Below are 57,671 nucleotides of genomic sequence, written 5' to 3' on the forward strand. Positions count from 1 at the left end.
AAATATTCTAGTACTAATTTTATTTTAAATTCTTTTGTGTATTTTGGCATACAAAAACCCCTCCATCCGTATTCCGGATTTTGGGGTTCAGGTTAAAAGGTAGACCTTTTTAATTTGTTAAAAGAATCCGTAAAAATTTCCATAAGCGAGAGAATGGAGGTCTCATATCAGCTAAAAGAAGAAAACTTATCTTTACTGTCTAAAATATCAAGTTCGGGCATAGACAAAGTATTAAGTATAAGTGCTAATATAAGTAAAAATATCTTACTTGATTTGGGAAGTGAAATAAAAAGATTAGAAATTTTAGAGAAAATTCAAGAAAGAAAAGATTTGGAGCAGACAAAAGAGCTTAAGGAGCGTTATAATAAATTAAGTTCTGATATAAACGGTGAAATAAATTTTAAAGGAGGCTTGGAAGATGAAAGAGAAATTAACATTGGCAGGCAAGGAATACCTCATGGAGGAGGGGATTTACACACCAATCGTCAAGGAGAATTCCTTCGAGAGACAGGGAGGGACATACAAGATGGAAGAATTGGAGGAAGGCATGGAAGTCCTAATACCCAATATGGCAATTCCCAAGGAAATAGATTTAAAGAAACTCAACAGATGGGGAAGGATGAGATTGAACTTTCTCAAGGAGAACAAAGAAGAGGATTATCAGATAATGTATTTGCAAGGGATATTGATGGATCATCTTCTATCAAAGGAAAAAGAGATAGAGGACTTTATCACGAGGGAAGAAGTCAAAATGATGGAAACTTGGGGGCTGACAGAAGAACTGAAAGAAGAGGACTATCTGAAATATCTGAGATTGAAGAAGAACATGGATATGACCCTGCAAGAAATAGGGGAAAGGGAGATAATCTTAATCTAAAAAATGAGGAAGTAGAGTCTACTTCCTTTTTTTCTGCTAAAAATCAGGGAGAGCAAATATCCTTCTCAAATCCAATAAGTCAAAGAGAAATAGATACATTTTTAATTCATGGAGGAAATCATGAAGATGGAAGATTAGCAGTAATAGCAGAATTTTCTAAGGGTAAATCTTTAGAAGAACAGGCAAACTTTTTGAAAGAAATATATAGGGGAGCCAATGGTCTTGAAATTGAAGGAAGAAAGATATCTGCATGGTTTGGAAAGGAAGGAGCAATTTTTAAAGATGGAGATGAGGCAAGATATAGAGAAGGGCAAATAGTTTCTTGGAAAGATTTAGCTAATAATATTAATGATTTATTAAATAGAGGAGAATTTGCTAGCAACGTGGAGGTTATAGAAAGTGCCACATATGAAAGAGAAAAAATAGCAGAAAAATTATTGTATTTAAAGAGAGATCTTTCTGATGAAACTAAGGACAGATATTTAGCGATTCTTAATGATATAAAAGGAAGAGGCTTCCCAGATGAAAAAGAAAATCTCGGAAAAAAACTTGAAGATAAAAATTTTATAAATAAACTCAGAAAAGAATACGAGGTATTTTTAGAAGAATATAAGATTAATCCTGATATTTTAAGATTTCATCATTATAAATTATCTAGAATCTATAATGATATCAATGATTTAGAAATAGAAAGAAAATTATATAGGTCAAATTTAAAGGATATTGCACCTATTCAGAGTTTTATAACACAAGATGAAATAGATGAAAGCCTAAAAAGAGGAAGCGGGTTTTCTGATGGAAAGAAAAGAATATATGAATTTTTTACTGAAAAGCATGATTTAAAAGAACAAGCAGATTTCTTGAAAAATGAATATGGCGTAGGTGGAAGTTCTCATGCACTATCTGCTGCAAGAGGAAGTGGTGAGTGGCACGATGCGAAAGGAATAAAATATAATAAAGGTAATGCAAAAGAAATACAACTATCTTGGTCTAATGTTGCAAGAAGAATTAATGACCTTATTAAAAAGAATAGATATATAGATGAAGAAAGTTTTGAAGAAAATAGGGAGAAAAAAACAGATCAGGAAATAAATAAAACAGAAAAAGAAAGCCAGGAGTATATAAATTATCAAGATGATTTGCCTCCAACTGATAATGATGTATATATAGAAAGAACAAATAATAGTTCTATATATTATTATCAAGGACAGTCTGTAGCAAGTATAGGTGATGATGGAAAACTTATCATTTATGATGAATTTATACCAAACTTTTTAAAAGAAGAAATATATTCCATAGCCTTTGAAAAACAATTAGATATACCATTAGACCAGTTAGACGATGGAATTATTCTTGAGGGAATACATGACACTTTTTATATTAAAGAAAAGGAAGAAATAGAAGGAAGAGAATATTACCTTTTAGAAAGTCAAAGTCAATATGATGATATTCCAAATATTGTAGTTAATTCTAACAAAGAAGTTATAGATGATGATATAGTAAATGGGTTTGAAGAATTTAAGGAATTTTATACTAATAAAAATAAAGAGAATATAAGTTTTGATTTAGATAGCCATATAAAAGATGATTATTGGATAATTGAGTTTAATGAGGGTTCGAGTCTAATAGAAAAAGATTATACAGGACAAAGGCTGACCAAAGAACTATTAGATGAAATAAGAGAAATAGATGAAAAGATAAGACTTCATAATAAGACCTTAGGAGAAGATGAATATGGGCAGATGACTGATAAGTGGGAGGGGTATTCCAAATTCTATTTTGACCATATAGTAGATGGGAAAATAGTTGATCACTATAAGATAGACATAGGTGATGGAAATGAGATCAACCAAAGAGATTTTGAATTTCTTTATGAACAAATAGGAAAAAGTCAGATAGAACTTAATCAAACTATAGAAGAAAATAAGATAGATGAAAAAATAATTTCCATAGACCAAATTGAAGATAGAATTTTTGATGTATTAGTTAAGGATAAAGTTTTAGAAAATGAAATTATAAAGGCAAGAGAAAACTTAGGAAATAATACCTTAGCAAGTTTTAACTCTGTATTCCAAAGAGAATATGCAAAAATCATGAGAGAAGTTGCCGATAAGCAGGGAAATCTTCCGGATGATATGAAGTCAATAGATAAGGTTAAAGAATTAGGCATTAGAATAGAAAATAGATATAGAGAATATTTAAATAATTCACTTAAAAACAATATAGAAGATGATAAGGAAATCCTCTCTATAAAAGTGGGAGATATAGTTAGAACAGAGGATAATAAATATTTAAAAATAAAAAATATTTCCAGTGGATATGATAATAACCATAATCAAATAACATATTATTCATATGATGCCTATTTTGATAATGACTTAAAACTATTCTCACATTCCTTTAAAGAAAGCGATTTAAAAGCTTTAGAAGTATTAAGAAATGAAGTAGAAGAAAAATTAACAAAAGAGATTGTAGAAGATAAAATAGCGGTAAAAGTAGGATTTTATTATGCTTTAGTAGATAAATATAAAACAAAGGATATAGAACTAGAAGAAACAGGAATTAGAGTTTATCCAAGAAAGGAAAACTCACAAGGAAAGATCTATACTTTATATAAAGGGAAATCTTTTGAAGATAGCAGAAAAATAGACAGTTTGTTCGATGAAATTACTGCCAAGATGAAAGAAGTAAACCTTACAAATTTAAATGATGTATTAGAATTGGAAAGGGAAGGTTTATTTGAAATTACTGATGATAAAGTTACAAAATTTGAGAAAGGCTATGATATAGATGTTCAAAGTTTTAATCAGCAATTTCCGGATTATTATAATGATATATATGTTTTTAATAAAAATCTTGAAATCAGTGGAGCATATCAAAATTTAGCACATATAAATGAAGAAAATAAAATTACTTTTAATGTAAATTTATCGCAAGAAGAAAAATCCAAAATTGAAGAAATAAGAGATAAGAAACAAGTTCTTTCCAAGTTAATAGATAAGGATATCAAAGAAAAAAGAGAATACTATTTTGATCCTCAAAATGAAGAATACTTACTACTGTCAAAGAAAATAGAAGATGGATTATTAAAAAAACCAGAAAATATTATAGATGGAAAAGAAGGGTATAAGGTAGAGCTAATCTTAGATGTTAAGGGGAAATCTCTTAAACAAAATTTACGATACAATGGGTATATTTTAAATTCTAATCAAGCTATAAAATATAAAAGTTATAAGGACATATTAAGTAACTTACCTTATTTACTTGATGACAAACATAGAGAAGTGCTTTTAAATGGATATTTAAATCAGCAAATAGAAAATGATAGAACAAGGCAAGAAGAAAATCCATTTAAAGAAGGTATGAGTGTTAGATACAAAGGAAAAGAATACACTATAACCGCCATTAACGATAATACAAGTCCTAAAACTATAGAACTAGAAGATAGCACAGGACTAATGAATGGTTTTATTACCGGAAGTGAAACAATTCTTTTTAATGATTACAAAAATCTTGATTTAGAAGTATATAAATCTAGTGAAAAAGAAAAACAATCTATTGATAAAGGGAAACTAGTAGAACAAATCAGCTTTGAAGATATTGACAATAATAACGAAGAAGAAGTTAAAAAAGACAAAAAGACTGATAGAGAAAATATAGAAGGGGTTTCTGAAGTTTCTTTAGAAAACTATAAAATTATTAATGAAGAAGAAAACCTACCACCTTCACAGAGATTAAAAAACAACATTGAAGCTATAAATGTCTTAAAGGTTTTAGAAAAAGAAAATAGAAGTGCAAGAAAAGATGAACAGGAAATTTTGGCAAAATATATCGGCTGGGGAGGACTTTCTGATGTATTTGATGAAGAAAAGGAAGGTCAATGGCTTGATGCAAGAAACTTTTTAAAAGAAAATCTAACTGGGGAAGAATATAATAGGGCAAGAGAATCAACCTTAACAGCTTTTTATACGCCGAAAGTAGTTATAGACGCTATCTATGAAAGTCTTTCTAATCTTGGATTTGAAAAAGGAAATATATTAGAACCAAGTGCTGGGACAGGGAGATTTATAGGAAATCTACCTGAAGAAATGAAAGAGTCAAACTTTTATGGAGTTGAATTAGATAGCATTAGTGGACAAATTGCCAAAGAACTTTACCCTAATGCCAATATCCAAATAAAAGGCTTTGAAGAAACCAATTTTTCTAATAACCTATTTGATGTGGCCATAGGAAATATTCCTTTTGGAGAATTTAAAGTAGCAGATCGTGAGTACGAAAGAAATAACTTTCTAATTCACGATTATTTTTTTGCTAAAACTTTAGATAAGGTTAGAGATGGCGGCATCATTGCCTTTATAACATCTTCAGGAACAATGGATAAAAAAAGTGAAGATGTTAGAAGATATATATCGGAAAGAGCAGAGTTTTTAGGAGCAATAAGACTACCAAATACTACATTTAAAGGGGTAGCTGGAACAGAAGTAACTTCAGATATAATCTTTTTAAAAAAGAGAGATAGGCTATTAAAGATAGATGAAGACTGGATAAAGCTAGATAAAGACCAAAAAGGACTAATATATAATAAATACTTTGTAGATAATCCTAAGATGGTAATAGGGACTATGGAAGAAATACCGTCAAGATTTGGGACAAGCCTTGCATGTATTGAAAATAAAGATATTTCTTTAGAAGAAGGACTAAAAAAAGCTATTAAAAATATTCAAGGTAGGTATGAAAAAGCTCAAATAAATGATGATTTAGGAGAAGAAACAATACCAGCTGATGATAGTGTTAAAAACTATTCTTTTGCTTTAGTGGATGATGAAATATATTTTAGAGAAAATTCAATTATGCAAAGAATATCCTTAAACCAAAAGGATAAATATAAGGTAAAAGAATATTTAAGATTAAATGAAAGTCTAAGGAAAGTTATAACCTATCAAAGAGAAGACTATTCAGATGAAGAGATAAAAAAAGAACAAGAAAATCTAAATAAATTCTACGATGATTTCAATAGCAAACATGGAAGACTAAATTCAAAAACCAATAAAAAGTTATTTAGAGAAGATGCCAATTTTTCTTTAATTTCAACTTTGGAAAAATTAGATAAAGAAGGCAACTTTATAGGAAAATCTGACATCTTTAACAAGAGAACTATAAAAAAAGCTGTAATAATAGATCATACAGATAGGGCAATAGATGCTCTGGTACTCTCTATTAGTCAAAAAGGTAAAATAAATTTTGATTATATGGAAGAATTGACAGGAAAAACAAGAGATAAATTAATAGAAGAATTAAAGGGAGAAATATTTTTAAATTTAGATTCCTTTGAACCTAATGATATAAATCCATTTAAGTCTGCTAATGAGCTAGGAGATTTTTCAAGACCTTACGTAAGTGCTGATGAATACTTGTCAGGAAATATAAGAGATAAAATTGAAGTTGTAGACTCTTATATCAAAAACATCGAAAAAGAGTTAGGAAAGGAAGAAAATCTAGAGGATAGTAAACTCTTAAAAAAAGAATTAGAAGAGTTACATTTTCAAAAAGCAAAGCTAGTGGAAGTAATGCCTAAAGCACTAGATGCAAGTGAGATTACAGTTAGAATGGGTGCAACATGGATACCGGAACAAGATTACAAAAAATTTATGTTTGATTTGTTGAAAACACCAGTTTCATCAAGGTGGAATATAGATATTAAGTATTCTGACTTTACAGGAGAATATAGAGTTGAAGGAAAAAGCTCTGATAGGGACAATGACCTTGCTTCTTTTACCTATGGTACAAATAGGGTAAATGCCTACAAATTGATAGAAGATACTTTAAATTTAAGAGATACTAAGGTATTTGACCAAGTAGAAGACAGTGATGGAAAGAAAAAATCTGTGCTTAATCAAAAAGAAACAATGCTTGCAAGAAGCAAGCAAGAGATGATAAAAGAAGAATTTAAAAGCTGGATATTTGATGATGTGGAAAGAAGAAATAGATTAGTAGAAGATTATAACGAAAGATTTAATTCCATAAGACAAAGGGAATATGATGGATCTAATCTTACTTTTGAAGGAATGAATCCTGAAATAGAATTAAGAGCACATCAAAAAGATGCCATAGCAAGAGGTTTGTTTGGTGGAAATACTTTACTTGCCCATGAAGTAGGAGCAGGAAAAACCTTTGAAATGATAGGTATAGCCATGGAGTCAAAAAGACTTGGTATGAGTAATAAGTCAATGTTTGTTGTTCCTAACCACATTGTAGAGCAATTTGGAAGAGAATTTAATGAACTTTATCCAGGAGCTAATGTATTATGTGCTACAGAAAAAGATTTTACACCAGATAGACGAAAAAGATTTTGTAGTCGTATTGCTACAGGAAGTTTTGATGCTGTTATTATAGGGCACAGTCAATTTGAAAAAATTCCTATATCAAAAGAAAGACAAGAATATGAATTGCAAGGTCAAATTGATGAAATCATTGACTATATAGATGAATATAAAAGAGAAAGGGATCAAAGATTTACTGTAAAGCAATTAGAAAAAACAAAGAAAAAATTAGAGACAAAGTTAGAAAAACTAAATGCTGATTATAAGAAAGATGACGTTGTAACCTTTGAGGAACTGGGAGTAGATAAGTTATTTGTAGATGAAGCCCACGCATACAAAAACCTCTATCTATTTTCTAAAATGAGGAATGTAGCAGGAATTACTTCTACAGATTCACAAAAATCATCAGATATGCTTATGAAATGCCGCTATATGGATGAAATAACTAATAATAAAGGATTAGTATTTGCTACAGGTACACCAGTAAGTAACAGTATGGCTGAACTTTATACCATGCAGAGATATTTACAGTATGATGAATTAAAAAAGATGAAATTGCAACATTTCGATTCTTGGGCGTCTACTTTTGGAGAAACAATAACGGCAATAGAATTAAATCCTGAGGGTAATGGTTATAGGAGCAAAACCAGATTTGCAAAATTTTATAATCTTCCTGAACTTATGAATACTGTAAAAGGATTTATGGATATTAAAACAGCTGATGTTTTAAATCTTCCTACACCAATTGCCCATTATGAAACTATAAAAACAAAGCCTACCGAAGAACAAAAAGAAATTCTTGAAACTTTTTCAGAGAGAGCAGATAAGGTTCGTGATAAGCAGGTAGATTCAAGTGTTGATAATATGCTATTAATAACAAATGATGGGAAGAAGATGGCATTAGATCAAAGATTAATCAATCCTTTACTTCCTGATGATCCTAATAGTAAGGTGAATACCTGTATAAAAAATGTATTTAGCATTTGGGATAAATATAAAGATAAAAAATCTGCTCAATTAATATTTTGTGATATGTCTACACCAAGTAATGATTTTAATATCTATGATGATATTAAAACAAAACTTATAGATATGGGAGTACCTGAAAATGAAATAGAATTTATTCATAAGGCAAAAAACAATATGGAAAAAGACGCTATCTTTGATAAGGTAAGAAAGGGAGAAATAAGAGTCTTACTTGGTTCAACACAGAAAATGGGAGCAGGTACTAATGCCCAAGACAAACTAATTGCAATTCACGATCTTGATATACCATGGAGACCTGCTGATCTTTCTCAAAGGGCAGGCAGGATTGTGAGGCAGGGAAATGAGAATAAGGAAGTCCATATATTTAGATATGTAACAGAAAATACTTTTGATGCCTATCTTTTTCAAACCTTAGAGAATAAACAAAAATATATTTCCCAAATTATGACTTCAAAGACACCTGTAAGAGTTGCAGAAGATGTAGATGAAGCTACATTAAACTATGCCGAAATCAAAGCTCTTGCAACAGGAAATCCATTAATAAAGGAGAAGATGGATCTTGATGTTGAAGTTTCTAAACTTAAAATGATAGAGTCCAATTTTAAATCAAATCTTTACAAGTTGGAAGATAAAGTAGTTAAATTTTATCCAAAGGAAATAGAAAGATTAAAAGAAAGGATAGAGAACTTAAAGGAAGATATTAAAAATGTTGAGCCTTATAGAGAAGTAGATAAAAATTTAAAAGAAGATAATAAATTTACCTCTCTAATTATTGACGGAAAGAAGTATATAGATAAGAAAATAGCTGGAGAGTTTTTGTTGAACAAAATTAAGGGAGTTAAAATATATAGGGAAATGGATAAAGATGGAGAAAAAATAGGTGAATATAGAAATTTTGATTTATCCATAAAATATGATTCTTTTTTCAATAAATATAACTTTATATTAAAAGGTAAGGGAGAATATAGAGGAGAGTTTGGAACAGATGAAATAGGTAATATAACAAGAATGGATAATGTATTAGATAAATTACCAGAAAGATTAGAAAATACAATTTCAAAACTAAAAGATACAGAAGAGCAATTTCAAACAGCCAAAATTGAAATACAAAAGACATTTCCACAAGCTGAACTTTTAAAGGATAAGACACTAAGACTTGCAGAAGTAAATAATTTACTAGATATGGGAAAAAGTGAAGATATAAGCCAAGATAATCCATTACTAGAAGAAGTAAAGGAAGAATTGATAGACTTCCTTAACAGAGAATATGATGAAGAAAACAGGTTAGAGGACTTTGATACTATATTTCCTGACTTAACAGATATAGGAATAGCTTATACAACTACACCAGATGAAAAACATGAAATACAAGTAAGTTTAGATTTAATAAATTACAAGATGAACACCTATGTAGATAAGAACCTAATTGACAGCTTTCAATACACCTATGATCCCTTAGATGCAAGTGATTTAAAAGAGCTAGTACAGATAAAGACATCTATTGGCTTTTGGAATTTTAGTGAGCTTGTATCAGTAAATGAAGAAAAACTGAGAGAAGTAATGGGACTTGAAATAGATGATGATGGAAACTTCTATGATCCATTATCTAAAGATATGGATTTAGATGGAATAATAGATAGAAATGATGCTGACTTTAGAGATAGTAAAGTGCAGGAAATAGGAGATTTTGAAAGGAAAGAAAAAACATCTATTATGGATAAATTAAAGGAATATAAGGGGAATTTAGTAGTAAATAATAATATAAAAGAAATAAATAATAGTGAACCATGTGGCAGATAAAGCTTTAAATGAGATTATTAGAGGAAAAAGAATATGGAATTTGATAGATATAGCTTTAATGAATTTATTCGAGAAAATTTTTCTTTTGATGGTGCTACTCAGAGAATAATTAACAATATAGTTGAATATGGAATTAAAAATATTGCCACTTCAGAAGATAAATTAGTTGAATTTATTCAGACTACAATCGATGATCCAACAGTTGAAGAAATAAAACAATTTATTATTAGTGATGGAAAGGAAGAAGAAATAAAAGATTTAACAGATAAGAGAGAGAAAAATAGAAATGGAGGAATAAAAATGAATATAAAAAAGGGAAATGTAATTGAAACTGAATTTGGAGACACTATGGTATTGGATGTGAAAGATAATCAAGCTACCTTATTTGACGGAAAGCAATTTATTTTAGCCACAGGAGTAGAGTTTAATAAAGAAAGTGGAAAGTATGAATGGGATTCTGTTAGATACGCAAGTGATATAAAAACAATAGCAAATATGGAAAATACAAATTTTGAAAGCATGAAAAATACAATAGATTTTTTAGCAGAATATAATCATAAAGAATTTGTAAAAGGTATTATATCTCTTGAAACAGGAGTAGAAAATGAAAATGTTCTTAATAATGCCTATGATAATTATATGAACGATTCAGTTATGGGTCTTATTGATGAAAAGTTTATTGAATATATAGACGAAGAAGAGTTAAAAGAAAACTTAGAAGTTAATCAAGAACAAGGAGATAAAGAAATGAAAGATATAGATAATAAAGAAAAGGATATATTAAATATAGATGGAAATATAGCAACTGATATAGAAATTAAAGATTTAAAATCAAAAGATGGGAGGGACTTTAAAGTAGCCTCCTTTTCTATTGCTGAAAATGACAAGGAAGGAAATGCAAAATTCATCAGCTGCTACGCCTATAATGACAAAATCAATCAAGTAAAAAATTTGAAAAAAGGAGATTTTGTACACCTATTTGGCAAAGAAAAGAAAAATATGGGAAAGGATAATAAGGAATACACAAGTCTAAAAGTATACTCTGCAAAGTTATTAAAAGCTAAAGAGCATACTAAAGCAAAAGCATCAACACTAGGGAAATTAAAGGAATTTAAGACTAAAGGGGATATGAAAGTGGATGAAAAGAAGAAAAAGGATAATAGCATAGAAAGGTAAAAGATTATAGGAGGCAGGTTTTAGTCTGCTTACTGTATTGTATGATGGGGCAAGTTCCAATACTGGGGTGAAAGTCCCTAAACAGCGTATTTGTCGACGAATTCCATAGCAATCCTGAAATTTCACATGGAGATATGTGGAAGAGAGGAACGACCTGACTTGATGAACATGAATATGATATTAAGGTTAGTTAGATATGTAGATTACAGTATACTAACAGTAGCAAACAGTGTAGTGGCAAACAGAGTAATGGTTTTAGTAACCAAATGTATAGAAAAGAAGTTAGGATTAAAATAAATGCAACAAAATTCAAAGTTATTAAACCAACCAAGCTAAAATGTTTTGGATTTGAAGTCTGAAAAAGAAAAGACGATTAGAAGGCTAGAACAGACGAAAACTTTTTAAAAGATATAGTATATGTGATGACAGCAAAGACAATCTATTATCAATATAGTAGATATAGATATTGAAATGAGATAAAGAATAATGGTATACTTATTTATAAGTAGACATTTATAAACAACGAAAGAAATGTATATTAAATCAAAAATTATAGATTTAAGAAATTTAGAAAGATAGATTTAATTCATTAAAAGGATGTTGTATTGTTCTTCTTGATTCTTTTACTTAAAAAATTTCTTTATTTTTTTAAAGTTGTTTTGACAAAAGTGATAGATTTAAAATGGAGGAAATTTAGTTATGAATTACTCAGTATTAGTAGTAGAAGATGATGAAAGTATTTTAGATTTAATAGAGATATATCTAGAAAATGAAAATTATATTATAAAAAAGGCAACATGTTCAGAGGAAGCAATTAGATATATTAAGGAAGAAGAATTTGATTTAGCGATTTTAGATATTATGTTACCTGATAAAGATGGATATTATTTATGCAAAAAGATTAGAGAGTCTTTTAATTATCCAATTATTATGCTTACATCAAAAGATGATGAGTCAAGTAAAATTAAGGGCTTAACCTTTGGAGCGGATGATTATGTAACTAAACCATTTTTACCTGGAGAGTTAGTTGCTAGAGTAAAGGCTCAATTAAGAAGATACAATAATTATAATTTAAAAACTAAAGAAGGTACAGGAAATATTTTAACTTATCAAAATGTGGATTTAAATATCAAATCAAGAGAAGTTTTAGTTGATGGACAGGAAATTGATTTAACTCCTATTGAATTTATTATTTTAAAATCATTACTAGAGAAAAAATCTGAAGTACTAGGATCCGAAGATTTATTCTATAAAATATATCCGGATGAATATTATATAAAAAACAATACTATTTCAGTTCATATTAGACATATTAGGGAAAAGTTAGGAGTGCAAAACAATATAATAACAACTGTATGGGGAGTTGGGTATAAAATTGGATAAAGATCAATATTTTAAAGATATACTAAAAAAAATAGTAATAAAAATTATGGTATTTTTATTTATTCTAATGAGTTGTATGCTTGCAATAGATAGCAATATTTTTAGATTTAATAATGAAATACACGAATTTTTTGTTAATAGATTGGATCTGATTTTTTTTGTTATTTTATTATTGGGGATATTAATTATTATAATAAAAGAATTTTCAAAATTAGAGAAAGATTATATTGACTTATGCAAAAAAATAGACGATTTGGATGAGAATATTGTTAGTTTCCCGACTCATTATAAAACTTTAGAAGATTCCATAAATAGATTAAAATTTAAACAAAAAGAGATAGAATATACGCTTAAAAAAAGAGAAAATGAAGATAATGATTTAATCACCTACTTAGCACATGACTTAAGAACTCCTTTGACATCTATCATTGGATATTTATCAATGCTCGATGAAATGAAAGACTTGCCTAATAAGCAAAGAGAGAAATATATTAGACAATTATTAGAAACAGCATTAGGATTAGAAGATCTTATAAACCAATTTTTTGAAATTGCTAGATTAAATAATGGTGAATTTAGTATTCATAAAGAAAAAATTGATTTAGAATATTTTTTAATACAATTAAGAGATGAGCTTTATCCTATGATGAAAGAGAATAATCATAAGATAAATATCTCAAGTGAAGGCTCAATATTTGTAAATGTCGATCCAAATAAAATGAAAAGAGCCTTAGAGAATATTTTAAAAAATGCAATCTTATATTCTTATGCAAATACAGAGATAAAAGTTAAAATATATCAAACGTATAAGTGTGTAATATTAAAAATTATTAACAAGGCCGATACACTAGAAGAAGCGCAGATAAGAAATATGTTTAACAAATTTACTAGATTAAATCTAGCAAGAAATTCAAAAAAAGTGGGATCTGGCTTAGGTTTACCTATCGCAAAAGAAATTATTGAATTACATGAGGGTAAGATAGAGGTAGAAAGTTCTAATAATGAAGTTATTGTCATTGTAAGATTAAAAAATAAATGAGGATTACACCTTAATTATGTATAAAACTACATAATTAAGGTGTTTTTTTATTTTTTAAAAATTAATGAAATCTTAAGAATTAATCAATAGAATATTAAAACACTTTTTTATTGTATCAATTAAAATAAAATCATAGAGGAGTAAAATTTTTATCACTAACATGAAGATGTATTTTTTACTTTTTAATAAGGAAGCATAAAAGATAAGGGAGGTAGTTTAGTGGAATTAGAGATTAAAAACGTAAGTAAGAAATTTAAAGATAAATTAGCGGTTGATAATGCATCAGCTACGTTATGTCCAGGTGTTTGGGGACTCTTAGGTGCAAATGGTGCTGGGAAAACAACTTTAATAAAAATGATCACTGGAATTAGCACACCGAGTCAAGGCGAAATTTTATATAATGGGGAAAGAATCAACAAATTAGGAGAAGAATATAGGAATTTGTTAGGGTTTTTACCTCAAGAATTTATTTGTGCTCCAGAGTTTACTGTAAATTCATTTTTACAATATGTAGCTGCTTTAAAAGGTATAGACAAGAGCAAAACAGAAGAAATGATTGATAAACTCCTAGAAGTATTAAACTTATCTGATGTCAAGTACAAAAAAGTAGTAAAGCTTTCAGGAGGAATGAGAAGGAGAGTAGGAATATGTCAAGCTATTTTAAATGATCCTAAAATATTAATTTTAGATGAACCAACAGCAGGACTTGATCCTGGTGAGAGAATAAAATTAAGAAATTTTATCACGGAAATATCAAAAAATAAAATAGTTTTGCTTTCGACTCATATAGTCTCTGATATTGAATATATATCAACATCAAATTTAATTATGAAAGATGGTAAATTTGTATATTCTGGAACAACTGATGAACTGATATCTAAAATTAAGAATAAGGTATACGAAGCATCTATATCAAATAGAGAATATGCAGAAAAAGAAACACAATTGAATGTTGTTAATGTAAAACAACAAGATGATGGAAACGTACTCATTAGATACATATCAGATAAAGATGATGTTTTAAATAATTCTAAATTAACAAAAGCTCATCTAGAAGACTTCTATTTATGGGTCTTTCCAGAAGATAGAAGTTTTAAGGTGAATTAAAATGAAAATTTACTTAAATGAGATAAAGAGGATTTTATCAATAAGATCAAATCAAATTATAATATTGTTTTCATTACTACTTGCTATATTGCTTTCCATAGCTCCAATTAATTTTACAAAAATTACCTATGGAGAAGGAGATCAAGTAAAAAATTTAAAAGGAAAAGAAGCAATAGAATATATTAAAAAAGCTAAAGAGCCTTATTCAGGAAAGATAACAGAAGATTTAATTTATAATGGCACAAAAAAATATAGAGAAATACTAAGAGAATATAATGTTACTGATAGGTCTGAATTAAAACCTGAAATTAATACAAAGAAGCTTATGCCTATAGAACATATAAGTAAGAAAGTAAATGAAGTATTCACTGATTCTCAAAGTAATAACCTTCCTCCAGTTTTAAGCATAGATATCAATGATACCAAATATTTTTACAATAAAGTATTTGATTATCTAAATAAAGTAATTGAAAATGAATATCCTAATAAAGCTCAGAATCAAATTATAGAAAAATCTGAAAAAGCACTGAGTAAAATAAAGACTCCATATGAATATTATGGATATTATAGTACAGATGCAAATGATTATAGAGGATTTTATAATACGATAATAATAATTTTAATGGTTGTAGTAGCAGCTCCAATATTCTCGTCAGATAGTGAGAATGATTTAGATTATATATTTAAAACAACTAAATATGGCAGAAGAAAGTTTGCCATCTATAAAATCCTAGCAATACTTACGATTTCGGTATTAACTTTGCTCTTAGGAAACTTCATACAAGGCTCTATATTAGACTATGCTTTTGGAACAGAGTATAAAAAGACTTCTGTTCAGATGATGTTTAGTGCTTTAAGTTTGCATAATTGGAACTTTGGACAGTTTAATAAATATATGCTTATTTGTAATAGTATCATATTGATTTCAACCATTCTTGCTACACTAATTATTTCTGTACTAAGTAAAAGGAAAGCAGAGTCAATAACGAAGTCAATAATATTATCAATGTTTCCAACGATTATTTCTCCTATAGCTATGATTAGTGCTATAAACTATGTTTTCCCATCTTCAGGAATAGGACTACTCAATTCATTACAAAATCAAATAGCTGATTTTAATTTTGTAAATGTTTTTGGAAATTGGATGAGTTCATCAAGTCTTATAATGATATCAGCTGTAATATATATTATTATTTTACCAAGTTTAGTAGTAATGATGTATTCAAAAATTGGAGGTAATTATGGACTTAATAACCCTAGAAAAAGAAAAGTTAGAAAATAAGTACAAAGAGTTATGTAAGGAAGAATATCCAGGGAGATTAGGCAAAACATTTAAAACAAAATATAATTTTTACTATTATGATAGTGGTACTGGTAAAGTAGCACAAATAAATAAAAATGTGTATAAAGTCTTAACTAAATTTTTAGAGAGCGAAAATTTCTTGGATTTTATAAAACTTGATATGTCTGAACAAGAATTTTGTGAGGCTATAAGTGAAATAAAAGATGCGATTAATAAAGAAAGTATACTCTCAGCAACTAAATTTAATTGTTTGACTGGAAAAACTTATGAACAAATTGATGAGATAATAGATAATAAGATACAAAATGTTACCTTAGAGGTTACAGAGAAATGTAATTTAAGATGTAAATATTGCATCTATAATGAATCTCATCCTGAATACAGAGCTTTTGGTCATAAGAATATGGACTGGGAAGTAGCAAAAAAAGCTGTTGATTTTTTAAAAGCTCATTCACAAAATTCTGATGAACGTCATATTGGATTTTATGGTGGAGAACCATTAATAAACTATGATCTTATAAAGAAAACAACAGATTATGCGAATAAGTTATTTGATAAAATGACTTATTCTATGACAACAAATGCTACTTTAATGAATGAAGAAATTGCTGATTATATTATGAAGAATAAATTCAATGTTATAGTAAGTTTAGATGGATATAAAGAACTTCATAATAAAAATAGATTGTTTGTTACTGGAGAGGGAAGTTTTGAAAAAACTATTAATGGATTAAAAATTTTATTGAGATCAGCAGAAAAATATAATAATAAAGAAAACATCACCTTAAACATGGTAATCGAAGGACCTGATTATGAGGATAAGTATGATAAGATACAAGTTTATTTAAATGAATGCGATTGGTTGCCTAAGAATATAAACATATTAACATCTTCCATAGATTATGGACCAAATGAAAGCATATATACAAGACCACAATCTTATGAAGAAAGAATGATTTTAAAAGATTATTATGATCCAATTTTATCGTGGGATGAAAAAAATAAAATAAGGAGAATATAGAACTGGTAACAGAGTTCGCGCTTTAAAAACTCTTAGAGCATCATATTAATGATGAATCATAGAGGCTCACACTATATAGAAATTTTAGTCTATATTTTGTGGGCTTCTATATTAATTATAAATAATAAGACTAGTTTGCTTTGTCAAAGCTGTAGGGGAGGTATAGATTATGAACATATATTTACAGGAACTAAAAAGATTTTTATCTAAAAAATCAGTAAGAGTTTTTTTGGTCGTGGGTTTATTTTTTACTTTTTTGATATCATTTATTACTTATAGAAGTGTACAATATGATGATATAAGTTCTGGTGATACAATTACCTATTTTGGAAAAGAGGCTATAGATCATTTTAATGAGGATAATAAAGCCTCTGAAGGTTATTTGACAGAAGAAAAAATAACTAAAGTAGTAAAATCTTATAAAGAAATATTAAATAATGAAAATGTAAACAGTAGAGAAAACTTATCAGAGGATGCTAAAAAAAATATATCGAAATTTGATCCTATATTAAGAGTAATAACATACCCATATACAATTACAACATCTGGAAGTTTACTTGATGTAAACGAACTTGATACAGAAAAAGATTTAAATTTTTATCAAAGTTGTTATGATGCATTGGAAAGGGACATAAAACAGAAATATGACAATGACAAGATAACAGAATTTGCTCTAGAAAAATATAAAGAGGTAAATAAACCATTTTATTATGGAGGATATTTTAGTGAAGATATACTATTTTTCGTAAATATTTTTATAACGGTATTATCACTAATTTGTATATTGATTTCATCACAATGCATTGTTGAAGATAAAGAAAATTACCTAGATTCAATTTTTAGAACAACTAGAAATGGAAGAAATAAATATATTTGCAGCAAGATACTTGCCTTAGCAAGTATTATATCGCTTTATTTGATATTAAATATATCTATTTATTATGGAACTATTAAATATCTTTATACTAATGGTTTAGATTCATCTTTTCAAATGTTACTATTTAATCAACTGTCAATATCTAATTTAACTATAGGTAAAGTTATATTAAGTGTATTTTTGTTAAGTATATTATTTACTATTGCAAGTTCAATGATGTCAATATTTGTCGCTATAAATTCAAAAGTTTCTATGGTTTCATCAGCCATATCGAGTGTTTTATTTTTTATTCCATCATTATTGTATGGAAAAAAATTGTTTAAATCAATATTTTATTTTTTGCCGTCTTTGGGATTAGGTACTGCAGAAAATAGCTTAATTGAACAGTATCAAAAATTTGAATTTGTTAAGTTGCCAGGTAAAATTTTATGGATTCCAAAGTTTCTAGTAATAATGGCTTTAATTAATATTGCTCTGTATTTATTGCTAAGTATAAAATCATATAACAAAATAGAGCAATAAATATTTTAATGGGAAGTAGAGGATAAATATATGGGTAAGGATAAAATAAATCATCTTGAATGTATAAAAATAGCATTCAAGATGATTTATGAAGTAGATAAAAATTCTTTTGCGATTACTATAATATTGTCAATTGTAAGTGGTGTTTTTCCGTTTTTAGTTCTTAAATTAGGACAAACAATAATTAATATAATTCAAATTCATTCCACTAGATTTGATAATATTATAATACTTATACTTATATATTTATCTTTACAATTTATATCTGTAATAGTAGATAATATTAAAAACTACTATTTACAAAGGTTAAGTAATGAAGTTACTTATTCTTCCATGAGGAAAGTAATGGGAAAATGTGCTGATTTGCCTTTAAAAAAACTTGAAGATAATAAAACTTACGATATTTTGAACAGAATAGAGCAAGATGCTACATTAAAGCCATATGAAATATTGATGTCAGTTATTAATTTGCTTTTTAATTTAACGCAAACTATTATAGCTATGTATGTATTAATTAAATGGAATTATTTTTTGGTTATTCTTTTGTTTGCAGTTACCATAATATCAGTGTTTGGAGAAATAAGAATAGGTAAATTAGAATTTAATATAAGAAATAGAAGAAGTACTTTAGAGAGGAAAAGTTGGTATTATTCTTTTTTATTAACTCACGATATTGCTTTTAAGGAGATAAAAACTTTTAGGTTAAAAAATTATTTTATTAGTAAATATAAAGAAATTACAGATACTATTATTAATCAAAATAATAGCATTGAAAAATTGAAAGCTTTATTAATAATTGTTATAAATTTTTTTCAAGTTCTTATTAATTTATATATTTTTAAAGAACTTGCATTTAAAACGTATAATGGAGAATTTTTAATTGGAACTGCTATGGTGTACATAAGCACAATTGTTATATTTCAAGGTTCTCTTAATGAAACAGGAACCAGTGTATACAATATTATTAATTCAAATTTATATATAAATTTACTTAAAGAGTTTCTTGAATTTAAAACTGACGATTTAAAAGAAGAGACAAAAACTATACTAAGATCAATAAAAGACATTAATGTAATATCGTTATCTAATATAAACTTTTCTTATGATGATAATAGTTTAGCTCTGCAAGACATTTCTTTAAAGATAAAAAAAGGAGAATCCATTGCAATAATTGGGGAAAATGGTTCAGGAAAAAGTACACTTCTAAAAATTTTAGCTGGATTGTATAGTCCAGATTCAGGTGTGTTTTTAATTAATGGGATGAAATTTGATGATATTGAAATAGAATCTTATAGAACACAGATTAGTTCATTATTTCAAGATTATTTGAAATATGAGGGGACAATAAAAGAGAATATTATATTAGGGCAAATTGATAGAAATGAAGACGACTTTTCGATTCTAACAGCATTAAATAGTGCTGATGCAAAATTTTTAAAAAATGATGGTAAATATAATATTAATAAAGTAGTAGGTAATTGGTTTGAAAATGGGCAGGAACTTTCAGGCGGACAATGGCAAAAAATTGCAATAGCACGAACTATGTATAGAAAATCAAGTCTATTGTTATTTGATGAGCCAAGCTCGTCATTAGACATAATTTCTGAAAAAATCATATTTGATAATATTTTAAATAATTTGAATGATAAGATTATTATATATATCACCCATAGGATAAGATGTGCGATGAATTCTGATAGAATTATTGTGATGGATAATGGAAAAATAGTAGGTGATGGGAGTCACGATGATTTAATTGAAAACTGTAATAGATATAAGTTAATGTATAATAAGGAATTTAAGTGACTTTAATAGATTGAAGGGGAATTAATTATGAAATTGAAAAATCAATATATTTCAGTTGGGATGAAAGTGCTAACTGTATACTATATAATTTGGTTAATCTTTATTGTAGTATTTAAAATGACATTTTCAATCAATAATTTATTGATTGAGCGACAAATAAATTTACTACCATTTTATTATGACAATACAGTTAATATTAAAGTTATTTTTGATGAGATGGTATCAAATATACTCATTTTTTTACCTTTGGGTATTATGATTAGATCTATTTTATTTCGTAAAAACAATTTAAAAAGTATTCTTTTTGTATTTTTCTTTAGTTTAGCTATAGAGTTTTTACAGTACGCATTGTCAATTGGAGTATTTGATATAACTGATATAATTAATAATACATTAGGTGGTGTATTGGGCGTGGGAATATATAATTTAGCTTTAAAAAAATTTAAATCTAAGTTTAAAGTAGATAAATTTATTTTTTGGATAGCTTTTATTAGTGCTATTTTTATAAGTTTAGTATTAATTGTTTTTTTAAAATATAATGGTATTTAAAATTTTGATATTAACTAAATTATTAGTATCAAAATTTTTTGTATAACGGGCAAGTTCCAATACTGGGGTGAAAGTTCCTAAATAGCGTAGTTGTCGACGAATTTCATAGCGATCCTGAAATTTCACATGGAGATATGTGGAAGAGAGGAACGACATGACTTGACGAACAGGAATATGATATTAAGGTTGGTTTGATGTTTAGATGAAAGTATACTAACAGTAGCAAACAGTGTAGTGGCAAACAGAGTAATGGTTTTAGTAACCAAATGTATAGAAAAGAAGTTAGGATTAAAAGTAAATGCAACAAAATTCAAAGTTATTAAACCAACAAAGCTAAAATATTTAGGATTTGGATTCTGAAAAAGAAAAGAGAGTTAGAAGGCTAGGGAACACGAGAATTCATTATAAAAGTTTAAAAGAAAATTAAATGTCCCACTGTAGATGGAAAACAGTCCTAGGGGTTTGGCGACTATTATTAAGTTGTAACTAACATAACAGGATTGTACTATATAAACAAAGAAATCCTCAAAAAGAGAGGATTTTAAAGCTGTTTTGATTATTATTTGCATTGAACTACTTGTATGTCGAATGGCACGTACGATGGTGTGAGAGGGTTATATTTAGTCCTACTCGATTTTTATTGGCAAAGGCAAAATGAGAGCTCATATTTGAAAGGGGCTGTGGAAAAGTTTCCACACTATCCTATCATTTTTTTATAGATCCAATTACTTATATAATTCATTATCAAGATATTTATCAGTATTTTTTCTTAATTGAGTCAATTCATTTATCAAGATATTCTTATTGGAGTAGTCATCCATAAGAATATCTTTTTTATTTTTGTATTCATCATATAATTTTGACAACTCTTTTATACTTAGATTTTTATATTTACACCTTTCTAAAGTAATTATTGCTTTTTTATATGCGATAATTTGAGGCTTATATTCACTATAAAAATCTTTATCATTTGGATTTTCTTTATAGGTTCTATAGATAACCTTATTTATTTTTATAGTGTTAATGTCTTCAATAGCTGCGTAAATTTCGCTCATAACTTTTTCAACATCTTTAATCTTATTTAGGATTTCTTGCCTATTAACAGCCTCTTCTTGGAGTTTAATTTCCAAATCCATACTAGATGATAGACCGTATTTTCTAATCTGATTTAAGGTATTCGCCATAGTATTCATATTATGTTTTCTTGCCCATATTTCATAACCTTTAGAAGATTTAACCTTTTCATTGCTTTCTATGTCTATTATATTATCAAATTTCTTGTAAGATTTTTTAGCATAATGTACTTCAATATTTTTGTAATTTTCATTTACCTTATTTTCAATTCTTTCTTTTATTTTCTCTTTTGTATAATCTTTTCCAAGAGTAGTTTCCCTCGCACGAATGAATCGCCCTTTTTCTCCTTGTTTTTTATGTCTGAAAGAAAGATATTTTCCAAGTTTAATTTCATAGCCATATTCTTCCATAAGCTTTAAGAAATCCTCATAGCTATTTGCTTTATTAATAGTATGATCAATAGCGATTTGAAGTTTATGTTTCCAAGATTTTCCTTTCTTAAATTCAATATATTCTTTGTAGGATTTACCATTGGTTTTATACTTTTCTTTAAATTTTACATAATCTTCATCTATAACTGATAGCTGATACTTTCTACATAAATCATCACTATGATTTCTAATTTGGTGATAAGTTTTTTTGTTACTTTGATATGCTTTACCAGTTTCAAAAGAAACATTATTAAATAGTATATGGTTGTGAATATGCCCCTTATCTATATGGGTAGTAAGAACATATTCATACTTTCCTTTTAAGATTTTATCGCATAGTTCTATACCTATTTGATGAGCCTCTTCAGCAGTAGTTTCTCCTGGGAAAAAAGATTGAATTAAATGTCTTGCCAAAACTTTTGCTTTAGAATTACATTCTCTTTTTGTTTGTTCAAATTCTAAATGAGCAGTTATAGGGTTACAGTTTAGGGAGGAAATTAGAATTTTTCCATCTGTTTTATCACTATTCATAATATAATCAAGTGCTGCTTTTAAAGTGGATTTTATAGGATGAATTTTAGTAATTGCCATTATTCTTTCTCAGTATTTATGCTATTAGAATTAGTAAGAGAGTATATTTTTTTACGGATAGAGAAAATATCTTTTGCTTGATTTTCTAATAAGCTTTTTAAATCTTCTACATCATTTTTATATATAATTGATGTAGTATTTACCCTTTTAGTAATTTGATTTATATTATTTGAAGTACGACTTATATTTGTTGACATTTCACGAAAGACATCCATATCTAATACATAAATATCTTTTTCTAAAATACATTTCATAATAAATTGTCTAAGAGTTTTACACTTAGATGCTTTATATTTTTCATTTAGCAATTCTAACTCCTCATCAGATAACATTAAATAGATTCCGTTATTTCTAAATCTACTTGTCATAATTTAACCTCCTCGTATATTGTAGTTGTAATAATAAATACTACATTTTTTTCTCAATCCCTCTTTCTTATGTGATAATAATTATATAGATAGAGCTCGTAGTAAACTTCCTTGAAGTTCCTCTTACTAATAAATTTATTAATCGAAATAAAAAAGAAAAACCTGTAAATTCAAGTAGGATAACTTGACTTACAGGTTTAATTTATTCTATATATTTCGTTTGGGAATCTCCTGATTTAAATTTTTATTATTGATATTTTATCACTTTTTGAGATAATATTCAAGTTTACGTTTAAGCTATTATAAGCGTTTGTTGCTGAATTTAATTATTATAAATTTAGGGGTTTGGGGATATTCCCCAACAAGTAAAATGGAAAAAATAAGCGATATATTCGTAGTATTTTTATTCCATTTTTAGTAAGTGCATATGCACTTACTGTGCTTGCTCATATACTAATAGTATAAGTGAAGTTAATAAACAATACATGACAAATCTAGAGGAATATTGCAAAATTTACTTTTAAATAAGGATTTTTATAAGTATAATGAGATAGTATAAAGATTAAGGAAATCATTTTTTAAGTTCTTTAATTTCGTATTTACTAAATTTGGATGTAATTATTTTTATTTTTAAGGGAGGGGTAATCCATTCTACACAGGGAATTTGCAGAGGAAAATTATTTAGAAGCTATATATATTTTATCTTTGGAAAAAGAGGAAGTAAGAAATATGGATCTTGCTAATTACTTAGAATATAAAAGACCTACTGTTACAAGAATGCTAAAAAAACTTGAAAATAAAGGGCTGATTATTTATGGTGAAGATAAAATAATTCGTTTAACAGAGGAGTCAAAAATATTTTGCGAAAAAATGTATACAAGGCATAAATATTTGACGGACGTATTTATAAGACTTGGAATAGATGCAAAAAATGCTGAAGACGAAGCTTGTCTTATAGAGCATGTTATTTCTGATGAAACTTTTGAAAAATTAAAAAAACATTTCGATTATAATTTATAGTAAATAGCATAGATGACTCGCATAATGAGATGTCTATGCTATTTTTATTTTTAAAATTATATTTTTAAAAACATCTCAAAGCTATTGATAAAAGCTATCAAATGGTATATAATAATTTTGAGTTAGCCAATACTAACAGAAAATAAATAAAAAGGTGAATTTATGTCAAAAAACTTTGAAATACTAAATAAAGAAATTAATGAAAATAATATAATAGCAAATCTTTTTATATTCCCGTTTGCAGGTGGTGGAGTGTCTGCCTTTAGAAAATGGAAAGATGAGTTTGAAGATATAAAATTACTTGTTGCCCAGTATCCAGGAAGAGAAAACAGGTTTTCTGAAAAGGCTATAAGTGACATTAACATCTTAGTGGATAATTTATTTGAAGATATGAAAGAAAATTTTGATTTTAGAAAACCTTATTATTTATTTGGACATAGTATGGGAACAAAAATAGTTTATGAACTTGCATTAAGAATTAAAAATTCGGATTACATAAATCCAAGAGGAATAATAATATCAGGAGGACGAGCACCATTATATAAAGAACCTCTTCCAATTTATCATCTTGACGATGACGGATTTATAGAAGGCTTGAGAAGATATGAAGGAACACCAAAAGAAATTTTAGATAATAAGGATTTAATTTCCATTTTCTTGCCAACACTTAGGGCAGATTTTGTAATAGATGAAGACTATCAAGATACAAAATTTGAGAAATTAGAATCACCTATACTAGGTCTTATGGGAGATAAAGATCAAGAAATGACCTTAGATGAACTTATAAAATGGCAAGATTATACCACAAAAGAATTCACTTATAGATATATAGATGGCAAGCATATGTTTGTCAACACATCTCCTGATAGTGTCATTAAAGAGATAAAAGAGTTTATAAAAGTAAATGAAAATTGAAGAATATGAGATAAGAAATACTAAAGATTTTCTTACCTTAGAAAATTTAAAAGCTAAATTATCTAATAATGATTTGACACTAATTAAGGCTTATACAGACAAATTATTAGAAGAAAAATTACTTTCTTACTTAACTGAAGAGGAGATAATAAAATCAAAGGATTATAAATCAGAAATAGCAAAAATTAATTATCTAGTATCAAGAGCAATACTTAATTTAGTCCTAAAATGTTTACTAGAAAAAGAAATTGATGATCTGATAGTCAAACGAGATAAAAACAATAAGCCTTACCTAGAAAACACTATAGGATTAAAGTTTAACATCTCACATACTGATGGCTTAGTCCTGTTAGCTTTTTTTAAAAGAGAAGTAGGAGTAGATGTTGAAAAAATAAATTATAAATTTGAGTTTAAGGATATATTAGAAAACTGTTTTACTAAGTATGAAATCATAAATATAGATAACAACATAATTAGTTTCTATAGATATTGGACTGCAAAAGAAGCCTATCTTAAATATGATGGGATTGGTCTTATAAGAAATTTGAAAGAAATTGAAATAATTTCTTATGGAAATAAAGTTATAGAAATTATCGATAATAAAAACAATATAATAAGTAGATTACAGCCATTAAATTATGATGGCAAATATGTCGGGGCAATATGCTCGGAGGAAAATTAATGAACATTGAATTAAAAGAAAAATTAGAAAAATTTTATGATGAACAAGTGTGGCCGCATATAACCTTAGGAGAATTTATTGAAGATTGTGCTAAAAAATATGGGGATAAAATTGCCTTAGTAGATGGAGATGTTGAACTTTCATATCAAGAATTAAATAGAAAAGCTTGCCATTATGCCAATGGTTTATTGAAAGCTGGATTTAAAAAGGGAGATAGAATCGTTCTTCAACTTCCTAATTGTCACGAATTTGTTATTATCCTTTTTGCCATGTTTAAGATTGGTGTGATTCCAGTATTATCACTTCCAGCTCATAGGAAAAATGAAATAAAGGGAATATTAGAAAAATCAGGGGCAATAGCATATATAGCTAAGGATAAATATCTTGGCTTTTCATATGTTGATATGATTAGAGAAGTAAGAGAAGAATTAAATATAGATTTTGAAGTTTATATTCTTGGAGATAATCAAGGATATAAAAATTTTTACAATCTTGATGATAAAGATTATCTATCTCAACAAATAGAGATCAATTATAAAGAGATAGGATTATTACTTTTATCAGGAGGTACAACTGGTATACCCAAATTGATACCAAGGAGACATTGTGATTATATCTATGTGGCGAAAGAATCAGGAATAAAGTCAGAATTCAATTTAAACACTAAGTTTTTAGCAATATTGCCTATGGCACATAATTTTACGCTCTGCTGTCCAGGGGTACTTGGGACTTTGGCATATGGAGGAACTGTATTTATTAGTAATACGGCTAGTCCTGATGAATTTGTTCCCATAATCGAAAATAATAAAATTAATACTATACAAATAGTTCCGTCGTTAATTGAGGTGTTTTTAGAATATGTAGGGCTGTTAGAAAGTGATGTTAGTTCTCTGGAGTTAATGATAGTTGGTGCTGCAAAACTTGAGCCTAAGCAAGCTATGATGCTTGAAAATACGTTAAATGTTAGAATTCAACAAAGCTTTGGTCTTGCAGAAGGTTTGATATGTATGACAGACGTGAACGATTCTGAAAATATAAGATACAATTTTCAAGGCAAGCCAATTTCAAAATATGATGAAATATTAGTTGTTGATTCGAACAATCAATCAACAAAACCTGGAGAAGTTGGGCAATTATTAACAAGAGGACCATATACTATATATGGATATTACAATTACAATGAGGACGAAACCGTAGTAAACGAAGATAATTACTTTATTACAGGGGATAAGATTGTTTTATCAAAAGATGGAAACATCAATATAATAGGGAGATTAAAAGATACAATTATAAAAAATGGAGAAAATATAGAACCTAGGGAAATTGAGAAGACCGTAATTAAGATGGGCGGAATTTCAAAAGCAAGCATTGTAGGTATAAAAAATAAAAATGGAGAAGAAATAATATGCCTCTATATGTTAAGTGATGAGGCAATGCCTATAGATCATATCAGAAAATATTTAATAAAAGAGGGTTTGGCAAGTTATAAACTGCCAGATGTAGTTGAATGCGTAGAAGAATTTCCGTTAACTGCTGTTGGAAAGATAGATAAAAATAGGTTAAAAGAGATGTATAAGGAGTTGCATTATGACACTAATAAAAAATAAAAACGAGATTATTTCATCACTTGAATCATATTTGAAAGAACAACTTGACATTGAAACAATTGACAAAAATGTGAATTTGAAAGAGTTAGGGATAACTTCAATAAAAGTTATGAAAGTGGCTAGCAAGTTGAAGAAAAATGGACTAAATATAAACTTTGGGAAATTAATGGGAAATCCAACTTTAGCACACTGGGAACAATTGATTACGGACAATAATTTTGTACAAAAAGAGTCTTATTACATAAATGAAAATAATCAAAATGAAGAATTTCCACTAACCGATGTTCAGTACTCATATTTCATTGGAAGAGAAGACGAACAAACACTTGGAGGGGTGAGTTGTCATGCATATATCGAGATTGACGGAGAAAACATAGATGAAGTTAAGCTAGAAAATGCTTGGAATAAACTTCAATACAGGCATCCAATGCTTAGAGCAAGATTCACAGAAGATGGAAAACAAGAAATATTAGATAAACCTTTTAGCGAAGAAATTGAAGTTTTTGATTTATCTAATTTAGATGATGAAGAAAACAAAATTAGACTAGACGAAATACGAGAAAATTTATCTCATAGAAAACTCAGAGTAGAAATGGGAGAAGTCGCTGGATTAAAACTTGCAAATCTATCACAAAATAAAAACAAAATATTCTTTGATTTAGACTTGCTAGTTGCTGACGTAATGAGCTTGAGCTTTATTTTAAAAGAATTAGGAGAATTGTATTTAGGAAAAGAATTAGATAATCTAAACAATTATACCTTTAAAGATTATATAAACAATCTTGAAGTAGACTCTGAAATTTATAAAAAAGACCAAGAGTTTTGGAAAGAAAAAATAGACTCATTTGAGATAGAAAGACCTAATTTACCATTAAAGAAAGCTCCTGAACAAATTAAAGAAACGAGATTCACTAGAAGAAAACGAGTTATTGAAAAAGATAAATGGAGCAAAATAAAAGAGCTTGCAGCAAGCTATAAATCTACGCCATCAATGGTTTTATTAACTGCGTATGCTTTAATTCTAGAAAGATGGACTAACCAAGATAAGTTTTTTATAAATTTACCATTATTTAATAGAGATCTTTCAAACGAAAACCTGAAAGATATGGTAGCAGACTTTACAAATATCTTATTAGTAGAACATGAAAGAAAAAATGATACTTCTTTCCTAGAAACTTTGAATAGAATAAGCGAAACCTTTATAGACAATGCTAGTCATTCATCTTATAGTGGAGTACAAGTTCAAAGAGATATATCGAAATCACAGGGTACAAGTCTTAATGTTTCACCTGTAGTTTTTGCGTGCAACATAGACTATCCACTAGAGACTGAAATTTCAAGGAAAGCTTTGGGCAAAATTACATATATGGTTTCACAAACTCCAGGAGTATGGTTAGATTTCCAATCTTATATAAAAGATGGAGATTTAGTATTATGCTGGGACAGTGTAGATGAACTTTTCCCTGAAAAAATGTTAGATGACATGTTAAATTCTTTAGAAGAACAACTTTTAATACTAACAGAAAAGGAAAATTGGGAAAGCAAATTTGATGTACTATCAGAAAATCAAAAACTAGCAAGAGAAAAAGAGCTTAAATCAATTCTTCCGTTAAACTTTCCTGATGAGAGATTATATGATGGATTTATAAAAAATGTAAAAGAAAATCCAGAAAAAATTGCAATTATAGATTCAGAATCTAAAGAAGAAATATCTTATATAGACTTATATGAAAAATCCTTAAATGTAGCAGGATATTTAAAGGAAAATGGAATAAAAAAGGGAGACTATGTAGGCATTACTCTCCCAAGATCAAGCAAGCAAATTTACGCTATATTTGGAATACTTTTTTCTGGAGCGGCATATGTTGCTGTTGGAATAAATCAGCCTAGCGAAAGACGAACTAAAATATACGAACAAATTGGTATAAAGTTTGTCATCAGTGAAAATAAAACAATAGAAAATTGCAAACTAGATACGGGAGAAGTTTCTTTAATTGACTTAGACAAAGCTATAGACAAATCCTTAGGTCTTGATAAGCCTATAGAAGTAAGTCCTTTTGACTCAGCCTATATAATAATGACATCAGGTACTACAGGAGTGCCAAAGGGTGTTGAGATTATGCATACAAGTGCCATTAATACTATTAATGATTTAAATGAAAAATATTCTATTAATTCAAATGATACGTTACTTATGGTATCAGCAATAGACTTTGACTTATCAGTATATGATATTTTTGGAATACTTGGTGTAGGTGGAACTCTAATAACAACTAATGAAGATAATTATCGTAATCCTGATGAGTGGATTAGAATTATTGAAAAATATAATGTAAGTGTGTGGGACTCTGTACCTATACTTTTTGACATGCTCGTAACTATGGCAGAGGGTGAAAAGAAAAACTTACCACTTAGAATTGTTATGTTATCAGGAGATTGGATAGCAAAAGATCTACCAGGAAGATTCTATTCTATTAGTAATAATAATGCAATTGTTGTCGCAATGGGTGGAGCTACTGAAGCATCAATATGGTCAAATTACTTAAACGTACCTAGAACTATTCCTCAAGATTGGATTTCAATTCCATATGGGAAAGCGCTAAAAAATCAAGTTTATAGAGTTGTGGATGAACTTGGAAGGAACTGCCCAAATCATGTAATGGGTGAGCTTTTAATAGGTGGGGTTGGTGTTGCTAAAGGTTACTATGGCGACAGAGAATTAACGGAGAAAAAATTTTTAAAAAAGGATGGAATAAGATGGTACAAAACAGGTGATAACGGGAGAACATGGGATGATGGAACAATAGAATTCTTAGGGAGAAAAGATACACAGGTTAAAATAAAAGGTCATCGTATTGAGCTTGGTGAAATTGAAGATGCAATAAGAAAATATGGTGGGGTGGATAATGTTTTTGTTGATGTTTTTGAAAGAGGAAACAGCAAAAACTTAGTAGCTTTTATCAAAATTGATGAAAGTTCAGAAAATTTTACCAAAAAAATAAACTTAGAAGAGACCAGTGTAAGTTTTGTTGAAACTCCGAAGAGTATACCATCTAATGATGTAATATCTCAGAATAAATCCATAGACAAAATCGTGATGAACATGGTTATGGATATTCTAAGAAATATAGGCGTAGATTTCAGTAATAGAGAATACTACATTGAAGATATCTATAAACTTACTGACATGTCTGAGTTGAGTATGTTTATCGTTAAAATTTGGATGAAAGAATTATTAAATAATAATTACTTAAAGTTAAATGATGGAAGATATAGTTTGGCAGAGCTCAAAAGAATTCCAGAATACAGTGATCAAAGAGAAATTACGAGAAGAATTAATAGCTTAAAACCAACCCTATTAAAAATTCTAGAAGGTGAAAAAGACCCAGTTGAGCTTTTATACACTGAGGACAATCAATTTAACTTAACGAAACTTACAGAAAATCTTATGGGATATAAGGAATCTATAGAAAGTATTATTTCGTCAATTAAGAAATATAAAGGGATAAATTCAAATGAAAAAATTAGAGTTTTAGAATATGGAACTAGGGATGCCAACTTAACGAAGAAATTATTTGAAAACCTAAAAGATTATGTTAGCGAATATGTATACGCAGACAATACTGTATATTCAAAAGCGGGGTTATCAGAGCTTGACGACTGCAATAAATTTAAATATATGTATATAAAAGATCTATATGCCAATAAATCTAATGAGAATTATTTTGACGTAGTAATTACGATTAATTCTATCCATAGAAATGTAGATGTTAATTTATTTTTAGAGAAAATACAATCTATTTTAAACCCAAATGGCATCCTCATAGGACATGAAATACAAGACAAGAATTTACTTCATATTATCACCGCAGATGTTATGAATCAAGAATCTTTCAAAGCCTTAAACATAAAACAACATATTAATCCTGACTACAAAATAGTATATTTAACAAATCAAGAAGATTCAAAAAACTTGAACTTTAGTACATTTGTATTACAAAACAAAAGGAATGAAAAAGTAACTTTCGACAAACTAAAGAATCATTTATATAAAGAAATCCCTAATTATATGGTTCCAACATCATTTTATAAAGTATTTGAGATACCATTAAATAAAAATGGGAAAGTAGATAGAAAAAAACTAAAAAGCAATATTACAAATGATATTAATAAAACGTTAAATGCTTCTCCTAATGAGGGTACTCAAAACAATGAAATGGAAGGAAAAATTTTGGAAATATGGAAAAACAGTTTAAGTAATCAAGATATAGTAATTACCGACAACTATTTTTCTATAGGAGGCGACTCGTTGGTTGCAACGTCAATTATCGGGAAAATAAGAAGTGAGTTGGGATACGAACTATCAGTTAAGGATATTTTTGAAAATCCTACAGTAACTAAATTAAGTCAACTAATTAAAAATAGCCAAACTATAAAAAAAGTCGATATTAATGATCTAGACATAATAATATCAGACAAAGAAAATTTATATGAGACTTTTCCATTAACTGATGTGCAAATGGCTTATTGGATTGGGAGACAAGGTGCGTATGAGCTAGGAGATGTTTCAACTCATTGTTATTTTGAGTTTGATTGCGAAAATCTCCACATTGGTAAACTTCAAAATGTATTAAACGACATGATAAATTATCACCCGGCATTAAGGACAGTAATACTCAGATCTGGAGAGCAACAAGTTATTAAAAATCCCCCAAGAGTGCTTATTGAAATCAATGAACTAACCTTACTAAATGAAAGTGATAGAGAGAAAGCCTTGATGCAAATTAGAGATTCACTGTCTCACAGAGTCATAGACTTAAGTAAAATTCCAACGTTCGATTTTAAAGTTGCCAAATATTGTGATAATAAATGCAGAATATGCATAGGAATAGATAACACAATACTTGATGGTTGGAGTATGTATAATTTTTTAGATGAAATGAATGCAAGGTATAAAGGGGAGTTTGTTGAAGAAAATATAGATATATCTTTTAGAGACTATGTTTTATATAAAGAGCAGAGAAATAAAGCTAACTATGCTCGAGATAAGACCTATTGGCAAAACAGAATAGAGTCATTTCCTGATGCTCCACTATTTAATTTTATGCAGAAAGAATCCAATAAATTTATTCAAAAATTCAAGCGAAAGGAAAAGACTATCGGTAAAAGTATTTGGCTAAACATTAAAAATATAGCAAACGCTAACAATATAACCCCAACGGTTTTAATTCTTTCCATATTCGCTACTATAATCAATAAATATAGCGAAAAAAGCGAATTTACTATAAATATGACTCAATTTTCAAGAGAGGATATGAATTCTAAATTTTTTAAAGTTATGGGTGATTTTACGGATTTAAATTTACTTGAGGTAAAATTAAATGAAGATACCACAATTGTTGAAAATGCCAGAAATATCCAGTATCAGTTTCTTTCCGATATGGAACATACATCATATAGTATTTTAGAATTTCTAAGAGATTTAAGAGATAAAAAGGAGAAGTGTGATGTAGCGAGAGTAGTTTTTACGAGTGGCTTAGGAATTAATAAAAGTAGAAGCAAAGATTTTTTAGGAACTTTAAATTATATGTTAAGTCAAACGCCTCAAATATGGTTAGATCATCAAATAATGGAAATAGATGGAAACTTGGTATTGGCTTGGGATTATGTCGGGGAATTATTTGATGAATCTAAAATGGGGGTTTGTTTTAATGACTATGTAAAAGCCATTACAGAAGTGTCTATAAATGGAGATATGAAAGTTAAAAATTTATACACAACAATAACAAAAAATCATAGGTTTGAAAACACTGCGGAAAATATTAATGGAGAAGTATGTGAAACAATATTTAATTTGAAGTGTTTAGACAAAAATAAAATAACAAACGAAAAAGAGGCTGAACTGCTCAGTACTGATTTAGTAAAAATAATAAGAGAGATATTTATGGAGATTTTAGAGTGCAATGAGATAGAATCTGATGACAACTTTTTTTCTCTTGGCGGAAACTCATTGAATATGATTCAACTTTCTAATAAATTATCAGAAGAATTTGGATATCAGCTAAATTTTAGTGATTTTTTTGAAAAACCTACGATATCCTATATAGCTTCTGAAGTTATCGGGAACTACAAAAGATAATATGAACGAGGGTTAGAAAATGAGATTTAAAGTTTTGGTGTGTGGGACTACTTTTGGTCAGTCTTACATGAGAGCAATTAGCGAAAACGAAAATTTAGAATTAGTTGGAATTTATGCGAATGGTAGTAAAAGATCTATTGATTGTTCAAAAAAATATAACGTGCCTCTATTTAAAAATGTAACTTCTTTGCCTTTTGACATTGATATGGCTTTTGTAATAGTAAAATCGTCAGTACTAGGAGGAGAAGGAACAAAAATCGCCAAGCAACTATTAAATAGGGGGATTCACGTTATGCAAGAGCATCCTATAAATTATAACGAGATATCAGAATGCTGTAGAATAGCGGTTAAAAATAAAGTTTGTTATAAAGTGGGAGATTTATATCCATTTTTAGAATCCATAAAAAAATTTTGTGATACAAGCCTTTTTTTGAATACAAATGATAGATTTAAATATGCAAGTATAATTTCTTCATCACAGGGGTTGTATTCGCTTTCTGCTATATTAGCCAATTCGCTTAGTAATTATAGAAATTTTACAATTGATGACAGGGAAACTAAAATAAACTATCCCTTCACAAAATTAAAGCTCACTAATGGAGAGGAAGATATTTTTTTACAAATTCACAACGAAGTTTCTGAAAATGATGGGAATAATCATATGCATCTGCTACATAGGATGATATTTTTTTATGATTCTGGGAGGTTAGAATTAAATGATACATTTGGTGGTTTATGTTGGAGAAGCAGAATGAATATATCTGAATCAGATGTTTATCAAAAGAAGACTAAGCATGATTATGATTTTCGACCAATGAGTATAAACTTGATAAAAGAAGAAGAAAATTCTTACGATGAATTATTGAGAACAATATTTCCAAATGCTATTGAAAAACAAATTGAAGAATTCATAAAAGAAATAAGAAAAGGAACAATGGATATAGCAGTATTGCAGAAAGAAATTTTGATTTCTGAGAAATGGAGTGTTTTAAGTTCTGTAATCGGATTCCCTAAATTGGTTAACTTCAGTGCTAATTATATAGATTATACACCAATGCTAAAAAGAGGTGAAGAATGAAGGGCAGTAGGCATACAAACGATCTGGATACGTTTAACTATTTAAATGAATTAAAAAAGAAAGGGATCTGGCTTTATATTGATGGAGAAAAACTAAAATATAAGGCTATAAAAAATATTCTAGATAGTGGCGTTTTACATGAGATAAAGTCAAATAAAGAAAGAATTATAAAGTTTCTAAATTTAGAAAAAGAAAATTCAGTAAGCTTAAGTCAGTTACAGCTGGCCTATATGGCTGGACAAATAGAAGATCAACGATTAAATAATGTTAATGCACATTATTATATTGAGTTTTTAAGAGATTCAATTGATATAAAAAGGCTTGAAGAATCTTTAAATATTTTAATCCAAAGAAATGATGTTTTAAGGTTAATTATCAAATCTAAAGGGGAAGGATTAATACTTAACACCGTTCCTAGATATAAAATTAAAACTTATGAATTTACTAAATATATAGATAAACTTAATATAAGGGAAAGTATGATGCACAGATTGTATCCTTATGATTCATGGCCGATGTTTCATTTAGAAGTAGGGAAAAGTAAGGTACATGAGGATGTTTTACATTTTAGCTTTGACTGTTCAATTTTAGATGCTTGGTGTGCAGGAAAATTAGTATCAGATTTATTTTCGATATATGTAGGACAAAAGGTCGCTTATCCAAGGTATTCATATAAGCAATATGTTAACGAACTTTGTAATTTGAGAAATAAGAGTGTAGAGACTATAAAAAATGCTGATAGATATTGGACGGACAGAATAGTTAATATAAGTGATGGGCCTAAATTGGAATATAAACTAGAGCTAAAAAACCTAGAATCCACTACGTTTGTTAGGCAGGAGTATACTTTTGATACAGTAATTGTGGGAAAATTGGAAAAATTTTCTAAAGAAAATCATGTAACGCTTACCGCTGTTATCATGACTGTTTATTTGGAAACTTTATCAAAAGTAAGCTCAGAGAAAAATCTTACAATAAATATAACTATGTTTGGAAAACTACCTTTAGACAAGCATGCTGATGAGACGTTGGGTGAATTTACCAATGTAGGTTTAATTGAATATAAAGATGAAAGTATTAATTTTATAGATACAGTTATAAAGACCCAGTACCAAATTTTTAAACTATTGGAATTTAGAGAGTATGAAGGAATAAACATATTAAATAAAGCAAAACGTCTAAACTTGTTTTTTCCGGCAGTAATGACATGTATGATAGGCGAGAATTATAAATCTACTCTAAATGGATTCAGAGAAATATATTCATTGAGTCAGACTCCACAAGTAACTATTGATCACCACGTAAGGATAATTGATGGGGAGATGAGGATTTCTTTTGATTATATAGAAGAGCTATTCAATCAGAAATACATAAATAATATTATAGAAATATACGTAAATCGTGTAAATGATATATGTAATTCAAAAAACAAAGGGGAATTTATATGAGTAGAATAGTTGGTAAAGATTTTTTTAGTTTTAAAAAAGAGGGAGAAATAATTTTTGCTAAAATAAAAAAAATTAATAATAAAAGTCATATTAACGAATCTCTTTTGCGTGTGAGCAAAGAAAACAAATGGACAATAATGAGAGATTATATAGCGAAAAAGTATATAAAAAACATTTTAAATGAGATTAATCAAAATAAAATTGAAGTGGACAGTAGAAATGATAGAATAATTGATTATTGGGAAAGTTTTATCGAAGACTTCATTGAAACTGATTATTTAAATGAAACGGTCGAAAACAGCGAATTAATGATTATATTAAATAAAAAAAAGAAACTTTTTATTGAAGTATTAAAGAATAAAGACAACAGATATCTTTTGTTAACGGATAGGGATTTATCCCCTGAAAAATTAAGCTATAATGAGTTGAGTTTAAAAAAAGCATATGAAACAATGATTAACCAAATGAAAAATCACAATGAAGAGAAATCAAAAAAAATTGGGGTGGTAAATCCAGGTCAAGGTTTATTTTTAGAATATCTACTATCAGAAGTCAAATCTGTTAAGCAGGTAGATTTAATAGGTTTCACTTCGTTACTTTTAGATAATCTAAAGAAAAAGTATGGGGATATTATATTTTCAAAATTGGAATTTAATGAAGAGTTTATATCTGGCGATATGTTAGGGCAATACGACTATTTGATTATGCCGAATACGGCACACCATTTTGAAAACTTAAAAAATGTAGTGAGCCTATTAAATTTAACATTGAAAAAAGCTGGGGAGTTTCATATCATTGATTTTCATAAAATGGACTCAATGTCTACTCTAATAGCTATTTTCTTTCAGGAAAAACACTTATATGCCAGAAATAAAATACGAGATGAATTTTTTTATAAATCACAATATATAAAAAAAATAGCAGATTATCTATATATTGATCCGAATGGGAGTTATATAGATAACAATGAGAGAGTTTTTCATGTGTGTTTTAAAAATAAAGGGGATTATAAAAATGAGGTTGAAAATATAGCTGAGAAATACAATATCTCAAAAAGAAGTATTGTTGTTTCAAATGGGAATAACATAGAGGTAAATGTGTTAAAAAATCAATTTGACACTAAACAAATTATTTACCAAGAGTCAAATAGCGAAATTCTAGAAGAGGAGGACGTGAATTTTAAAAAACTGAGAAATATTTGGGAAGAAAATCTAAATTTTGAAGGGGAGATAAATAAGACTTCTAACTATTTTCAATTAGGAGGGGACAGTATGTCCGCAACTAGATTAGCAAGGAGTATATCAAATGAGTTAAATTATGAAATAAGTCTTTCTGAAATATTTACTAACTCGGTATTTCAAGATATGTTAACCTTAGTAGAAGAAAAAATTAGCATCGATGATATAGATAAGACTATAGTTGAAGGTGAGATATGATAGGCATAATTGGTGTGAGTGGCGAAGTAGGCACGTTATGTTATAAATTATTAGTAAATTCTGGATTGGGGGGCATTATAGGAGGAGTAAGAAATAAACAATTATTAAATGAGGATGATATCAATTATGAATATATTGACTTAATGGACAAAAGGTCGTGTTTTGACTTTGTTAAACGATGTGACTTCGTAATAAATTGTGCTACAGCAAATCATAAAGGAATATATAATTTAGTTGAAGCTGTGGAATTTTGTGGCAAAATACTTTTTGATTTGACTTATTACGAAGGGTTTAAATTACCTAAAGTTAGCAACGCATCAATATATCATGGTATTGGACTTTCTCCCGGGCTTACGGAAGCACTACCTAAGATTATGTTGGAAAAATTTGATTCAATAATACATTTTGACTTGTACTATGTTGCAATGGATATATTTTCCTATTCAGCAGCAAAGTCATATTTAGAATACATCGAAAGCGTAGATATTTACCCTATGACTGAAATAAAAGACGGTAGGTTACAAGCAGTTAGTAGCAATGAAAAAGCTATTCAATTTAATATTATTCAAAAAGAACTGGAAAAGATTCCGTATATGGACAGCAGATCAATTTCTACATGTGAAAGATTAGGAATCGAAAATGCTAGATACAGCATATGCATTCCGTATGGCGAAACATATAAATTCTTAATGGAAAGAAAGAAATATAAAAAGGGTCTAGATTATAAAATAGGAAAACTTGTAGAAGCATCTATGATAGATAGACAACTTTATCCTTTAGATTCATTTATTATAGCTGATATAAATGGAGTATATGAAAAAAAGGAAAGAAAAAGTTGCGTAGTTATTAAAAGCAGTTCATCTTTAAAAATCACTGTTGATGTGGTTATTTCTGTATTAGTGTTGGTGAAGAAAACTCAATTGCATTGTGGAATTTATGATATCACAGATTTAAATAAGCTAGGAACACTTCTTGATATTATGTCTAGCATAGATCCTGAATTATATATCAACATATTTGATGATAAGTCAGTTTTTGAAATAATTCAGTCAGAGGGGGAAATATAAAAATGATTTCAAAAAAAACGAATGTTCTAGTTTGTGGAACGAGATTTGGAGAATATTATATAAAAGCTCTTCGTAGGGACTATGAAAGATTTAATATAGTAGGTATTTTATCCAGAGGCAGCGAACATTCTGAGCATATTGCAGAGAAATATGGATTAAAAACATATAAAGAAGTAAAAAAATTACCAAAAGATATTGACTTAGCGTGTGTAATTATAAGGTCTGAAGGTGTTGGTGGAGAAGGAACTAAATTAAGTAAAGAGTTATTAAGCCGAAATATAAATGTTATACAAGAGCAACCAATTCATCAAAAATATCTTTTGGAATGTTACAAACAAGCAAAACAAAGAGGGTTATTGTTTATGGTGTCAAATTTCTATATTCACTTGCCGAATATAGAAACGTTTATAAAAAAATCTATTGAAATGGCTAAGGATTCTAAAATGAAATATTTAAGTATGATGCTATCGACACAAATATCTTTTACTGGCTGGCATATTTTATTATTATCAGGTATTTGGGGAGAAGTTCATAGTTTGCAAGTTCTTAAAAAAGGACATGGCCCATTTGATATAATTAGTGGATATATAGGGAAAATACCAATAACTATTGAATTAAACAATATGGTAAATTCTCAGGATCCAAATGTAGATATGGAAATCATGCATAGATTTTGTACTTTCTACAGTGTTGGAAACTTAATGTTAGAAGATACTTTTGGACCTGTTGCGTGGAGAACCAAAACTTTTATAGAGAATGAATTAACTTCTAAACACTCCTACGAGGTAAATCCCTATTTAAGTCTGTACGATTATGGATCTTCAAATATTAAAGAGATTTTTGAAACCAGTTGGATTGAAGCTATAAAGAAAGAAATATTGCTAGCTTGTAGGTATATAGAGATGGGCGGATGCCAAGCTTCGAGAGTTCAAGGAGAATTAATTGCTACAAAAAATTGGGAGAAGATGATTAGAAGTGCAGGATTTGCTCAAATTAACACAACTAGTGGGAGGAAACAATGAGTGAGGTAAGGGAGATAATACAAGAATGCAAAAGAAAAGGCATAGAAATCTATATAGAAAACAACAAATTAAAGTATAGAACATATAAAAACGCTATATCTGATGAAATTTTTAAAATGTTGAGGAAAAACAAAAATGAAATAATAGAATATTTGGTAAATCAAAATAATATAGAGACTGAAAACAGTTTATATGAACCATTTCCGCTTTCTACGGTACAATCTGCTTATTTGTTAGGAAGGGGAGAATCATATTCTTTCGGAAACACATCATGTCATATATATCAAGAGTACATTTATAAAGAAAAACTTGATAAAAATAAAGTTGAGAATATATGGAATGAATTAATTTCTAAACACCCAATGTTAAGAACTGTTATTAATAATAACTCAACACAACAGACAATAAAAAAAGTCGAAACTTTTAAAGTGCTAGAAGGAGACACAAATAAACTTAGGGATTTATTAGAAAATAAAATATATCCTTTAAAAAAATGGCCTATGTTTGATATCGGAATTTCAGAAAAAAATGACGGTTCAATACTACATTTTTCTATGGATTTTATGATAGCTGATTGGTCAAGTATATGGTTTCTCCTTTCAGAATTTGAATCGGCATATTTTGATGGTATAGAACCAAAAGGGAGCGATTATAGCTTTAGAGAATACTGCATACAAAAATACCTTTTCAAAAATAAAAAGAAATATATAGAGGATAGGGCTTTTTGGAGCAAAAAATTAGATACTATAAACACGTATCCTATATTACCAACGATAAATAGGCTTAACGTCGACGAAAAGAATGATCGATTTATACGTTTTTCTACAAAACTTGGCGTGGAAGAATGGAGGCAACTAAAAAAAACAAGCAGTTGTTATGGATTAACACCGAATTCAGTATTATTAGCAGTATATGCCTTGAGTTTGATGAAATGGAGTTCAAACAAAAAGTTTACAATAAATTACACAGTCTTCTCTAATGCTATAACTAGTGAAGATCATTGTGTTGGAGACTTTACTGAAACATCACTGATATCCATTGACGATTTTGGAAAAACATTTTTAGCACTTGCAACAAGTATAAATAGAAATATATTTGAAAATATTGATCATTCATCATATTCTGGTGTTGAAGTAATGAGAGATATTGCACGCCAAAAGAATATTAGAGAAGTTTTGTTGCCATATGTTTTTACTAGTGCAGTAGGGACTAACAACAATAAGTTAAGGGGAAATTATGGATATGGAATAACTCAGACACCACAAGTTTTTATAGATTGTCAGTGTACAGACAATATAGATGGATTAGAAATTAATTGGGACGTTAGAGAAAATATTTTCAAGCTAGTTGATATAAAGAATATTTTTTCTGACTTTAAAGCTCAGTTATATAAATACTCCTCAAATCCACTTGAATGGGAGAATCGAATATGTTCAGATACAACGAATCGTTTAACTAAAAATGAAGATAGCAAGTTGTTAAATCTAAATATATTCGGAGACGATAAATTTATAAATGATCCAGAAAATAAAGAAATGTTCAAAAACATAAGTGAATATATATTTGCTAAGGAGAATTGTGAAGAGATTATTATTTCGGTAAAAAACTCCAATAAAATCAATAGAGAATTAGATATTTCTATAATACAATCTCCTAAAGAGTCTAGCAACGGTATTGAACACATCAACTTAGATGATATAGACAAGTATAATGAAAGATTGGAGACGGAATTACAGACAATCGAATATAAAAAAGTTTTTAATCTCAGAGATAATCTAGCTTTAAGTTGCATTTTGAAAGCGCTTTTAAATTTAAGAGTACTTACGAAAGATAGTAAATATTATAGATATGTTGGAAATATAGAAAAAAATGTAGATGAAAAATATGAATGGATATTAGATAGATGGATTAGTGAATTAGTTTCATATAATGTTCTTATTGATAAAGGAAATGCCTTATATAAAATTAATACTTTATATAAAACTGAAGAGTTTGATAAAAATTGGCATACTTTATATTCGTTATGGAGAGATGAGTTTGGCGACATTGAGATTATAAATTATATTAAAGACAATCTTGACAAAATAGAAGACATTTTAAAAGGTGTGACTGATCCTGTTGAGCTTTTATATCCTAAGGGATTAGCCAAATATACAAATGCTCTTTACAAAAATAGTATAAATTCGATAATTATAAATAATTATTTTTGTCAATTTATAAAAAAGTATGTATCTAAGAATTCTTCTAAAAGTTTACAAATTTTAGAAATAGGTGCAGGAACTGGGGCATCTACAGAAAAAATACTAGGTGAACTTGGAGAAAACAAATATAAATATTATTTTACAGATTCCTTAAAATATTTTTTGCCACTAGCAAAAAAGAAATATGGTGAAAATCAAGATGTAATAATAAAGCAATTCAACGCTGATATAGACCCATATGAACAAGGGTTTTTACCAAATCAATTTGATTTAGTCATTGGCGCTTATGTTTTGGAAAATGTGCAAGATATTAAAAAAACACTAAAGTATTTAAAAAAAATAATATCTCCCAACGGATATCTACTATTTTCTGAACCAGTGAGAAATGAACCATGGATTATGGGGTCACAGATTTTTATGATGGAGACTCCACAAGATAAGATTAGAGAAAAAAGATTCTTCATAGAACCAAATGAGTGGGCAGAAATATTGGATGATATTGAACCTAGTACTAAAAGTTTTTTGTTACCAAAGGAGGGTTCTATATTGTTAAACCATGGAGCGATTTTCATAGCAAAAAAATTTAAAAATAATTATTCAAAGATTGATGTTGAAGAGATAAATAATATAATTCAAGATTCATATAAAGGGATATTCTCTTCTGTGAAAACGAGGTATTTTAACGAACTAACCATGACAGAAAAAGATCAAATAATAAGTGGAAAAATCCAAATAGATTTATACGCTGATAATGAAGAAAGCCAGCATACAATAGAAAATATTGAGAAGTTAAATGACACCGAAAAAATATTGATTGCAATCATAAATGATGAATTTGGTGATCCTAGGATTAGTTCAAGTTCTAATTTGTATGACTATGGAGCCGATTCTTTGTTATTAGCACGAGTAGCAACTAAAATTATATCTAAGATAAAAACGAATTTGACTTTTGAGGCTATTTTACGAGAACTTATAAGAGAACCAACAATAAGATCTTTAGCAGTTTTTCTTGAAAGAGTTGATGATATTGAGAGTGAAATAGATGATCATAAGAAGTTATTAGTGAGTAAATTATATAAATCTTACAGTACTTCAGATACCTTAAGCGTAATATTTCAAGGACCTCTTGGAAATATTAGCGATATCGAATACTTTGCAAAACAACTACAGATTCAAAATAATGGAAATGTTATGGTCTTAGGGATTGATGATTACAACAAGTTTTTAAATACGTCCAACGAAGATGTTATTCCTGTATTAGCTCAAGAGGCTGCGGAAGAAATTTTCAATCAGAAAATAAAAAATGTACAGATAATAGGTTATAGTTTTGGTGGTCACATTGGTATAGAGGTATCACGTTATTTGCTAGAGAGAGGAGTTAACGTGCTCAACCTTTCTATTATAGAAAGTGGTAGCATACCAAATGTTCATGTTGACAATATTATATTGGAGTTTATTTATTTAAACAATTACGGAGTGAGTTTATCCGATCTTGGACTTGAAAAGGAAAATATAATCAGTGAAGAGTTTTCAGACACTAAAAACTCTAACATAACAATAAACAGTATCAAAAATCATTTAAATAATCTAAATGACCGAAGTATAATTAATAAAGTTTGTAATAGCTCAGAAGATGAGAGATTTGAAATATATACTAATGTTGTATACAAGAAAACGGGGGTTTTACTGGAGAAAGGAAAAATTCTTGAAAAATTTAAGATATTCAAAAAAACCTTTAATGTTCAAAAACAAACCCCAAGTCCTTATTTTGGCAATATTAATTACTACATTGCAAAGGATAACGATGACTTTTTTGCTCAGAGTTTTAAGTTATTAAAGTTATGGGAAAACGCAATATTAGGTGAAATAAAGGTAGATTATATAGGGGGGAATCACTTTTCTTGTATCGAAAACCACAATTTCGCTAAGGAATTAGCCATTAAACTTGGAAAGGAATGTAAAAATGACGAGAACTGAAATTAGCTTAGAAGCTTTTATAAAAGAAGAGAAAAAAGGATATATCTTTTCTATTATCCTGGCCATCATTGGTGTTGGATTTGGGATGATTCCGTATATATGCATTTCGGAAATTATTTTGAATTTAATTAAAAATATGAATAGTTTTAAAACTTATGTGATTTTATTCTCAATATCAATGATAGCATATGGCGTAAAATATACTTGTACAGGTATTTCAACATCGTTATCTCATGAAGCTACTTTTAGGGTGCTAGATAAATTACGTAATTATATAGCAGAAAAACTAACAAAGGTCCCAATGGGATATGTTATTGATAATTCGTCAGGTATGTTTAAAAGTTTGTTTGTAGAGAGAGTTGAACAACTTGAAGTTCCATTGGCTCATGCTGTTCCTGAGGTAGCTTCAAACATACTAGTTCCTATTGCGATTATTATATATATTTTTACACTAAATTGGAAAATGGGAATAGCTTCAGTATTAACAATACCATTTGGTATAGGTTCCTATTCAAAGATAATGAATACTTTTTCAGAAAAATACAAAAATATCATCGATATAAGAAATCATATGAGTTCTACCGTGGTTGAATATATTAATGGAATAGAAGTTGTAAAGACTTTTGGTCAGGGAGAAAATTCCTATTCAAAGTTTGTGAATGTGGTAAAAAAGAATACAAAAGCCAATATCAAATGGCTAAAAAGTACTCAAAAATATACTTCATTTATGATGAATCTTGTCAGCTCTATGGTTTTTACACTGCCAATTGGTTGTTATCTTTATAGCATAGGAGAACTTAGCTTAGCAGATTTCCTTTTCAGTTTGATTTTATCCCTAGGGATTACAGGCCCTCTTTTATCAGCAGTGATATATACTGATAATTTATCAAAAATAAAAATGATAATGAAAGAAATAAACGATATTTTGAACGTAGATGAATTGGTAGGTGTAAATAGCATCAAAAAAACTATATTGAATTATGATGTTGAGTTTAAAAATGTAGATTTTCAATATATTGAAGGGCAAAATATCTTGAACGAACTTTCATTTAATATAAAGCAAGGAGAAAAAGCAGCTATTGTTGGGCCTTCAGGTTCTGGGAAATCTACTGTTGTCAAGTTGATAAATAGGTTTTGGGATCCTCAAGTTGGAAGTATTTCTATAGGTGGAGTAAATATTAAAGATATTCCCATTGCACAATTAACCAATATGATTTCTTATGTTTCACAAGATAACTATTTATTCAATAGAAGTATAATGGAAAATTTGAAATTGGGAAATGAAAATATAGAAGACAGCTTGGTAATAGATGCTTGTAAAAGAGCTAATTGCCACGATTTTATTATGGAATTTGAGCAGGGTTATCAAACTGTAGTTGGAAAAGAAGGAAATCTTTTATCAGGAGGGCAGAAACAGAGAATAACTATAGCACGAGCTATGTTGAAGAATTCTCCAATAGTAATTTTAGACGAAGCCACCGCATATGTAGATCCGGAAAATGAAACGTTGATTCAAAGTGCTATAACAGACTTAACAAAAGATAAAACGTTAATAGTTATAGCCCACAGATTAAATACAATTGTAAATTCGGATCAAATCATATTATTAGAAAACGGAAAACTAGTTTCGTCAGGGACACATGAAGAATTGCTTAGGAGTTCAAAATTATATAGAAATATGTGGAAGGCAAATAATTATGAGAATTAGAAAATGCATAGAAAAGGAGGTAAGAGATGATAAAAGCTTATAAATTATTCTTCAAGTTTGCTGGCACAAGACAATTTTTATGGTGGAAAAGCATATGTTTAGAGCTTTTAAAATGTATATTTATTATGGCAAATTATGCTTTGCTTCTTTATTCTATAAAGCTACTTTTGGACAGTGCTATAGATATAAAGATTTCAATTTTAATTTTTATAGCTCTCTTAATTCTCATGATTGGGCAAATTTTACTTTCTATAAAATCAAGGGATGTACAAACGGAAGCAGTTTATTCTATGTGCGAGGATAAAAGAATATCCATCGCAAATAAAATGAGATTTATGCCCATGGGATATTTTAGCAGTCATACCTTAGCTAATTTAACTGGCATTACAACAGAAACAATGAATGAACTTGAGAGTATGTCTTTAGCTGTTGTATCGACAACATTAGTTGGAATTATAAATAGCATAGTTCTGTCAATGGTTATTTCCATATTCTCTTATAAGATAAGCATTATCTATTTATTAGGTATAGGATTCTTTTTGCTAATAAATAACAAGTTGTTAAATCTTTCAAAGGAACTTGCGCCAGGAAGAGTGAAAAATCAGATGGAATTTGCTGACAGTGTACTGGAGTTTATTAGGGGAATGGAAGTAATAAGGTCGTATAATTTGTTTTCTTCTTCAAAAAGTGATATAAGCCAGTCCATAAAAAGGCTTCATATTGCAAGTTTAAGGATAGAGAGAATGAGAGTTCCCTATATTTCTTTACAAAAAATGGTATTAAGAATTATGAGTATGCTCGCGGGACTTGTATCAGTCTATTTGTATTTTCATAGTGATATAGGCTTAATAGCTTGTTTGGTTTTAATTATTATCTCATTCCAAATATATAGCCAACTGGAAGATGCTTCAAGTATGTTTTTTATGTTGCCTATAATGGTTACCGATATAGAAAAAATTATGTCAATTGATCAACTCCCTTCAATAAAATCAGGGAACATAAAGGTAGCTCCAATAAATTATGATATAAGATTTAAAAATGTTGATTTTTCTTATGGGGATGAAAAGGTATTAAAAAATATAAATTTATTTGCAAAGCAGGGTTCAACGACAGCTATTGTTGGGCCAAGTGGCTCTGGTAAGACAACTTTGGCAAATTTAGTTAACAGATTTTGGGACGTAGATAGGGGAGAGATAACATTAGGAGATGTCAATATTAAGGATTACGATTTGGAAAACCTTATGTCCCAAATTAGTATGGTCTTTCAGAGGGTGTATTTGTTTAGAGATACAATAGAAGCAAATATTAAGTTTGGCAATCCGGAAGCTGAAATACAAGATATTAAGGAGGCAGCAATCAATGCTAAATGTGATCACTTCATATCAAAACTAGAGGATGGATACAATACGATTATAGGAGAAGGAGGAGCTGATTTATCAGGAGGAGAAAGACAAAGGATATCCATAGCAAGAGCAATATTAAAGAATGCACCTATTATCATTTTGGATGAAGCTACAGCCAATATAGATCCTGAAAATGAAAGAGATATCAACACAGCGATTAAAAATCTTACTCAGGATAAGACAGTTATTATAATAGCTCATCGCTTAAAAACAGTAAAAGAAGCTGATCAGATTGTGGTTTTAAATAGAGGTGAAATAGAACAGATTGGAAAACACAGTGAATTGATTCAGGAAGAAGGACTTTATAAAAATTTTGTAAGAAATATAGAAAAAGCGAAAAATTGGAAAATTTAAGGAGATGAAAAAAATGAAAAAGAGATTAACAGCAAAGGATCTAATAACAGTTGGTATAATGGTAGTTTTGACTATGGTGGCCTTTATGATAAGTGGAATTTTAGGAAATATTCCCATACTAATGCCACTCATACCTTTTTTCTTAGGAATACTTGGAGCTTTACCATTTTTAGTTGTTAGCACAAAAGTAGGAAAATTTGGAGCTATTTCAATTATGGGAATCCTTCTTGGTTTAATTGGATTCTTGATGGGTCAACATTGGATATTACTACTAAGTGGATGTGTTTGCGGTATTCTTGCAGATCTAATTATAAAATCGGGAGAATATAAGTCAAGTAACAAACTCGCAATAGGATATGGAGTTTTTACCGAATGGTCAGTCGGTTCTATGTTACCTATGTGGATTATGAAGGACGTATATTTTAGTAAATATGAACAAATAGCACCAGAATATGTTAAAGCTGTTCGACCTTTGACAGAAAACTATATGTTGATAGTAGTTGTAGCTTTAGGTTTTGTTGGAGCTTTAATAGGATATTTCATTGGTAAAAAATTATTAAATAAACATTTTAAAAGAGCAGGTATAGTATAGATGACTTTGCATAAAGAATCGTTAGCTAAACTCGACCCTAGAACCAAACTATTACTTTTGATTGTAGTAAATATTATAGTATTAAATGCATATGATTATGGTAATAGACTTTATATCAAATTTGCCTTGTTTGCTTTAACAGCAGGTTTGCTTTTATGTGAAGGCGAAGTTAGTGCAGTGGTTAAGGGGATTATTATATATATATCTGCACAACTAATAAGGATAAGTGGGATGACAGATGCTATTCCACTTGTTCTTAACATTTTTATTAATGTGTATGTTAATATCATTGCAAAAATGTTTCCTTGTTTATTTTGTGGCTATTATCTTCTAAATACTACAGAAGTATCATCTCTATTAGAAGCTTTTAGAAAGATGAAAATTTCAGAAAAAATAAATTTACCACTATCTGTTGTTTTTCGATTCATACCAAATGTAATAATGGATAATATAGAGATAAAAAAAGCTATGAGAATTAGGGGGATAAGTTTTAAAAATAGTATTTCTATTTTTAAAATTATTGAGTATAAATATATTCCCTTAATGATGTCATCTATGAAAGTTGGGGAAGAACTTACAGTTTCAGCTTTGACAAAAGGATTATCAATAGAAGAAAACAGATCATCTATTCATCGATTATGTTTTGGTAAAGCTGATTATATCTTAATGAGTATGCTTTTTTTCCTAGTAGTTTTATTTATAAGAGGTTGACCATGATAAAATTTACAAACTTAAATTTCAAATACATGAATTCTGACAAAAAATGTTTAGAAAACATTAGCTTAGAGATAAAAAAGAACGAATGCATTTTATTTACAGGAGTTTCTGGGTGCGGAAAAACTAGCATTTTAAGGCTGATCAATGGATTGATACCTAATTTTTATTTTGGTGAATTAACTGGACAAGTATGTATAGATGATGAGAACATTACAAATATGGATATAAGAGACATATCTCGCAAAGTAAATTCTGTATTCCAAAATCCAAAAAGTCAATTTTTTAATGCCATAGTAGAAGACGAATTAGCATTTAAACCTGAAAATTATAATATGAATCCAAAAGATATTGTAAAGAATATAAAAGACATCTTGGAAAAATATAAGCTTAAAGACTTTCAAAAAAGAAATCTTTTTACACTATCAGGTGGAGAAAAGCAAAGAATATGTTGCTTAACTTCTGAAACCTTTCCAGCTGAAATTATTGTGTTGGATGAGCCATCATCTAATTTGGATGTTGACTCTATAGAGAAATTGAGAGAAATAATAACAAAATGGAAAAAAGAGGGAAAGACAATAATTATTGCAGAACATAGACTTTGGTATTTAATGGGTTTAGCTGATAGAGTTTATTATATGAAAGAGGGGAAAATAGAACGAACTTTCTCGGGAAATGAATTTGAAGATATCCCATATAAAGCTCTTAAAGAGATGGGACTAAGAAGTAATCAAAATCCTAAATTAAAGTTTTATAGCAGGATAGGGAATATTACGGATAACAAAGCAAACAAATATAAAAACAATAACCTAATACAAATAGACTATTTAAAGTTTAGAGTAAAAGAAAAAGAACTCTTAGATATTAAAAATATATTTTTACCAATGAATTCTATTATTGGTATAGTTGGATTAAATGGGGTAGGTAAATCAACTTTTATGAATTGCTTTTGCGGACTTGAGAAGAAATCTAAAGAGGTTATAAAAGTAGCAGGGATAAAGATGGATAAAAAACAAAGGTTAAAAAAAAGCTATATTGTTATGCAGGATGTTAATCACCAATTATTTACTGAAAGCGTAGAAGAGGAGATGAAGGTAAACTTATCTGCTAAGTATGCTGATGGTAAGTATATAGATATATTAAAGTCTTTAAATCTATATCATTTGCTAGAAAAACATCCTATGAGTTTGTCAGGTGGTCAAAAACAAAGGCTAGCTATTGCCACAGCTATGGTATCCGATAGAGACATTATTTTTTTTGATGAACCAACAAGTGGTTTGGATTATTACCATATGCAAGAGGTGGCAAAAAATATGTTGGAATTAAAGAAAGAAAGAAAGACAATTTTCATAATAACTCATGACTATGAATTAATAGAAGAATGTTGTGAGCATATTTTATGTTTCGATAATCAAAGTAAAAGAATTATAGGAAACTTTTCAGATGAGAAAATTACAAAATTATATTTAGGAGAAAAACATGGAAGTTAATAGTAATAAGTTTAATATAAACAAAAGAAAAGATCTTTTTAAAAAAATGCTTGAAGCTGAGGATTTTTGCTATGAGTATAATTCTATTAGACCATCAAAACTATCAGAGAGAAATAAAATGCTAAGAGAATTTTTAGGGGAAGTTAATGGGAATTTTTTGATATTTTCTCCATTTAAATGCGGTGTCGGAGAAAATATAAAACTGGGAAATAACGTTTTCATTGGAGGAAACTGTACAATATTAGATTTTGCAAGTGTTACGTTTGGAGATGATGTTTGGGTTGGAGCAAATTCTGGATTTTACACTTCGGGACATGATACTGATTCAATAAATAGAATAAATGGAGAAGGGTATGCGAATCCTATACAGATAGGGAATAATGTCTGGATAGGTGCTTCAGCAACAATTGTGTGCAGTTCAAAGAGTGGAATAGAAATAGGAGAAAACAGTATTATTGCTACGGGTAGCGTAATTAATAAAAATGTTCCTAGCAATGTGTTAGTAGCTGGTAATCCTTTTAGAGTAATACGACAATTATAAGAATAAAATATAAGGTAAATTTTTTCGTTAGGTGGTAAAATAATGAAAATAACAGCTTTTGCAATAGGGTCATATGGAGATTTTTTGCCAATTTTATCATTAGGCAAGGAATTAAAATCTCGAGGTCATCAAGTGACAATTGCTACATTCGAAGAGTTTAAGTCAGTATGTGAGGATAGTGACTTGATATTTAAAAAGATTTCTGGTAATTCCAAAGAACTAGTGAGTTTATTATTAGGAAATAGCAAGAACACACGCTCGGAAGGGATTGGCGGGATAGCATTTTTACTTAATAAATATCCAGAACTATTTATGCAATTTAATAGTGCGTGTATTGGTTCTGAGCTAATAATTTATACGTTGTTTGGAGCACTATCATATCATTTTGCAGAGAAATATAAAATACCTTTAGTTAGAAGTTTTGTATTTCCATTTGATCCAACAACAAAATTTTGTTCGCTTGTTAATAAAGCAAAGCGAAATAGTATTAGTAGTTATATTTGGTACTATAAGTGTTATATTTTTTTTAATATGGGTTCTTTATCCATTGTTAATGAATGGAGAAAAAAACTTGGTCTTAGTAAATGGAATATATTTAGAAGTTATAGGAATATGAACAGAAAGAAGATAATAACGTTGTATCAATATGACACTATTTTAGCTGAACGAGACAAGAACTGGTCTGAGCATATTTTTATTACTGGGGTGTGGCGAAATTTGTCATTAAATAGAACAAATAACGATAAAGAAAAAATAGATGATTTTTTTAAAAGAAATAAAAATATAGTTTATGTAGGTTTTGGCAGTATGGTATATGATGATATGAAAAAACTGTTCGAAATGGTTCTATGCAGTATTTTAGAATTGGATAAAGACATAAGCGTTGTAATATCGGGTTCAGATTTTAGTTTTATGGATACGATGAATGACGAAGATAAATTTAGAGTTTTATTGGTAGATTATATCGACTTTAATCAATATATGCATAAGTTTAGAGCAGCTATTCATCATGGTGGCAATGGTACGGTTCATTGTTGCCTTGAATTTGGAGTTCCACAATTAATATTTGCTTTTGGAGCGGATCAATTATTTTGGGGGCAACAATGTTATGAATTAGGTATAGGACCATCTCCTATATATGTCAAAAACAAATTGAATATGGATGAGATTAAGGAGAAGGTAAATGAATTAATAAATATGAAAAAATATAAAGAAAATTCTGAGAAATTAAAAAAATATATTACAAAAGACGGGGTAAAAGTAGCGGCTAATATAATTGAGAAAAAGTTTAAGGTTGGTAATAATAAAGACGAAAGGAGAAATAAGTGAAAGGTATAATTATGGCTGGAGGATTAGGCACTAGGCTTTATCCTTTCACGAAATATATTTCAAAACATTTGTTGCCAATTTATGATAAGCCACTAATATATTATCCATTAGCTGTATTAATGAAATCAAATATCCAGGAAATATTAATCATAACTAAAAAAGAAAATCTCAATGACTTTAAAAAAATTTTGGGAGATGGGACAAAAATAGGCATTAATATTCTATATAAAATCCAAGAAAAACCAAATGGAATAGCAGAAGCGTTCCTACTAGGAGAAGGCTTTATAGGGAATGAAAATGTTATGTTGATTTTAGGAGATAATATATTCATTGGAGATAATTTAGAACATAAAATTTTAAAATCCTGTAAAAAAGTTGATAAAGGTAAGTATGGTGCAGTAATATTTGCTTATGAAGTTACTGAACCAGAAAGATATGGAGTAATAAATTTTGATAAACTAGGAAATGCAGAATGTATTGAGGAAAAACCTTTAAATCCGAAATCTAATTTCTGTGTAACGGGTCTATATATATACAATAATAAAGTCATAGACTATGCAAAAAGATTAAAACCTTCGAAAAGAAACGAATTGGAAATAACTGACATAAATAACATATATTTAGACAAAAAGAATCTTCATGTTGAAATAATTGGAAACGAGAATTACTGGTTTGATGCTGGTACATTCGAAAGTTTGTATCTTGCAAATAAGAAGGTTAGAGATATGAAAATCAAAGGAAATATGGGAATCGCATGCATAGAGAACATTGCACATAAAAAAGGATGGGTTTCTAGAATGCCACTTAAAAAGGAAACATTCGAAACAGTAAATAGTGTTGAAAATCATATCGAAATGACACAAAAATAATAAAGGACTGTTAATATGGGCAAAACACATAAAATACTAATAACTGGAGGAGCAGGTTTTATTGGATCAAACTTCATAGATTATTATTTCAAGAATAAAAATCGTGGAGAACTAATATGTATAGATAAATTAACTTACGCTGGTAAATTAGATAATATTGAAAAGTTTTTAGAAAGAGATAATTTTAAATTCTATAAAGAAGATATCTGCAATAAAAACGCAATGCATCAAATTATAAGAAACGAAAAACCTGATATCATAATAAATTTTGCTGCCGAATCACATGTTGATAGGTCAATAGATTGTTCATCTGCTTTTTATAATTCAAATGTAGCGGGGACTATAAATTTAATGGATTGCGCATTAGTTAATTCTGTTAAGAGATTCCATCAAGTTTCAACCGATGAAGTTTATGGTGATTTAGGAAAATTAAATAAGAGTTTAAGATTTAATGAAACCTCTAAAATAAAACCATCTAATCCATATTCTGCTAGTAAGGCTTCAGCGGACTTGTTCGTACTATCTTATGCAAGAACCCATGGTTTGCCAATAACTATTAGTAGATGTTCAAATAATTATGGGCCTAAACAACATACAGAGAAGTATATACCCAAAATCATTACTAATATATTGCAAAACAAGAAAATACCAATCTATGGTAATGGAGAAAATATAAGAGACTGGATACATGTTTCAGATCATTGTGAAGCATTATACCGTATAATTACGGATGGAGAAATAGGATCAATATATAATATAGGCGCTGATAATGAAATAAGTAATTTAGAAATAGCTAAAATCATTTGCGAGATTTTCAACTACGGGGATTATCATATACATTTTGTAAATGATCGAAAAGGACATGATTATAGATATGGAATAGATGCTACTAAAATTAAAAAACAACTTAATTGGAAAGCTAAAACTCAGTTTAAAGAAGGAATAAAGTCAACAGTTGAATGGTATGTTAAAAATGAACAGTGGTGGAGAAAAAGAATTGGTGATAATGTATGAATGTATTGATAACAGGAGTTAATGGCTTATTAGGAAATGCTGTAGCAAAGATTGCTTTTAGAAATAATATTCATTGCATTGGGCTCGGAAGAAAAACACTAAATGTTCAAAATAATTGTGAATATTATTCTGCTGATATTACAAATTATTCTGCACTAGAAAAAATAATTAAATACTGCAAACCTGACACAATAATTCATTGTGCTGCGTTCACGGACGTAGATTTAGCAGAAAAAAAAGAATATAAAAATAAAGTTTATGAAATAAACGTTTCTGGGACAAAGAATATTGTAGATTTGTGCAAGAAGCATAGTATTAAATTGATATTTATTTCAAGTGATTATGTATTTTCTGGAGATACGGATATGCCCTGGAAAGAAGATACAATTATAGAAGGAAAGCCTAAAAATTCATATGGTGAAACTAAGCGAATAGCTGAAAGAATAATTTGGTCATCACTGAAAAGATATTATATAGTTAGAACCTCCTGGCTATTTGGGGAAGACAAAGACAATTTTGTAACGAATGTAATTAATAAAATCCTAATGTGTAAAGAAATCTTTGTATTAAAAAATCAAATAGGAACTCCTACATATACTTATGATCTTGCTAGTTGTCTTCTATCCATGGCTAAAACTGAAAAATATGGCGTATATCATGTTACCAATTCAGGCAAATATATTAGCAAGTATGAATTTGCACTTGAGATAAATTCATATTTAGAAAGAATTTCTGATAAAAATCTAAGGACCAAAATAGTTGCAGTCAATAGTTTGGATAAAAAAATATACGCAGATAGACCTAGTAATTGTAGATTAGAGATGAAAAACTTGGCTAACAGTGGGTTTAAAGAATTACCTCATTGGCAAGAATCTTTGCACAAGTTTATTGACGAAACTGTATATAAAAGAGTTGGAGTTAAGTATGATTGATATAATGAATAATTGTGGCGGCTTTGTTGGTTTGACATTGATTACACCAGAAATCTTCCAGGATAACAGGGGTAGTTTTACAGAAATATATAATAAAAGAGACTTAGAGGAGAATGGTTTTAATAAATTTTTTGTTCAAGATAATGAAGTTAAATCTAAAAAAGGTGTGTTACGAGGGCTACATTTTCAAAAAGAGCATCCACAAGGGAAATTAATTCTTGTCACCAAGGGAGAAATATTTGATGTAGCAGTAGATATAAGAAAGAGCTCAAAGACATTTGGAAAATGGTTTGGCATACTATTATCTGAAGAGAATAGAAAACAGTTATATATTCCGGAAGGTTTTGCCCACGGATATCTTGCATTAGAAAATGAAACTATAGTGCACTATAAATGTACGGAGTATTATTACCCCGCAAAACAATGTGGAATTATTTGGAATGATGAGGATATAAAAATAAAATGGAAAGGTTTGATTTATAATAGCGACCATCCTAACGAATCAAAATTAAAAGATGAGTCAAAGATTATATTGAGCCATAAAGATATCAATAACATGAGTTTTAGAAATCTATTTGATAAGGAGTAAGAGAATGAAAAGAGAGAATAATGCTGAAGGAATTATAAACAAAAAAATAAGTTGAGGAGAAGAATTTAATATTCATGATGACCACACTTTTTTTGGAGATTTGATTAAATCTGAAGAAATATGCCATGAATTTAACAATATACCAGCCTCTCACTTTGAGGAAAGGAAAAATATTCTGAAAAAATTTTTGGGAAAAGTCAATGGTGATTTTTTTATATTTTCGCCTTTAAAATGTGGAGTTGGGTATAATATTGAAATTGGCGACTTCGTAATAATCAACAGTAATTGTAGTTTATTAGATGGAGCAAAAATAATTTTTAAAAATAACATCTGGGTAGGCCCCAATTGTGGTTTTTATACTTCAGGACATAGACTAGATTCAAAAAAAAGATTAGATGGCTGTTGATATGCGAATCCGATTGTTGTCGAAGATAATGTATGGATAGGAGCAAATTCAATCATAGTTTGTGGTGAAAAGAAAGGTATAACCATTGGAACGAATAGCGTGATAGCAGCTAGAAGTGTTGTAACGAAAGATGTCCCTCCTAATATTTTAGATGGACTGTCGGAGCTGCTAAACTTGCGATTTCGAAGCCGTTATTTGATGTTACGCTTTTAAAGAGTTTATTTTTTAACTCAAAATCTCTTTTGAAGATTTCACCTAGGGTCGCATTTACAGCTTCTGCTGTTTTAGCTTCTATTTTTACTGTCAATTCAAATCAAGTTTTATACTCTGCTAATGTTAGTAAAACAGATTCTAAAGCCTTCTTGTTTTCTCTTATTATGGCCTGTTTGCGTGGGCTTTGATAGTTTTTTTCTAAGGTTCTTTTTTGTGTTTCGGTTATTCTAGAATTTATCCAATTATAGAGTATTTTTGTGCAGGGTAAAGATTCGAAGTATAGAAAAGCAGTTAGAGTATTTGAACAAGCATAGAAACTTGGAATAACTAATTAATAAAGAACAATATTTAAAGGTATTGAATAGAAAAAATTAGATTATTAATTGATTTAACTAAAAGAATGGAGGTAAAAGATGCAAAAAAATATAATTAAAATAAAGGCACCTTTTTTCTTCAGTTTATTCTGTTTGCAAACTAGATAATTTAGTTGAAAAATTAAATATAATTAACAATATTAGAAAGAGTTTCTTTCATTTTAGAGGACTTCTCATGCCTAAGTGCAGGAGCCCTCCTTTTTTGTCTAGAAAACAAAAATAAAAAAGGATGGAGGAAACTTAAATGTCAAAAGAATATTACCTCTATGTTGGTGGACAAAAAATCAAAGTAAGCGAGCAGATATATAAAGTCTACTGGCAAGAAAGAGAACATGCAAAATATTTAGAGCGAGTGGACAAGAAAAACCACTTGCTCTTTTTTTCTTCTCTGAATCATGATGGAAACTTTGAAGATAATATAGAAGATAAGAACGTTGATGTAGAAAAAATTGTAGCTACACAAATGATGATTGAAACACTAAAAAATGCTATATCAAAGTTAAATGATGAAGAACGGGAAATTATAGAAAGACTATATTTCAATGATGAAACACTTCGTGCAGTAGCAAAGACTAAAAATATTTCACATCCAGCTTTAATTAAAAAGCGAGATAAAATTTTAGAAAAACTAAAGAAATTTATAGAAGAACTATAAATTCTGGTTACCAAAGAGGGCAAATTTTCCTTTATAAAGTGAAGGGGAATTTTGTCCTCTTTTATATAAAAAAAGAAATTGAAAGAATTTTGAACCTTGACAACTGAATAGACCAAGACAGGACATTAACCATTTGTGGAGCTTTATAATTTCTTCGCCATGACATTTCTGCTGATAAGGATTTCGGTTTAAATAAATACTCTAGTTAAAAGAAGGATAAAAGAAAACGAGCGATAAAAAGAAATTATATATTCAGCCTAGGAAACTGATGCATTGAAGCAAATGGGGATAATGATACTTCTACAGTTGTTGCCGGCTCATCTTGAAAAGGGGCGGTGGTGAAATTCCAATGTCGTGACCTACACGCCTGTTAATGTCAAAAAACTTAAAGATATTGAAGATAAGGAGAAGATATTATGTGTGATGAACATAATATAAATACAGAAATGAAAACAGATAAAAAAGATAAACAGATGATAAATCAAATTGATGGTTGGAATATAGAAGTTAAATTTAATGAAAATGGATTTAGTTTAGAAAATTTAGTAGAGGAATACATCAAAGAAAAATTTTCTGTCTATTAGGGGCTGACAAAAAATATAAGGAGCGTTATAATATTTTTGTGGAAGCCTAACCTTGGTTCGATTTATTGTATGTAAATTGAA

Annotated in this window: 39 protein-coding genes and 1 pseudogene; 38 read left to right on the forward strand and 2 right to left on the reverse strand. The window is 28.7% G+C overall.

Going from position 1 to position 57,671, the window contains the following annotated elements:
• The first annotated feature begins 568 nt into the window (after positions 1–568).
• From DES33_RS09935 to DES33_RS09875, 12 genes are all read left to right on the forward strand, one after another.
• Positions 569–877 (forward strand): TnpV protein, encoded by a 309-nt coding sequence (locus DES33_RS09935; RefSeq protein ID WP_353963049.1) that lies wholly within the window; start codon positions 569–571, stop codon positions 875–877.
• Positions 878–1,260: 383 nt separating this feature from the next.
• On the forward strand, positions 1,261–9,984 hold the full coding sequence (locus DES33_RS00005; protein ID WP_227930671.1) for an SNF2-related protein: 8,724 nt from the start codon (positions 1,261–1,263) through the stop codon (positions 9,982–9,984).
• 33 nt (positions 9,985–10,017) lie between these two features.
• The gene (locus DES33_RS00010) at positions 10,018–11,160 is read left to right on the forward strand and encodes a single-stranded DNA-binding protein (protein ID WP_110057740.1); all 1,143 of its coding nucleotides are present in this window, start codon (positions 10,018–10,020) and stop codon (positions 11,158–11,160) included.
• A gap of 699 nt (positions 11,161–11,859) precedes the next feature.
• Positions 11,860–12,543 (forward strand): response regulator transcription factor, encoded by a 684-nt coding sequence (locus tag DES33_RS00015; protein WP_110057741.1) that lies wholly within the window; start codon positions 11,860–11,862, stop codon positions 12,541–12,543.
• Positions 12,536–13,582 (forward strand): sensor histidine kinase, encoded by a 1,047-nt coding sequence (locus DES33_RS00020; protein WP_110057869.1) that lies wholly within the window; start codon positions 12,536–12,538, stop codon positions 13,580–13,582. The genes DES33_RS00015 and DES33_RS00020 overlap by 8 nt, the downstream gene beginning before the upstream one ends.
• 219 nt (positions 13,583–13,801) lie before the next feature.
• Positions 13,802–14,689 (forward strand): ABC transporter ATP-binding protein, encoded by an 888-nt coding sequence (locus DES33_RS00025; RefSeq protein WP_012797171.1) that lies wholly within the window; start codon positions 13,802–13,804, stop codon positions 14,687–14,689.
• Between the two features lies 1 nt (position 14,690).
• Entirely contained in the window at positions 14,691–15,971 is a 1,281-nt protein-coding gene (locus DES33_RS00030; RefSeq protein ID WP_110057742.1) for an ABC transporter permease, read from the forward strand.
• Entirely contained in the window at positions 15,931–17,013 is a 1,083-nt protein-coding gene (locus DES33_RS00035) for a radical SAM protein (protein WP_110057743.1), read from the forward strand. Before DES33_RS00030 ends, DES33_RS00035 begins: the two co-directional genes overlap by 41 nt.
• Before the next feature lie 169 nt (positions 17,014–17,182).
• Positions 17,183–18,412, forward strand: a complete 1,230-nt coding sequence (locus tag DES33_RS00040; protein ID WP_035112649.1) for an ABC transporter permease — start codon at positions 17,183–17,185, stop codon at positions 18,410–18,412.
• A 30-nt stretch (positions 18,413–18,442) separates the two neighbouring features.
• Complete coding sequence (locus DES33_RS00045; protein ID WP_004837760.1) at positions 18,443–20,218, forward strand: ABC transporter ATP-binding protein; 1,776 nt, start codon at positions 18,443–18,445, stop codon at positions 20,216–20,218.
• 27 nt (positions 20,219–20,245) lie between these two features.
• On the forward strand, positions 20,246–20,767 hold the full coding sequence (locus tag DES33_RS00050; RefSeq protein ID WP_004812176.1) for a VanZ family protein: 522 nt from the start codon (positions 20,246–20,248) through the stop codon (positions 20,765–20,767).
• Between the two features lie 234 nt (positions 20,768–21,001).
• On the forward strand, positions 21,002–21,127 hold the full coding sequence (locus tag DES33_RS09875) for a hypothetical protein (protein WP_268987420.1): 126 nt from the start codon (positions 21,002–21,004) through the stop codon (positions 21,125–21,127).
• Between the two features lie 365 nt (positions 21,128–21,492).
• Here DES33_RS09875 and DES33_RS00055 read toward each other — a convergent pair whose 3' ends face one another.
• Positions 21,493–22,863 carry a relaxase/mobilization nuclease domain-containing protein gene (locus tag DES33_RS00055; RefSeq protein ID WP_110057744.1) on the reverse strand — a complete coding sequence of 457 codons (1,371 nt, stop codon included), beginning with the start codon at positions 22,861–22,863 and terminating at the stop codon, positions 21,493–21,495.
• A complete protein-coding gene (locus DES33_RS00060; RefSeq protein WP_110057745.1) occupies positions 22,863–23,231 on the reverse strand; it encodes a plasmid mobilization protein in 369 nt (122 codons plus the stop codon). The genes DES33_RS00055 and DES33_RS00060 overlap by 1 nt, the downstream gene beginning before the upstream one ends.
• Positions 23,232–23,879: 648 nt before the next feature.
• On the opposite strand from DES33_RS00060, the gene DES33_RS00070 reads away from it, so the two are divergent.
• The 26 genes and pseudogenes from DES33_RS00070 (at position 23,880) to DES33_RS00195 (ending at position 57,590) form a co-directional block, all read left to right on the forward strand.
• A complete protein-coding gene (locus DES33_RS00070; protein ID WP_012797113.1) occupies positions 23,880–24,251 on the forward strand; it encodes a metal-dependent transcriptional regulator in 372 nt (123 codons plus the stop codon).
• A gap of 162 nt (positions 24,252–24,413) precedes the next feature.
• Positions 24,414–25,166, forward strand: coding sequence for a thioesterase II family protein (locus DES33_RS00075; RefSeq protein WP_110057746.1), 753 nt, complete (start codon positions 24,414–24,416; stop codon positions 25,164–25,166).
• On the forward strand, positions 25,156–25,848 hold the full coding sequence (locus DES33_RS00080) for a 4'-phosphopantetheinyl transferase family protein (RefSeq protein WP_035112354.1): 693 nt from the start codon (positions 25,156–25,158) through the stop codon (positions 25,846–25,848). The genes DES33_RS00075 and DES33_RS00080 overlap by 11 nt, the downstream gene beginning before the upstream one ends.
• Entirely contained in the window at positions 25,848–27,455 is a 1,608-nt protein-coding gene (locus DES33_RS00085) for an AMP-binding protein (protein WP_035112352.1), read from the forward strand. Before DES33_RS00080 ends, DES33_RS00085 begins: the two co-directional genes overlap by 1 nt.
• Positions 27,436–33,594, forward strand: coding sequence for a non-ribosomal peptide synthetase (locus DES33_RS00090; protein WP_110057747.1), 6,159 nt, complete (start codon positions 27,436–27,438; stop codon positions 33,592–33,594). Before DES33_RS00085 ends, DES33_RS00090 begins: the two co-directional genes overlap by 20 nt.
• 19 nt (positions 33,595–33,613) lie before the next feature.
• Positions 33,614–34,672, forward strand: a complete 1,059-nt coding sequence (locus tag DES33_RS00095; protein ID WP_110057748.1) for a Gfo/Idh/MocA family oxidoreductase — start codon at positions 33,614–33,616, stop codon at positions 34,670–34,672.
• On the forward strand, positions 34,669–36,120 hold the full coding sequence (locus tag DES33_RS00100; RefSeq protein ID WP_035112338.1) for a condensation domain-containing protein: 1,452 nt from the start codon (positions 34,669–34,671) through the stop codon (positions 36,118–36,120). Before DES33_RS00095 ends, DES33_RS00100 begins: the two co-directional genes overlap by 4 nt.
• A complete protein-coding gene (locus DES33_RS00105; RefSeq protein WP_110057749.1) occupies positions 36,117–37,556 on the forward strand; it encodes an acyl carrier protein in 1,440 nt (479 codons plus the stop codon). Before DES33_RS00100 ends, DES33_RS00105 begins: the two co-directional genes overlap by 4 nt.
• The gene (locus DES33_RS00110; RefSeq protein ID WP_110057750.1) at positions 37,553–38,623 is read left to right on the forward strand and encodes a saccharopine dehydrogenase family protein; all 1,071 of its coding nucleotides are present in this window, start codon (positions 37,553–37,555) and stop codon (positions 38,621–38,623) included. The genes DES33_RS00105 and DES33_RS00110 overlap by 4 nt, the downstream gene beginning before the upstream one ends.
• A 2-nt stretch (positions 38,624–38,625) precedes the next feature.
• A complete protein-coding gene (locus tag DES33_RS00115) occupies positions 38,626–39,645 on the forward strand; it encodes a Gfo/Idh/MocA family oxidoreductase (protein WP_110057751.1) in 1,020 nt (339 codons plus the stop codon).
• Positions 39,642–43,823, forward strand: coding sequence for a condensation domain-containing protein (locus tag DES33_RS00120; protein ID WP_110057752.1), 4,182 nt, complete (start codon positions 39,642–39,644; stop codon positions 43,821–43,823). Before DES33_RS00115 ends, DES33_RS00120 begins: the two co-directional genes overlap by 4 nt.
• The gene (locus DES33_RS00125; RefSeq protein WP_035112332.1) at positions 43,810–45,531 is read left to right on the forward strand and encodes an ABC transporter ATP-binding protein; all 1,722 of its coding nucleotides are present in this window, start codon (positions 43,810–43,812) and stop codon (positions 45,529–45,531) included. The genes DES33_RS00120 and DES33_RS00125 overlap by 14 nt, the downstream gene beginning before the upstream one ends.
• Before the next feature lie 26 nt (positions 45,532–45,557).
• Complete coding sequence (locus tag DES33_RS00130; protein WP_035112331.1) at positions 45,558–47,288, forward strand: ABC transporter ATP-binding protein; 1,731 nt, start codon at positions 45,558–45,560, stop codon at positions 47,286–47,288.
• 13 nt (positions 47,289–47,301) lie between these two features.
• Positions 47,302–47,880 (forward strand): MptD family putative ECF transporter S component, encoded by a 579-nt coding sequence (locus DES33_RS00135; protein WP_019132828.1) that lies wholly within the window; start codon positions 47,302–47,304, stop codon positions 47,878–47,880.
• A complete protein-coding gene (locus DES33_RS00140) occupies positions 47,881–48,591 on the forward strand; it encodes an energy-coupling factor transporter transmembrane component T family protein (RefSeq protein WP_110057753.1) in 711 nt (236 codons plus the stop codon).
• Between the two features lie 2 nt (positions 48,592–48,593).
• Positions 48,594–50,084, forward strand: coding sequence for an ABC transporter ATP-binding protein (locus tag DES33_RS00145; RefSeq protein WP_110057754.1), 1,491 nt, complete (start codon positions 48,594–48,596; stop codon positions 50,082–50,084).
• Complete coding sequence (locus tag DES33_RS00150; protein WP_035112330.1) at positions 50,074–50,625, forward strand: sugar O-acetyltransferase; 552 nt, start codon at positions 50,074–50,076, stop codon at positions 50,623–50,625. The genes DES33_RS00145 and DES33_RS00150 overlap by 11 nt, the downstream gene beginning before the upstream one ends.
• Before the next feature lie 42 nt (positions 50,626–50,667).
• The gene (locus DES33_RS00155) at positions 50,668–51,954 is read left to right on the forward strand and encodes a glycosyltransferase (protein WP_110057755.1); all 1,287 of its coding nucleotides are present in this window, start codon (positions 50,668–50,670) and stop codon (positions 51,952–51,954) included.
• The gene (locus DES33_RS00160) at positions 51,951–52,823 is read left to right on the forward strand and encodes a sugar nucleotidyltransferase (RefSeq protein WP_211305667.1); all 873 of its coding nucleotides are present in this window, start codon (positions 51,951–51,953) and stop codon (positions 52,821–52,823) included. The genes DES33_RS00155 and DES33_RS00160 overlap by 4 nt, the downstream gene beginning before the upstream one ends.
• A gap of 15 nt (positions 52,824–52,838) precedes the next feature.
• Entirely contained in the window at positions 52,839–53,837 is a 999-nt protein-coding gene (gene rfbB / locus DES33_RS00165; protein WP_035112325.1) for a dTDP-glucose 4,6-dehydratase, read from the forward strand.
• Positions 53,834–54,769, forward strand: coding sequence for a dTDP-4-dehydrorhamnose reductase (gene rfbD / locus DES33_RS00170; protein WP_051484042.1), 936 nt, complete (start codon positions 53,834–53,836; stop codon positions 54,767–54,769). The genes rfbB and rfbD overlap by 4 nt, the downstream gene beginning before the upstream one ends.
• The gene (gene rfbC, locus DES33_RS00175) at positions 54,762–55,358 is read left to right on the forward strand and encodes a dTDP-4-dehydrorhamnose 3,5-epimerase (protein ID WP_051484041.1); all 597 of its coding nucleotides are present in this window, start codon (positions 54,762–54,764) and stop codon (positions 55,356–55,358) included. The genes rfbD and rfbC overlap by 8 nt, the downstream gene beginning before the upstream one ends.
• A gap of 67 nt (positions 55,359–55,425) precedes the next feature.
• A pseudogene (locus tag DES33_RS00180) lies at positions 55,426–55,764 on the forward strand (maltose acetyltransferase domain-containing protein); the annotation flags it as partial.
• 12 nt (positions 55,765–55,776) lie between these two features.
• Complete coding sequence (locus DES33_RS09940; protein WP_110057757.1) at positions 55,777–55,977, forward strand: DapH/DapD/GlmU-related protein; 201 nt, start codon at positions 55,777–55,779, stop codon at positions 55,975–55,977.
• A gap of 618 nt (positions 55,978–56,595) precedes the next feature.
• A complete protein-coding gene (locus tag DES33_RS00190) occupies positions 56,596–57,006 on the forward strand; it encodes a sigma-70 family RNA polymerase sigma factor (RefSeq protein ID WP_035110847.1) in 411 nt (136 codons plus the stop codon).
• 416 nt (positions 57,007–57,422) lie between these two features.
• Positions 57,423–57,590 (forward strand): hypothetical protein, encoded by a 168-nt coding sequence (locus DES33_RS00195; protein WP_000332792.1) that lies wholly within the window; start codon positions 57,423–57,425, stop codon positions 57,588–57,590.
• The last annotated feature ends 81 nt before the right edge of the window (positions 57,591–57,671 follow it).

Source organism: Finegoldia magna (assembly GCF_003182075.1).
In the GTDB taxonomy this organism is placed as follows: domain Bacteria; phylum Bacillota; class Clostridia; order Tissierellales; family Peptoniphilaceae; genus Finegoldia; species Finegoldia magna.

Bases quoted from the DNA above. Each gene is read 5' to 3' on its own strand.
- DES33_RS00195 (WP_000332792.1), top strand. From the start codon at position 57,423: ATGTGTGATGAACATAATATAAATACAGAAATGAAAACAGATAAAAAA.
- DES33_RS00140 (WP_110057753.1), top strand. From the start codon at position 47,881: ATGACTTTGCATAAAGAATCGTTAGCTAAACTCGACCCTAGAACCAAA.
- DES33_RS00135 (WP_019132828.1), top strand. From the start codon at position 47,302: ATGAAAAAGAGATTAACAGCAAAGGATCTAATAACAGTTGGTATAATG.
- DES33_RS00010 (WP_110057740.1), top strand. From the start codon at position 10,018: ATGGAATTTGATAGATATAGCTTTAATGAATTTATTCGAGAAAATTTT.
- DES33_RS00125 (WP_035112332.1), top strand. From the start codon at position 43,810: ATGACGAGAACTGAAATTAGCTTAGAAGCTTTTATAAAAGAAGAGAAA.
- DES33_RS00110 (WP_110057750.1), top strand. From the start codon at position 37,553: ATGATAGGCATAATTGGTGTGAGTGGCGAAGTAGGCACGTTATGTTAT.
- DES33_RS00115 (WP_110057751.1), top strand. From the start codon at position 38,626: ATGATTTCAAAAAAAACGAATGTTCTAGTTTGTGGAACGAGATTTGGA.
- DES33_RS00120 (WP_110057752.1), top strand. From the start codon at position 39,642: ATGAGTGAGGTAAGGGAGATAATACAAGAATGCAAAAGAAAAGGCATA.
- DES33_RS00130 (WP_035112331.1), top strand. From the start codon at position 45,558: ATGATAAAAGCTTATAAATTATTCTTCAAGTTTGCTGGCACAAGACAA.
- DES33_RS00040 (WP_035112649.1), top strand. From the start codon at position 17,183: ATGAACATATATTTACAGGAACTAAAAAGATTTTTATCTAAAAAATCA.
- rfbB (WP_035112325.1), top strand. From the start codon at position 52,839: ATGGGCAAAACACATAAAATACTAATAACTGGAGGAGCAGGTTTTATT.
- DES33_RS00100 (WP_035112338.1), top strand. From the start codon at position 34,669: ATGAAGGGCAGTAGGCATACAAACGATCTGGATACGTTTAACTATTTA.
- DES33_RS00075 (WP_110057746.1), top strand. From the start codon at position 24,414: ATGTCAAAAAACTTTGAAATACTAAATAAAGAAATTAATGAAAATAAT.
- DES33_RS00095 (WP_110057748.1), top strand. From the start codon at position 33,614: ATGAGATTTAAAGTTTTGGTGTGTGGGACTACTTTTGGTCAGTCTTAC.
- DES33_RS00030 (WP_110057742.1), top strand. From the start codon at position 14,691: ATGAAAATTTACTTAAATGAGATAAAGAGGATTTTATCAATAAGATCA.
- DES33_RS00090 (WP_110057747.1), top strand. From the start codon at position 27,436: ATGACACTAATAAAAAATAAAAACGAGATTATTTCATCACTTGAATCA.
- rfbC (WP_051484041.1), top strand. From the start codon at position 54,762: ATGATTGATATAATGAATAATTGTGGCGGCTTTGTTGGTTTGACATTG.
- DES33_RS00145 (WP_110057754.1), top strand. From the start codon at position 48,594: ATGATAAAATTTACAAACTTAAATTTCAAATACATGAATTCTGACAAA.
- DES33_RS00015 (WP_110057741.1), top strand. From the start codon at position 11,860: ATGAATTACTCAGTATTAGTAGTAGAAGATGATGAAAGTATTTTAGAT.
- DES33_RS00085 (WP_035112352.1), top strand. From the start codon at position 25,848: ATGAACATTGAATTAAAAGAAAAATTAGAAAAATTTTATGATGAACAA.
- DES33_RS00060 (WP_110057745.1), bottom strand. From the start codon at position 23,231: ATGACAAGTAGATTTAGAAATAACGGAATCTATTTAATGTTATCTGAT.
- DES33_RS00050 (WP_004812176.1), top strand. From the start codon at position 20,246: ATGAAATTGAAAAATCAATATATTTCAGTTGGGATGAAAGTGCTAACT.
- DES33_RS00080 (WP_035112354.1), top strand. From the start codon at position 25,156: ATGAAAATTGAAGAATATGAGATAAGAAATACTAAAGATTTTCTTACC.
- DES33_RS00035 (WP_110057743.1), top strand. From the start codon at position 15,931: ATGGACTTAATAACCCTAGAAAAAGAAAAGTTAGAAAATAAGTACAAA.
- DES33_RS00155 (WP_110057755.1), top strand. From the start codon at position 50,668: ATGAAAATAACAGCTTTTGCAATAGGGTCATATGGAGATTTTTTGCCA.
- DES33_RS00105 (WP_110057749.1), top strand. From the start codon at position 36,117: ATGAGTAGAATAGTTGGTAAAGATTTTTTTAGTTTTAAAAAAGAGGGA.
- DES33_RS09935 (WP_353963049.1), top strand. From the start codon at position 569: ATGGCAATTCCCAAGGAAATAGATTTAAAGAAACTCAACAGATGGGGA.
- DES33_RS00055 (WP_110057744.1), bottom strand. From the start codon at position 22,863: ATGGCAATTACTAAAATTCATCCTATAAAATCCACTTTAAAAGCAGCA.
- rfbD (WP_051484042.1), top strand. From the start codon at position 53,834: ATGAATGTATTGATAACAGGAGTTAATGGCTTATTAGGAAATGCTGTA.
- DES33_RS00045 (WP_004837760.1), top strand. From the start codon at position 18,443: ATGGGTAAGGATAAAATAAATCATCTTGAATGTATAAAAATAGCATTC.
- DES33_RS00150 (WP_035112330.1), top strand. From the start codon at position 50,074: ATGGAAGTTAATAGTAATAAGTTTAATATAAACAAAAGAAAAGATCTT.
- DES33_RS00190 (WP_035110847.1), top strand. From the start codon at position 56,596: ATGTCAAAAGAATATTACCTCTATGTTGGTGGACAAAAAATCAAAGTA.